The 55512-nt window shown below is 66.6% G+C and carries 52 protein-coding genes (1 of these 52 running past the window's edge); 25 read left to right on the top strand and 27 right to left on the bottom strand.

The features are described from left to right. On the bottom strand, positions 1–1169 hold the 5' portion of the coding sequence (locus tag EV656_RS05875) for a YifB family Mg chelatase-like AAA ATPase (RefSeq protein WP_132600733.1). The gene continues 349 nt to the left of window position 1, outside the view; the window shows 1169 of its 1518 coding nt (coding positions 1–1169); it begins with the start codon at positions 1167–1169; its stop codon lies beyond the left edge, outside the window. Positions 1170–1382: 213 nt separating this feature from the next. Between EV656_RS05875 and EV656_RS05870 the strand changes: the two genes are divergently transcribed. Genes EV656_RS05870 through EV656_RS05850 form a run of 5 tightly spaced genes read left to right on the top strand, consistent with a single transcriptional unit; the run spans position 1383 to position 5851 of the window. Further along, positions 1383–2261, top strand: a complete 879-nt coding sequence (locus EV656_RS05870) for an RNA polymerase factor sigma-32 (RefSeq protein WP_132600730.1) — start codon at positions 1383–1385, stop codon at positions 2259–2261. A 32-nt stretch (positions 2262–2293) separates the two neighbouring features. Next, a complete protein-coding gene (locus EV656_RS05865) occupies positions 2294–3073 on the top strand; it encodes a ChaN family lipoprotein (protein ID WP_132600953.1) in 780 nt (259 codons plus the stop codon). Between the two features lie 59 nt (positions 3074–3132). Then, positions 3133–4338, top strand: a complete 1206-nt coding sequence (coaBC, locus tag EV656_RS05860) for a bifunctional phosphopantothenoylcysteine decarboxylase/phosphopantothenate--cysteine ligase CoaBC (RefSeq protein ID WP_132600727.1) — start codon at positions 3133–3135, stop codon at positions 4336–4338. Continuing rightward, on the top strand, positions 4335–4802 hold the full coding sequence (gene dut, locus EV656_RS05855; protein ID WP_132600724.1) for a dUTP diphosphatase: 468 nt from the start codon (positions 4335–4337) through the stop codon (positions 4800–4802). The genes coaBC and dut overlap by 4 nt, the downstream gene beginning before the upstream one ends. After that, a complete protein-coding gene (locus tag EV656_RS05850) occupies positions 4802–5851 on the top strand; it encodes a HesA/MoeB/ThiF family protein (RefSeq protein WP_132600721.1) in 1050 nt (349 codons plus the stop codon). Before dut ends, EV656_RS05850 begins: the two co-directional genes overlap by 1 nt. Positions 5852–5894: 43 nt before the next feature. On the opposite strand, the gene EV656_RS05845 is transcribed toward EV656_RS05850, so the two are convergent. Continuing rightward, complete coding sequence (locus EV656_RS05845) at positions 5895–6785, bottom strand: cation diffusion facilitator family transporter (protein ID WP_132600718.1); 891 nt, start codon at positions 6783–6785, stop codon at positions 5895–5897. Positions 6786–6845: 60 nt separating this feature from the next. Next, entirely contained in the window at positions 6846–7325 is a 480-nt protein-coding gene (locus EV656_RS05840) for an SH3 domain-containing protein (RefSeq protein WP_200276670.1), read from the bottom strand. A gap of 142 nt (positions 7326–7467) precedes the next feature. Between EV656_RS05840 and EV656_RS05835 the strand changes: the two genes are divergently transcribed. Both EV656_RS05835 and EV656_RS05830 read left to right on the top strand, forming a co-directional pair. After that, positions 7468–8454: a 2-hydroxyacid dehydrogenase gene (locus EV656_RS05835; RefSeq protein ID WP_132600712.1), complete on the top strand. Its 987-nt coding sequence runs from the start codon at positions 7468–7470 to the stop codon at positions 8452–8454. An 81-nt stretch (positions 8455–8535) separates the two neighbouring features. Next, positions 8536–8841 carry a hypothetical protein gene (locus EV656_RS05830; RefSeq protein WP_132600709.1) on the top strand — a complete coding sequence of 102 codons (306 nt, stop codon included), beginning with the start codon at positions 8536–8538 and terminating at the stop codon, positions 8839–8841. Positions 8842–8853: 12 nt separating this feature from the next. On the opposite strand, the gene EV656_RS05825 is transcribed toward EV656_RS05830, so the two are convergent. Then, positions 8854–9222 carry a cupin domain-containing protein gene (locus EV656_RS05825; protein ID WP_132600706.1) on the bottom strand — a complete coding sequence of 123 codons (369 nt, stop codon included), beginning with the start codon at positions 9220–9222 and terminating at the stop codon, positions 8854–8856. A gap of 168 nt (positions 9223–9390) precedes the next feature. On the opposite strand from EV656_RS05825, the gene EV656_RS05820 reads away from it, so the two are divergent. Next, positions 9391–11889, top strand: coding sequence for a GcvT family protein (locus EV656_RS05820; protein WP_132600703.1), 2499 nt, complete (start codon positions 9391–9393; stop codon positions 11887–11889). A 9-nt stretch (positions 11890–11898) separates the two neighbouring features. Here the strand turns inward: EV656_RS05820 and EV656_RS05815 are convergent, their stop codons facing one another. From EV656_RS05815 to EV656_RS05800, 4 genes are all read right to left on the bottom strand, one after another. Continuing rightward, positions 11899–12327, bottom strand: coding sequence for an EF-hand domain-containing protein (locus EV656_RS05815; RefSeq protein ID WP_132600700.1), 429 nt, complete (start codon positions 12325–12327; stop codon positions 11899–11901). Between the two features lie 67 nt (positions 12328–12394). Continuing rightward, positions 12395–12751 carry a carboxymuconolactone decarboxylase family protein gene (locus tag EV656_RS05810; RefSeq protein ID WP_132600697.1) on the bottom strand — a complete coding sequence of 119 codons (357 nt, stop codon included), beginning with the start codon at positions 12749–12751 and terminating at the stop codon, positions 12395–12397. 74 nt (positions 12752–12825) lie between these two features. Next, complete coding sequence (locus tag EV656_RS05805; protein WP_132600694.1) at positions 12826–13482, bottom strand: DUF938 domain-containing protein; 657 nt, start codon at positions 13480–13482, stop codon at positions 12826–12828. Next, positions 13482–14561 carry an NAD(P)/FAD-dependent oxidoreductase gene (locus tag EV656_RS05800; protein ID WP_132600691.1) on the bottom strand — a complete coding sequence of 360 codons (1080 nt, stop codon included), beginning with the start codon at positions 14559–14561 and terminating at the stop codon, positions 13482–13484. The genes EV656_RS05805 and EV656_RS05800 overlap by 1 nt, the downstream gene beginning before the upstream one ends. A gap of 121 nt (positions 14562–14682) precedes the next feature. Here EV656_RS05800 and EV656_RS05795 point away from each other — a divergent pair, with 121 nt between their 5' ends. Further along, positions 14683–15117 carry a CBS domain-containing protein gene (locus EV656_RS05795; protein ID WP_165918945.1) on the top strand — a complete coding sequence of 145 codons (435 nt, stop codon included), beginning with the start codon at positions 14683–14685 and terminating at the stop codon, positions 15115–15117. 68 nt (positions 15118–15185) lie between these two features. Here the strand turns inward: EV656_RS05795 and EV656_RS05790 are convergent, their stop codons facing one another. From EV656_RS05790 to EV656_RS05775, 4 genes are read right to left on the bottom strand one after another with little or no spacing between them, the layout of a single operon-like run. Next, a complete protein-coding gene (locus tag EV656_RS05790; protein WP_132600685.1) occupies positions 15186–16259 on the bottom strand; it encodes a BMP family ABC transporter substrate-binding protein in 1074 nt (357 codons plus the stop codon). 48 nt (positions 16260–16307) lie between these two features. Beyond that, positions 16308–17240, bottom strand: coding sequence for an ABC transporter permease (locus EV656_RS05785; protein ID WP_132600682.1), 933 nt, complete (start codon positions 17238–17240; stop codon positions 16308–16310). After that, positions 17240–18325 (bottom strand): ABC transporter permease, encoded by a 1086-nt coding sequence (locus EV656_RS05780; RefSeq protein WP_132600679.1) that lies wholly within the window; start codon positions 18323–18325, stop codon positions 17240–17242. Before EV656_RS05780 ends, EV656_RS05785 begins: the two co-directional genes overlap by 1 nt. 21 nt (positions 18326–18346) lie before the next feature. Further along, positions 18347–19867 (bottom strand): ABC transporter ATP-binding protein, encoded by a 1521-nt coding sequence (locus tag EV656_RS05775; RefSeq protein ID WP_132600676.1) that lies wholly within the window; start codon positions 19865–19867, stop codon positions 18347–18349. Positions 19868–20047: 180 nt separating this feature from the next. Between EV656_RS05775 and dnaE the strand changes: the two genes are divergently transcribed. After that, entirely contained in the window at positions 20048–23548 is a 3501-nt protein-coding gene (dnaE, locus tag EV656_RS05770) for a DNA polymerase III subunit alpha (RefSeq protein WP_132600673.1), read from the top strand. Further along, positions 23548–24222 carry a sulfotransferase gene (locus EV656_RS05765; protein WP_132600670.1) on the top strand — a complete coding sequence of 225 codons (675 nt, stop codon included), beginning with the start codon at positions 23548–23550 and terminating at the stop codon, positions 24220–24222. The genes dnaE and EV656_RS05765 overlap by 1 nt, the downstream gene beginning before the upstream one ends. Before the next feature lie 69 nt (positions 24223–24291). On the opposite strand, the gene EV656_RS05760 is transcribed toward EV656_RS05765, so the two are convergent. Continuing rightward, entirely contained in the window at positions 24292–24495 is a 204-nt protein-coding gene (locus EV656_RS05760; protein WP_132600667.1) for a SlyX family protein, read from the bottom strand. 89 nt (positions 24496–24584) lie between these two features. Here EV656_RS05760 and hisS point away from each other — a divergent pair, with 89 nt between their 5' ends. From hisS to hisG, 3 genes are read left to right on the top strand one after another with little or no spacing between them, the layout of a single operon-like run. Next, on the top strand, positions 24585–26234 hold the full coding sequence (gene hisS / locus EV656_RS05755) for a histidine--tRNA ligase (protein ID WP_132600664.1): 1650 nt from the start codon (positions 24585–24587) through the stop codon (positions 26232–26234). Positions 26235–26237: 3 nt separating this feature from the next. Beyond that, positions 26238–27347 (top strand): ATP phosphoribosyltransferase regulatory subunit, encoded by a 1110-nt coding sequence (locus tag EV656_RS05750; protein ID WP_132600661.1) that lies wholly within the window; start codon positions 26238–26240, stop codon positions 27345–27347. Continuing rightward, positions 27344–28042, top strand: a complete 699-nt coding sequence (gene hisG / locus EV656_RS05745; RefSeq protein ID WP_132600658.1) for an ATP phosphoribosyltransferase — start codon at positions 27344–27346, stop codon at positions 28040–28042. The genes EV656_RS05750 and hisG overlap by 4 nt, the downstream gene beginning before the upstream one ends. A gap of 9 nt (positions 28043–28051) precedes the next feature. Here the strand turns inward: hisG and EV656_RS05740 are convergent, their stop codons facing one another. The 7 genes from EV656_RS05740 to EV656_RS05710 form a co-directional block, all read right to left on the bottom strand. After that, the gene (locus EV656_RS05740) at positions 28052–28948 is read right to left on the bottom strand and encodes an amino acid ABC transporter permease (RefSeq protein WP_132600655.1); all 897 of its coding nucleotides are present in this window, start codon (positions 28946–28948) and stop codon (positions 28052–28054) included. Between the two features lie 57 nt (positions 28949–29005). Beyond that, complete coding sequence (locus EV656_RS05735; RefSeq protein ID WP_243695680.1) at positions 29006–29839, bottom strand: transporter substrate-binding domain-containing protein; 834 nt, start codon at positions 29837–29839, stop codon at positions 29006–29008. 36 nt (positions 29840–29875) lie between these two features. Further along, positions 29876–30694 carry an amino acid ABC transporter permease gene (locus EV656_RS05730; RefSeq protein WP_243695679.1) on the bottom strand — a complete coding sequence of 273 codons (819 nt, stop codon included), beginning with the start codon at positions 30692–30694 and terminating at the stop codon, positions 29876–29878. Between the two features lie 147 nt (positions 30695–30841). Beyond that, positions 30842–31771 (bottom strand): metal ABC transporter permease, encoded by a 930-nt coding sequence (locus tag EV656_RS05725; protein WP_132600649.1) that lies wholly within the window; start codon positions 31769–31771, stop codon positions 30842–30844. Next, positions 31771–32988, bottom strand: coding sequence for a metal ABC transporter permease (locus EV656_RS05720; RefSeq protein ID WP_132600646.1), 1218 nt, complete (start codon positions 32986–32988; stop codon positions 31771–31773). The genes EV656_RS05725 and EV656_RS05720 overlap by 1 nt, the downstream gene beginning before the upstream one ends. After that, complete coding sequence (locus tag EV656_RS05715) at positions 32985–33809, bottom strand: metal ABC transporter ATP-binding protein (protein WP_132600643.1); 825 nt, start codon at positions 33807–33809, stop codon at positions 32985–32987. Before EV656_RS05715 ends, EV656_RS05720 begins: the two co-directional genes overlap by 4 nt. A 10-nt stretch (positions 33810–33819) precedes the next feature. Then, complete coding sequence (locus EV656_RS05710) at positions 33820–34728, bottom strand: metal ABC transporter solute-binding protein, Zn/Mn family (protein WP_132600947.1); 909 nt, start codon at positions 34726–34728, stop codon at positions 33820–33822. Positions 34729–34931: 203 nt separating this feature from the next. Here EV656_RS05710 and EV656_RS05705 point away from each other — a divergent pair, with 203 nt between their 5' ends. Then, positions 34932–35519: a hypothetical protein gene (locus EV656_RS05705; protein WP_132600640.1), complete on the top strand. Its 588-nt coding sequence runs from the start codon at positions 34932–34934 to the stop codon at positions 35517–35519. Between the two features lie 107 nt (positions 35520–35626). Here EV656_RS05705 and EV656_RS05700 read toward each other — a convergent pair whose 3' ends face one another. Continuing rightward, positions 35627–36505, bottom strand: coding sequence for an IS1595 family transposase (locus EV656_RS05700; protein WP_165918944.1), 879 nt, complete (start codon positions 36503–36505; stop codon positions 35627–35629). Positions 36506–36729: 224 nt separating this feature from the next. On the opposite strand from EV656_RS05700, the gene EV656_RS05695 reads away from it, so the two are divergent. Beyond that, a complete protein-coding gene (locus tag EV656_RS05695; RefSeq protein ID WP_132600634.1) occupies positions 36730–37473 on the top strand; it encodes a ZIP family metal transporter in 744 nt (247 codons plus the stop codon). Between the two features lie 31 nt (positions 37474–37504). Beyond that, entirely contained in the window at positions 37505–38776 is a 1272-nt protein-coding gene (locus EV656_RS05690; protein WP_243695678.1) for an MFS transporter, read from the top strand. On the opposite strand, the gene EV656_RS05685 is transcribed toward EV656_RS05690, so the two are convergent. The 5 genes from EV656_RS05685 to paaI form a co-directional block, all read right to left on the bottom strand. Beyond that, entirely contained in the window at positions 38773–39891 is a 1119-nt protein-coding gene (locus EV656_RS05685) for an ABC transporter permease (protein ID WP_132600631.1), read from the bottom strand. The two genes, EV656_RS05690 and EV656_RS05685, sit on opposite strands and share 4 nt — an antisense overlap. A 3-nt stretch (positions 39892–39894) precedes the next feature. Next, complete coding sequence (gene rbbA, locus EV656_RS05680; RefSeq protein ID WP_132600628.1) at positions 39895–42624, bottom strand: ribosome-associated ATPase/putative transporter RbbA; 2730 nt, start codon at positions 42622–42624, stop codon at positions 39895–39897. Beyond that, entirely contained in the window at positions 42614–43603 is a 990-nt protein-coding gene (locus tag EV656_RS05675) for an HlyD family secretion protein (protein WP_132600625.1), read from the bottom strand. Before EV656_RS05675 ends, rbbA begins: the two co-directional genes overlap by 11 nt. A 107-nt stretch (positions 43604–43710) precedes the next feature. Next, positions 43711–45021 carry a phenylacetate--CoA ligase PaaK gene (gene paaK / locus EV656_RS05670; RefSeq protein WP_132600622.1) on the bottom strand — a complete coding sequence of 437 codons (1311 nt, stop codon included), beginning with the start codon at positions 45019–45021 and terminating at the stop codon, positions 43711–43713. A 34-nt stretch (positions 45022–45055) separates the two neighbouring features. After that, positions 45056–45481: a hydroxyphenylacetyl-CoA thioesterase PaaI gene (gene paaI / locus EV656_RS05665; protein ID WP_132600619.1), complete on the bottom strand. Its 426-nt coding sequence runs from the start codon at positions 45479–45481 to the stop codon at positions 45056–45058. Positions 45482–45804: 323 nt separating this feature from the next. Between paaI and EV656_RS05660 the strand changes: the two genes are divergently transcribed. The 8 genes from EV656_RS05660 to EV656_RS05625 all read left to right on the top strand — a co-directional run bounded on the left by EV656_RS05660 (position 45805) and on the right by EV656_RS05625 (position 54070). Further along, a complete protein-coding gene (locus EV656_RS05660; protein WP_132600616.1) occupies positions 45805–46830 on the top strand; it encodes a TRAP transporter substrate-binding protein in 1026 nt (341 codons plus the stop codon). A gap of 58 nt (positions 46831–46888) precedes the next feature. Further along, positions 46889–47398 (top strand): TRAP transporter small permease, encoded by a 510-nt coding sequence (locus EV656_RS05655; protein ID WP_132600613.1) that lies wholly within the window; start codon positions 46889–46891, stop codon positions 47396–47398. Then, positions 47395–48738, top strand: a complete 1344-nt coding sequence (locus EV656_RS05650; protein ID WP_132600610.1) for a TRAP transporter large permease — start codon at positions 47395–47397, stop codon at positions 48736–48738. Before EV656_RS05655 ends, EV656_RS05650 begins: the two co-directional genes overlap by 4 nt. A 94-nt stretch (positions 48739–48832) precedes the next feature. Next, positions 48833–50653 (top strand): indolepyruvate ferredoxin oxidoreductase subunit alpha, encoded by a 1821-nt coding sequence (gene iorA, locus EV656_RS05645; protein ID WP_132600607.1) that lies wholly within the window; start codon positions 48833–48835, stop codon positions 50651–50653. A gap of 3 nt (positions 50654–50656) precedes the next feature. Further along, positions 50657–51550 carry a 2-oxoacid:acceptor oxidoreductase family protein gene (locus EV656_RS05640; RefSeq protein ID WP_132600604.1) on the top strand — a complete coding sequence of 298 codons (894 nt, stop codon included), beginning with the start codon at positions 50657–50659 and terminating at the stop codon, positions 51548–51550. Next, positions 51547–52689, top strand: a complete 1143-nt coding sequence (locus EV656_RS05635) for a 2-oxoacid:acceptor oxidoreductase subunit alpha (RefSeq protein ID WP_132600601.1) — start codon at positions 51547–51549, stop codon at positions 52687–52689. The genes EV656_RS05640 and EV656_RS05635 overlap by 4 nt, the downstream gene beginning before the upstream one ends. Next, positions 52686–53531, top strand: coding sequence for a 2-oxoacid:ferredoxin oxidoreductase subunit beta (locus EV656_RS05630; RefSeq protein ID WP_132600598.1), 846 nt, complete (start codon positions 52686–52688; stop codon positions 53529–53531). The genes EV656_RS05635 and EV656_RS05630 overlap by 4 nt, the downstream gene beginning before the upstream one ends. After that, positions 53531–54070: a 2-oxoacid:acceptor oxidoreductase family protein gene (locus EV656_RS05625; RefSeq protein ID WP_165918943.1), complete on the top strand. Its 540-nt coding sequence runs from the start codon at positions 53531–53533 to the stop codon at positions 54068–54070. Before EV656_RS05630 ends, EV656_RS05625 begins: the two co-directional genes overlap by 1 nt. A gap of 41 nt (positions 54071–54111) precedes the next feature. On the opposite strand, the gene EV656_RS05620 is transcribed toward EV656_RS05625, so the two are convergent. After that, a complete protein-coding gene (locus EV656_RS05620) occupies positions 54112–55512 on the bottom strand; it encodes a TRAP transporter large permease (protein ID WP_132600592.1) in 1401 nt (466 codons plus the stop codon).

Below are 55512 nucleotides of genomic sequence, written 5' to 3'. Positions count from 1 at the left end.
CTGACCGGCGGCACCTCGACCCGCAGGTCGAACCGATCCATCAACGGGCCCGAGATGCGGCCAAGGTAATCCTCGCCGCATTGGGGCACGCGGGCACAGGCCCGTGCGGGATCGGCCAGATACCCGCATTTGCAGGGGTTCGCGGCGGCCACCAGCAGGAAGCGGCAGGGATAGCGCGTATGGGCGTTGGCGCGGGCGACGACGACCTCGCCGGTCTCGATCGGCTGGCGCAGGGTTTCCAGCACGGCGCGGGGAAATTCGGGAAACTCGTCCATGAACAGCACGCCGTTATGGGCTAGGCTGATTTCCCCCGGTTTTGCGCTGCGTCCACCGCCCACGATAGCGGCCATCGACGCGGTATGGTGCGGCTCGCGAAAGGGCCGCAGGCGTGAGATGCCGCCCTCGTCCAGCAGCCCGGCCAGCGAGTGGATCATGGAGGTTTCCAGCGCCTCGGCCGGCGACAGTGGCGGCAGGATTGAGGGCATGCGCGCCGCCAGCATGGATTTGCCCGATCCGGGCGCGCCCACCATCAGCATGTGATGCCGGCCGGCCGCGGCGATTTCCAGGGCGCGTCGGGCGCGTTCTTGCCCTTTCACGTCCGCCAGGTCGCGCTGTTGGGCCGGGCCGGTCACCTCGCCCGGTTCGGCCGGTTCCAGTGGCGCCTGCCCGGTGAAATGGCGCACCACCGCCGCCAGGTCGGGGGCGGCCAAAACCTGCGTGCCGCCGACCCAGGCGGCCTCGGCCCCGCTGGGTTGCGGGCACAAAAGCGCGCGGTCGGCCTCTGCCGCGGCCATGGCGGCGGGCAGGGCGCCGATCACCGGCACCAGGCGCCCGTCCAAGGACAATTCCCCCAGGGCGACGGTGCGTTCGGCGGCGTCGCGGGGCACCACGTCCAGCGCGGCCAGCAGGGCCAGCGCGACCGGCAGGTCGAAATGCGACCCCTCTTTGGGCAGGTCGGCAGGGGACAGGTTCACCGTGATCCGCTTGGAGGGCAGGGCCACGCCCATCGACACCAGCGCGGCGCGCAGGCGGTCGCGCGCCTCGCTGACGGCCTTGTCGGGCAGCCCGACGATGGAAAAGGCGGGCAGCCCGGCGGCGACGGCGCATTGCACCTCGACCAGCCGGGCCTCGACCCCGTCGAAGGTCACGGTATAGGCCCGTGCTGTCATTCGCTGTCTCCGCCAAGCGCACCGACAGGCCTACGACGCGGTTGGTTACCGATTGGTAAACGTCGCGCTGGCAACAGAATGTGCGGCACTGCACATCGCGGGTGCGGAAACCAAAAGAATCTCTCGGAAATGTGTGATCCGATTGACCGGACCCTGCGTATACACTGTCAAAGACCAAAACGACGCAGCCATTAAAAAACCGGGGGGTTTACCATGGCATTCGATGGTTACGACACTGGATCGTTGTCCCGGCAGGCCATGAAGGCCGAGCTTTTGGACGCCGAGACCGAACTGAAGCTGGCCTATGCCTGGCGGGATCAGCGGGACGAGGCCGCGCTGCATCGCCTGATCACCGCCTATATGCGTCTGGCGATTTCCATGGCCGCCAAGTTCAAGCGTTACGGCGCGCCCATGAATGACCTGATCCAAGAGGCCAGCCTTGGCCTGATGAAGGCGGCCGACAAGTTCGATCCTGATCGCGGCGTGCGGTTCTCGACCTACGCGGTGTGGTGGATCAAGGCCAGCATCCAGGACTACGTGATGCGCAACTGGTCGATGGTGCGCACCGGCTCCACCTCCAGCCAGAAATCGCTGTTCTTCAACATGCGCCGCGTCCAGGCCCGGTTGGAGCGTGAGGCCAGCGCGCGCGGCGAAACGCTGGACCGCCACCAGCTGCGCCAGATGATCGCGACAGAGGTTGGCGTGCCCCTGCATGATGTCGAGATGATGGAGGGTCGGCTGTCGGGTTCGGACTTCTCGCTGAACGCCACGCAATCGACGGATGAGGATGGGCGCGAGTGGATCGACACGATCGAGGACGAGGGCAACCAGGCCGCCGATCTGGTCGAGGACACCCGCGACCGAGCGCAACTGCGCGACTGGCTGGTCAGCGCGCTGTCCGACCTGAATGAACGGGAACGCTTCATCGTGCGTGAACGCAAGCTGCGCGAGGAACCGCGCACCCTGGAAAGCCTGGGCAACGAGCTGGGCCTGTCCAAGGAGCGCGTCCGCCAGTTGGAGGCCGCGGCCTTTGGCAAGATGCGCAAGAGCCTTGAAGCCTACTCGCAAGAGGTGCATCACTTCCTCTCGTGACACGTTTTACATCCCTTTTCGCGGCCGCCCTCATGGCCGCCGGTGCCGCCGGGGCAGAGCAGATCGTCCCGGCGGCCCTTTCCGATCTGCCGCCCGCCGATGTCGTCGTGCTGGGCGAGCTGCATGATAATCCCCACCATCATGCCAATCAGGCCGCTGCCGTGGCCGCGATGCAGCCCGCCGCGCTGGTGTTCGAGATGCTGACGCCTGAGCAGGCAGCGCGGGTTACCCCCGAACTGCGCGGCGATGCGCAGGCGCTGGGTGCGGCCTTGGAATGGGCGGACTCGGGCTGGCCCGATTTCGCGATGTATCATCCCATCTTTACCGCCGCGCCCCAGGCCGCGATCTACGGCGCCGCCTTGCCGCGCGAACAGGTGCGCCGCGCCGTGGGCGAGGGGGCGGCGGCGGTGTTCGGTGCTGACGCGGGCACCTTCGGTCTGGATCGCCCGCTGCCCGAGGATCAGAAAATCACCCGCGAGGCCGCCCAGATGACGGCCCATTGCAACGCCCTGCCAGAGGCGATGTTGCCCGGCATGGTCGAGGCGCAGCGCCTGCGCGACGCGGCCTTTGCCCGCGCGACCCTGACCGCCCTGCGCGAAACGGGCGGGCCTGTTGTCGTTATCACCGGCAACGGCCATGCCCGCACTGATTGGGGGCTGCCCCATGCGCTGCGCCTGGCCGCGCCCGATGTCAGCCTGCTGTCGGTCGGGCAATTGGAATCCGCGCCCGAGGGCACACCGCCCCATGACCTGTGGCTGGTGACGGACCCGGCCGACCGGCCTGATCCCTGCGCGGCCTTTGCCGATGGCTGAACTTGTCAGGCGGCGGGCCGCGCCCTAGACAGGGGCAGGGGCGCAAACGGGCAGGGTCCATGCTGGCAGGCAAACGCATTCTCTTGATCGTTTCGGGCGGCATCGCCGCCGTCAAGGTGCCGGACCTGATCCGCCGCTTGCGCGAACGCGGGGCCGCCGTCACCCCGGTCATGACCCGCGCGGCAGAGCAGTTCGTAACCCCGCTGTCGCTGTCGGCGCTGGCGGGGGAAAAGGTCTGGCGCGATCTTTTCGACCTGACGGATGAGGCCGAGATGGGCCATATCCAGCTGTCCCGCGTGGCCGATCTGGTGGTGGTGGCGCCTGCCACGGCCAACCTGATGGCGCGCATGGCGAACGGTCTGGCGGACGATCTGCCCAGCACGCTGCTGTTGGCAACCGATACGCCGGTGCTGATCGCACCCGCCATGAACGTGCGGATGTGGCAGCACCCGGCCACGCAACGCAACCTGGCTACGCTGGCGGGCGACGGCGTGGCGGTGGTCGGCCCCAATTCCGGCGACATGGCTTGTGGTGAATACGGGCCGGGCCGCATGGCCGAGGTGCCCGAAATCCTGGCCGCGATCGAGGCGCGGCTTGCCGATGGCCCCCTGGCGGGCAAGCGGATCGTCGTCACCTCTGGCCCCACCCATGAACCGATCGATCCGGTGCGCTATATCGCCAACCGATCGTCGGGGGCGCAGGGCACGGCGCTGGCCCGCGCGTTGGCGGGGCTGGGGGCAGAGGTCGTGTTCGTGACCGGCCCGGCAACTGTTCCCCCGCCCGAAGGGGTGACGGTGATCCTCGTGGAAACCGCGCAGCAGATGCTGGCCGCCGTGCAGGGCGCCTTGCCCGCCGATGCGGCGGTTTTTGCGGCCGCGGTGGCCGATTGGCGCGTGGCCAATGCCGCCGATCAGAAGATGAAGAAGGACGGCACCGGCGCCGCGCCCGCGCTGGAGTTTGCCGAGAATCCCGACATCCTGGCCACCGTCGCGCAGATGGGCACGGGCCGCCCGGCGCTGGTCGTGGGCTTTGCCGCTGAAACGGAAAACATCGCCGACCACGCCACCGCCAAGCGGGCGCGCAAGGGCTGCGACTGGATCGTGGCCAACGATGTTTCGCCCGGCACCGGCATCATGGGCGGGGCCGAGAACGAGGTAACGCTGATTACCGCCAATGGCGCCGAAACCTGGCCGCGCCTGGGCAAGGCCCAGGTCGCCGACCGGCTGGCCGCGCGCATCGCCACAGCACTGGGGCAGGGCGTATGACCCCGGTTCTGCAGGTGCTGTGGGAGGATTGGGCCGACCGCGCCCTGGGCCTGCCCGCCTATGAAACCGCAGGCGCAGCGGGGGCGGATATCCGCGCCAACTTCCCCTCCGAGGCGCGCGATTCCGGCCTGACGCTGGCCCCCATGGCCCGCCATGTGGTGCCGACCGGGCTGCGCGTGGCCATCCCGCGGGGGTATGAAATGCAGATCCGCCCCCGGTCGGGTCTGGCGTTGAAACACGGGATCACCCTGCCCAACACGCCCGGCACCATCGACAGCGATTATCGCGGGCCGTTGGGGGTGTTGTTGGTCAACCTCGGGGCAGAGCCTTACACGATTCATCACGGCGACCGGATCGCGCAGATCATCGTGGCGCCGGTGGTGCAGGTGGCCTTTGATCTTGTTCAGGCGCTGGACGACACGCCCCGTGGCGCGGGCGGGTTCGGTTCCACGGGGCGCCGCTGATGGGTGTCTTGCTGGCGCTTGCCGTGGCGCTGTGGCTGCTGGGCGCCGTGATGAAGGTGTCGCGCGGCGCGCGTTGGGCGATGATCGGGGCGCTGTACCTGGCGGTGCTGGGCGTGCAGGTGTTGATGCCCGAGGGCCACGCGTTGCGTACTGCCATCGGGGGCACGCCGCAGGGGTGGTTCGCGCTGGGGCTGGTTGCGGCGCTGGTGGTGGCCTACCGGCTGGCGCTTGGTGCGCTGCGCCGCCGTGCGGCCCCGCCTGCGCAGGCCGGCACACCCAAAGGTCCGCTCAGCCCCACCGAGCTGGACCGCTATGCCCGCCATATCGTTCTGCGCGAGGTCGGCGGACCGGGTCAGCGCAAGCTGAAAGAGGCAAAGGTGCTGGTTGTGGGGGCAGGTGGGCTGGGATCGCCCGCGCTGCTGTATCTGGGGGCGGCGGGGGTCGGCACGCTGGGCGTCGTGGACGATGACATCGTGTCGGCCTCGAACCTGCAACGGCAGGTGATCCATACGGATGCCCGCATCGGCATGCCCAAGGTGTTTTCCGCCCAGGCGGCGCTGAGCGCGCAAAACCCGTTTGTCGAGGTGCGCCCCTATCACCGCCGACTGGACGCGGAGACCGCCGAGGCACTGTTTGCCGAGTACGATCTGGTGCTGGACGGCAGCGACAATTTCGACACCCGCGACATGGTGAACCGGGCGGCGGTGCGCACGGCCACGCCGCTGGTCGCCGGGGCCATCGCCCAATGGGAGGGACAGGTCAGCCTGTACGATCCCGCCCATGGCACGCCCTGCTATGCCTGCATCTTCCCCCAGGCCCCCGCGCCGGGTCTGGCGCCCAGCTGCGCCGAGGCGGGCGTGATCGGTGCGCTGCCGGGTATCATCGGGTCGATGATGGCGATGGAGGCGATCAAGCACATCACCGGCGCCGGCCAGACACTGGCCGGGCGCATGGCGGTCCACGATGCGCTGTATTCGGAGTCGCGGGTGATCGCGCTGAAGCGGAGGGCGGATTGCCCGGTCTGCGGCGGCACCGGGAAAGCCGCCTGACGGCGGCTGCCTGCGGCGCGGGTATTTGGACCAAGAAGAAGGCCTAGCCCGGGGTATCCGGCCTGCGGGCGGGGTCGAAATGAATGATGATGTCGGTGCCGGGAAACTCCGCCAGGATGGCATGTTTCAGGGCGGCGCCGATGGCGTGGGCGTCATTCAGGCTTTGCCGTCCGTCCAGTTCGATATGCAGGTTCACGAACAGCCGGGCGCCCGCGCGGCGCGTCTTGAGGTCGTGAAAGCCCAGAACGCCGGGCTGGTTTTCCGCAAGGCGCTCGATCCGGACGATCACCTGCGGATCGGCGGCGCGGTCCATCAGCGCATCCCACGCGCCGCGTCCGATCCCCAGTGCGCCCACCGCCAGCATGGCGGCCGTCGCCAGCGCAATGGCGGAATCCAGTCGCGCCAGCCCGAACTGGTCCGAGGCCCACAGCGCGAGGATCGCGCCGATATTGGGCAGCAGGTCGCCCAGGTAATGCAGCGAATCGGCCCGGACCACCCGGTTGCCGGTACGCGCGGCGACCCGGCGTTGCCACAGCACCAGCCCCAGCGTCAGGGCGATGGCCAGCGACATGGCGGCAATGCCGCGACCCTCGGCCGTCAGGGGGATCGGGTCGGCGGCGGTCAGACGCAGCAGGGCGGCGACCCCGATCACCCCGGCAGAGGCCAGGATGAACACCGCCTGTCCCAGGGCGGCCAGATCCTCGGCCGAGGAATGGCCGAAGGTGTGATCCTCGTCCGGGGGGCGTGCGGCATACAGGATCGCCGCCAGCCCGCCCAGCGACATCATCAGGTCCAGCGTGCTGTCGGCCAGCGAGGCCGCGACAGACAGCGCCTGCGTTTCCCCCAGGGCCCAGATCTTCAGCCCCACAAGCAGGGCCGCGACCGTGACCGAGGCAAGGCCGGCGGAAAGGTTCAGGCGGTGCGCGTCAGGCATGTTCGGGCCATGTCGGGGGCGTTGCCTTGGCCTAGCAGGGGGCGGGGCATGGCGGCAAGATCACTCGCGGATTTCGTCGGGGTCGACGCCCCAGAGTGCGGTTTTCGGAACCCAGCCCTTGTACCCGTCCGCGCTGATGCGGCACCAGTCGGGTTTGCATTTTCCCAGCCGGGCGATCACCCCGGCCTCGGTCCGGGCCAGGATGGTGGCGTCGGGCGTGGGCAGGCGGCGCAGGGCCAGCATGTCCTCTTGGACCAGCACCATGCGCACCCCCGACAGCAGCGTGTAGTGCATCCAGCCGCCCGCGCCGTCGCGGTCGCGCACCCGGCGCCAATGGCCGTATTCGGCGGTGACCTGCAACGGCACGCCGCGGCGGTTGTAGACCCAGTCGATCCGGTGGCTGAGGCTGGGGCCGCGCCGCACGTTGCCCTCGGATGCCTTGAGCGAGACGTAACGGGGCAGGGGCAGGCCGGTGACCGGGCCGCGCTCGGCCGCGTGCAGGGGCAGGGCCAGGGCGGCGATGGCCAATGTCAGGATCATAAGCGTGACGGACCGAAGGCCCGGCCCGGTTGCGTGCGTGTTCATGTCCTGCTGCATCCTCGTTCTGCGGGGTCTTGTGCCGCGCCCCGATCTCGGACAGTTTGCCACTGACGCCACGGGGTGCAAGCAGGGAGGCCCAGGGATGCCCGCTCAACGTTTGAGTGTTGTCGTGACGCGACGCTTGCCCGAACCGGTCGAGACCCGGATGAAGGAACTGTTCGATGTCGAGCTGAATGAGGCCGACCGCAAGCTGAGCCGCGAAGAACTGGTAGAGGCCATGCGCCGGGCCGATGTGCTGGTGCCATGTGTGACCGACGACATCGACCAGGCGATGCTGGCCCGTGCCGGCGACCGGCTGAAGCTGATCGCCAATTACGGCGCGGGGATCGACCATCTGGACGTGCAGACGGCGCGCCAGCGCGGGATTCTGGTATCCAACACGCCCGGCGTGGTGACCGAGGACACCGCCGACATGACCATCGCGCTGATCCTGGCCGTGACCCGCCGCATCCCCGAGGGGCTGGCGATGATGCAGGCGGGGCAATGGCAGGGGTGGGCGCCCACGGCCTTTATGGGGGGGCGGATCGGTGGCCGACGGCTGGGCATTCTGGGCATGGGCCGGATCGGGCAGGCGGTTGCGCGGCGTGCCCGCGTCTTTGGCATGCAGGTGCATTACCACAATCGCCGCCGCCTGCGCCCCGAGATCGAGGAAGAACTGGAAGCGACCTACTGGGACAGCCTGGACCAGATGGTCAGCCGGATGGACGTGATTTCCATCAACTGCCCGCATACGCCCTCGACCTTTCACCTGATGAACGCACGGCGGCTGAAACTGATGAAGCCGGACGCGGTGATCGTGAACACCTCGCGCGGCGAGGTGATCGACGAAAACGCCCTGACCCGGATGCTGCGCGCGGGCGAGATCGCGGGCGCCGGGCTGGACGTGTTCGAGCATGGCCACGAGATCAACCCGCGCCTGCGCGAATTGCACAACGTGGTGCTGCTGCCGCATATGGGGTCGGCCACCGTCGAGGGCCGGGTCGAGATGGGCGAGAAGGTCATCATCAACATCAAGACCTTCGCCGACGGGCACCGGCCGCCGGACCTGGTGGTGCCGGCCATGCTGTAACGCCCGGGCCAAGCCCATTGCGATACCTGGCCTGTCGGGCTATCGCTTGGGGATGGCCGCACTGACACGGAGATGCCTGCGATGCTGCTGCTTCTGACTTCGTATCTTGTCCTGTCCATGATCCTGCTGCTGGGCGCCAGCGAGCTGGAGCGCCGCGCCATCGTCGACCGTCGCATCGGCCCGAACGGCCGGGCGCTGCTGGTGGCGCTGGTGGCCTCTGCCGTTGCGGCGCTGGGGGTGACGGCGGTTACCGCCTACATGGACGATTGGGTGACGATGCTGCACGTGTTCGGCGGCATGGTCCTGTATCACGGGATCATGGGCATCTTTCTGGTGCATGGGCTGCAAAAGGTGTCGGCCCGGGTTGCGGGCCACGCCCTGGGCTGAGCCGGGCCAACCCTAGTCCGCCGCAAATCCGCTGCCCGGCCTGTTATAGGCTGCGCGGGGCGGCGCGAACACGTCCATCACCGTCAATCCCTCGGGCCCTGCCGCCATCGTGTGGGGCATATCGCCGGGTGTGCGCCAGAAATCGCCGGGCTTGATCGGCACCTCTTCACCGTCCTGGATGCGCACCCCGCTGCCCCCGATGCAATAGCCCCATTGTTCCTCGGGGTGGTGGTGCAGCACGCCCCGCGCGCCGGGTTCGAACCGGACGATGGAAATCATCGCGTGATCGCCAGTGTAGATCGTTGTGGTGATCCCCGGGGCCAGCTGGCGCGGCGTGCCGCCGGTGGCGTCCTCGATGGAAAAGAAGTTTTCTGGCCGCATCGCGTCGTCCTTTCTGGTGGTTTCATTGTTATCCGCTGCCGTCGTCCCTGCGTCCACCGCCGGGTTCACGTCGCTTTCCCACCTTGTCAGGTCGCAAGCCCCTCGCCCCGCGCGGCGGAATTTGCGTAACTGGGAACACCCCGGACGAACAGCGCGGAGCCGTGCCCGATGAAGACCCATGTCAAAGCCCTTGTCGTCGGCGGCGGTGCCGTCGGTGCCTCGATCGCCTATCACCTTGGCAAGGCGGGATGGGATACCATGCTGCTGGAACGGGACGAGCTGACCAGCGGCAGCACATGGCACGCGGCGGGGCTGCTGCCCTATTTCAACATGTCCTACGCGACCACGCATATCCACGACTACTCGATCAGGTTCTACAAGACGCTGGAGGCGGAAACCGGCCTGAACCCTGGCTTTTACGTGGTGGGCAACCTGCGCATGGCGCAGTCCGCCGCGCGGATGGACGAATACATGCTGTATGCCAGCACGGCTGAAACCGTGGGCGTGCCCTATGAATGGATGTCGCCCGCCCAGATCAAGGAGCGCTGGCCGCTGGTCCGCACCGAGGATCTGGAAGGCGCGATCTATCACCCCACCGACGGCTATATCAATCCGGCGGATGTGACCCAAGCCATGGCCAAGGGCGCGCGCCAGTTCGGTGTGGCGATTGAGCGGAAATGGCAGGTGGACGGCTACGAATGGACCGGGTCTGAATGGCGCGTCACCGTCACGAAGATGGCCGAGAAGGGCGGCAACCTGATCCCGACCGAGGAAACCGCCGTCATCACCGCCGAACATGTCGTCACCGCCACCGGCAACCATTCCCAGCGGACCGCGCGCATGCTGGGGATCAAGATGCCTGCCATCCCGGTGGAACACCAGTTCATCGTGACCGAACCCGACCCCGCGCTGACGCAGTGGCGCAAGGCGGGCAATCCCGAACACCCGGTCCTGCGCGATGCCGATGCGAAATGGTATGTGCGCGAGGAACGCGGCGGCTGGATCCTGGGCCCCTATGAACGCAACGCGCCCGCGCGGTTCGCCTATGGCGTGCCCGACAGTTTCCGCGCGGACCTGTTCCCGCTGGATCTGGAGCGGATCGAAGATGAATACATGAGCTTCATCCACCGTATTCCGTCCTCGGAAACCGTGGGGCTGAAGGACGATTATAACGGGCCGATCTGCTACACCCCCGATGGCAACCCGCTGCTGGGGCCTGCGCCGGGCCTGCGCAATATGTGGCTGGCCGAAGGCTTCAGTTTCGGCATCACGGCGGCCGGGGGCGCGGGGCATTACCTGGCGCAACTGATGACCGAGGGCGAGGCCGAGATCGACATGGGGAGCTTGGACCCCAAGCGATACGGCGACTGGATGACCACCGAATACGCCTGCCGCAAGAACGAAGAGGCGTATGAACACGTCTACATCCTGCACCACCCCGACGAGGAACGCCCGGCCGCGCGGCCCCTGCGCACCTCGCCCGCCTATGACCGGCAAAAGGCGCGCGGCGCGCAGTTCGGGCAGGTCAACGGGTGGGAGCGGCCGAATTACTACGGGCCCGTGGATGCGCCCGACAGCTTTGACCACGACGCGCGGTCCTTCCGCCGGGGCGGCTGGTGGCAATACGCGGTGGCAGAGGCGCAAGCGATCCGCGAAACCGCCGGGCTGATCGACGCGACGGCCTTTACCAAGCATCGCGTGGCCGGTCCCGGCGCGACCGCGTTCCTGGATTGGTTTACCTGCAACCGCCTGCCCAAGGTGGGCCGGGTGAACCTGACCTATGCGCTGTCCCTCAAGGGCACGGTGCGTACCGAATACACCATCGTCCGGCTGGCCGAGGATGAGTATTACCTGGTCTCGGCGGGGGCCTGGCAGGCCTATGACCACGATTATCTGGTCAAGGCCGCCGAGGACAAGCGCGAGCAATTCGGCTGGATCGAGGTGCAGGACATCACCACCCAATGGGGCGTCTTCGCGCTGGCCGGGCCGAACGCGCGGGCGATTCTGAACGAGGTGGTCAAGGATGCCGATCCTGCCACCGTGCTGTCGAACAAGCGGTTCCCGTGGCTGGCCGCCCGCGATATCGAACTGGGTATGTGCCCGGTGCGCGCCCTGCGCGTGGCCTATACCGGCGAGCTGGGGTGGGAGTTGCACCACCCCATAGAGATGCAGACCTACCTGTGGGATCTGCTGATGCAGGCGGGTGAGGGCCATGGGATGAAGCTGGTGGGCGCGCGGGCGCAGAACTGGCTGCGGCAGGAGAAAAGCTATCGCGCCTTTGGCACCGAACTGGGCCGCGATGCCACCCCGCTGGAGGCCGGGCTGGACCGCTTCGTCGATCTGTCCAAGGATTTCCACGGCAAACCGGCGATGGAGGCCACCGGCATCCGCAGCAAATGCGTCACGCTGCTGATCGACGGGCCCGAGGATGCCGACCCCTGGGGGCGCGAGGCGCTGTATGACGGGGATACAAGGGTGGGCCGTCTGACCTCGGGCGGGTATTCGGTCGCCTTCGGCAAATCCATCGGGATGGGCTATGTGCGCCCAGATCTTGCCACGCCGGGCACACGGCTGAAGGTGCGGATGCTGAACCGGCTTTGGGATGTCGAGGTGACCGAGGATTGCCCCTACGACGACAAGAACGCCCGCATCCGCGCGGATGGCTGAGGCATCGCCTCAGTCGTTCACGTCGGACAGTTCCAGCCGGGCGTCGGCATCGCGGTCCAGCATCGCCATCCACTCGGCCGCGACCAGGCGGAATTCGGACAGGTCCACCGCGCCGCTGCCGTCGATGTCGCTGCGCATCAGGCGCAGGTTGCGCACGATGCGGCGCCATTCAGCGGCGTTGCGCCCCCGCAGCGGGCCGGTCAGGGCGCGCACACGGTCGAAATGGGCCGCCTCCGTGGGATCCAGCAGCATGTCGCCGTTGCGATCGAAATGTGCGAATACCGCGCGCTGCCGATAGGCCAGTTCGTGAAATCCCACGACGCCGTTTCGGTTGGCGTCCCACAGGGACATCAGATGGGGCGCGGTGCGATCCTGCGCCGGGGCGGCTTGGCCGGTGGCCAGGGTCAGGGCAAGGGCGGTCAGTGTCAGACGAACCATCGGGGGACCTCCTTTTCGGCAGCCCCCCGATCATAGCCTATTTTTGTCACTCGCGCAGGGGCGCGGCTCAGCCGGCCTTGGCCTCTTTTTCGGCGATCAGTTGGTCATAGGCCTCCATCGCGGCGGCGGCATACATCATGGCAGGCCCGCCGCCCATCTGGATCGCCATGGCCAGCACGTCGCCCACCTCTTCGCGGGTGGCGCCGACGCGCACCAGGGCCTCCATGTGCAGGACGATGCAGGCCTCGCAATGGGTGACGACGGCGATGCCGAGCGCGACGAATTCCTTTTGCTTGAATTCCAGCGTGCCGCCATCCTTGACCGCCTTGCCCAGGGCGCCAAAGGCGCGGGCGGCGTCGGGGATCGCCTTGTTCAGGTTGCGCAGCTGATCCTTGGTGGCGTCGCGTTTTTGTGTCCAGTCCATGCTGGTCTCCTGTAAATGACTTTTCGTCGCCGTATCACCACTTGGCCCGCCTCGCTACCTTGATCCGGGTCAAATCAGCGTGGCTTTCTGGCGATCTGCGTCAAGTTGTTGGCGGGCATGGGGATTTCATCTGCGACCTGCAATCCGGCCTGATCAAACCAGCCCTGCACCTGCTGCACGGACTTGTACCCGATCTGGGGGTCCTGGGCGATCAGGCTGGCGTGAAAGGCCGCGTCGCCATCGCTGGCAAAGCCGTGATCGCGCCGGAAGGGGCCGTAGATCATCAAGACGCCGCCGGGGGCCAGTGCCGTGGCGGCCTCGCGGATCAGGCATTCGGCCTCGGGGGCGCTGATCAGATGCAGGATGTTGGAACAAAAGATCAGATCCTGCCCGCCATGCCGGGCGCCCCAGCCGGGATGGGTTGCGTCGATCTGGATCGCAGCGGCCAGGTTGGGCAGGGCGGCCTCTGCCGCCCAGGCGTCGATGCTGGCGCGCCTGTCCGGGGCGATCTCGCTGGGTTGCCAGCGCAGGCCGGGGCAGTGGGCCGCGATGCGCACCGCGTGTTCGCCGGTGCCGCTGGCCAGTTCCAGTGCGCGGCCCCTGGCCGGGCCATGGGTGGCGATCACCTCGCAAATCGCGGCGGCGTTGCGCAGGGCAGAGGGTGCCGTCAGCCGCCCGTTTTCCGCCGGATGCGCGGTCGAGGCCGTGCCGGGCGCCGGACGCCGGGCCATCAGGCGAACCGCGCGGGTGAAAACGCGCGGGCCAGGTCCGCGCCGATTTCGGGTGTGCGTTCGGCGACGATGTCGGCGGCCAACTGGCTGGCCGCCGGGGCGGTCTGAAAGCCCACACCGCCCTGGCCCGCATGCCAGAAAAACGTGGACTCGGCCGGATCGAATCCGATCACCAGCAGCCGGTCGGGCGCAAAGGTCCGCAAGCCCGCCCAGGACGTTTCCAGCCGCGTGACCGGCTCTGTCACCATTTCCTCGTAGCGGGCCAGCCCCTCGGCCAGGATCATATCGTCGGCAAAGGCGTCGTGCGGGTCTTGCGGGTCTTCCTCGGCCGGAGAAACCAGCAGTTTGCCCGCATCGGGTTTGCAATACCACCGTTCGCCGGCGCCCACGACCATCGGCCAGCGGTTCAGGTCATGGCCGCCCGGGGCGGGCAGGCGGGCCATGGACCGCCGCATCGGGGTAAAGCCCAGGGGCGCGACCCCGGCCATGCGCGCGACCACATCCACCCAGGCGCCCGCGGCGTTGACCAGCACGCGGCCCTGAAACGTTTCCTTGCCGGTCTGCACCTGCCAGCCCGCAGCATCGCGGGTGATCGTCTGCACCTGCTGGCGGGTCTGGACCGTGCCGCCATTGGCCCGGATTTCCCGCGCGAAGTTCTGGATCAGCAGATCGGTGTCCAGATCCCATGCGTTTTCGTTCAGCCCGGCAAAGGCCACCGTGTCGGGGTTCAGGACCGGCATCATGGCCCGCGCCTCGTCCACGGTCAGGGGCGTCAGGCGCATATGCGCCCGGTCTGCCGTAAACAGCGCGGCATCCTCGGTCCGGCCGACCACCATCAGCCCCCGGTCGGACAGAACGCCGCCGTTTTCCGTGGCGTGATAGGGGTGGCTGGCCCGGTTCAGCGCGACCACCTCTGGCGCGCCCAGGCATTCATCGAACAGGGCGGCAGAGCGCCCCGAGGCGTGATAGCCAAGGCCCGCCTCGCCCTCCAACAGGGTGACGCGGCCCAGATGCGACAGCCGCGCGCCCACCGATACCCCGGCGATCCCGCCGCCGATGACCAGAAAATCCGTTTTCATGGCCAGAGGTAGACCATATCGCCTGGGCCAGTGGAATGGCGATTTAACCGCTGCGCGCGCTGGAGCGTGGCGCTTTGGCGAGACTCTGCTACAAGCTGTGGATCTATCGAGGGAGGAGAGGGTGATCATCAAGACGATCGGAGAGATCCTGGGCCAGCGGCCCTTCATCAGCCTGGCGCCCGGGGAAACCCTGCGCACGGCCGCCACGCACATGGAAGAGGCCAATGTCGGCGCGCTTGCCGTGGTCGAGGCGGGGCGCCTTGTGGGTATCCTCAGTGAACGTGACATCGTGCGCCGGGCCGTGGCCCAGGGGATGGCGCCGGACAGCGTGACCGTCGCGCAGGCGATGACGCCCGATCCCGTGACCATCGCAGTAGACGATCCGGTTTCCGACGCGCTGGCGGCCAAGCTGGGCGATGCGTTCCGGCACCTGCCGGTGCTGCGGGACGGGCTGGTTGTCGGCGTTGTGTCCTACCGCGATATTCCGGCCGAATACCTGATGCTGTTCGAACGGTTTCGCGAAATGTCCGGTGCGCATGCGGACGACACGCCCTGACCCAGGCACGCGCCGAAACCGAAAAGGCCCGCCATTGGCGGGCCTTTTCTGTTGGTGTGGCGGGGACGTTATTGCGGGATTTCGCCGGTCAGGCCCTCGACGTAGAAATCCATGCCCAGCAGGGTGCCATCATCGGCCGTTTCACCCTCGGCCAGCCAGACCGTGCCGTCCTGCTTGTTCAGCGGGCCGGTGAAGGGGTGGTAGTCGCCGTTGGCGATGGCCTCTTTCAGGGCCAGCGCCTCGGCCTTGACGTCGGCGGGGACCGCGTCGGTGATTTCGCCGATCTTGACCATGCCGGCGCCGATCCCGTCCCAAGTGTCGTCGCTTTCCCAGGTGCTGTCGATCACCGCCTGCACCCGGTCGATGTAATAGGGTGCCCAGTTGTCGATGATCGAGGACACCCGCGGCATCGGCGCGTATTCGCCCATGTCAGAGGCCTGGCCGAAGGTGTAGACATTGCCCGCCTTCTCGGCCGCGGCCTGCGGTGCGGTGGAATCCGTGTGCTGCAGGATCACATCGGCGCCTTGTTCGATCAGTGCGGTTGCGGCGTCGGCCTCTTTCGCCGGATCGAACCAGGTATAGGCCCAGATCACCTTGAACTGGACATCGGGATTCACTTTTTTCGCATGGATATACGCCGCGTTGATGCCGCGGATGACCTCGGGGATCGGGTAAGAGGCGATATAACCGATGATGTTCGATTCGGTCAATTTCCCGGCGATGTGCCCCTGCACCGCGCGGCCCTCGTAGAAGCGGGCGGAATAGGTGCCGACGTTATCGGCGCGCTTGTAGCCGGTGGCGTGCTCGAATTTCACGTTCGGGAATTTCGCGGCCACGTTCAGGGTGGGGTCCATGTAGCCGAAAGAGGTGGTGAAGATCAGGTCGGCGCCGGACAGCGCCATCTGCGTCAGCACCCGTTCGGCATCGGCGCCTTCCGGCACGCTTTCCTGGTAGACGGTTTCGACCGCGTCGCCGAAATGCTCCTCGACCGCCAGGCGGCCCTGGTTGTGTTCATAGGTCCAGCCGCCATCGCCGATGGGCCCGACAAAGACAAAGCCGACCTTGGTGCTGTCCTGCGCGCTTGCGGCGCCGGCCAAGCCGATGGCAAAGGCCGCGGTGGCAAGCAGTGTTCTACGGTTCATGGTTCTATCCCCTGTTGATGGGGGCCATTGCCCCCGGTTGGCAGCGCCTCACGACGAGGCATGGAAAACCCGGCCAAGGCAGGCTGGCGCGTTCAGCGCCGCGCGCCCGCGATCGGCCGACATGACGACCAGCACCAGGATGGTGACAAGATAGGGCGAGGCGGACAAGAGTTCGACCGGCACGGCCACGCCGGCGGCCTGCAGGTTCAGTTGCAGTACGACCACCCCGCCGAACAGATAGGCACCCAGCAGCACACGGCCCGCCCGCCACGAGGCAAAGACCACGATCGCCAGCGCGATCCAGCCCGCCCCCGCGGTCATGCCCTCGGTCCATTGCGGCACCCGCACCAGGCTGAGATAGGCGCCACCCAGACCCGCCATCGCGCCGCCGAATGCAATCGCCATCAGGCGGATGCGCACGACCTTGTACCCTAGGGCATGCGCCGCGTCGTGGTTTTCCCCCACGGCGCGCAGGATCAGCCCGGCCCGCGTGAAACGCAGCACTGCCCAGATCCCCGCCACCAGCGCAAGGCTGACATAGACCACCAGGTCATGCGAAAACAGGATGCGCCCCAGGACCGGGATATCGGCCAGCGGCCCCAGGTCCAGCCGGTCGGTCGCGGGCGGTTTGACGCCGACATAACCCTGGCCCAGCAGTGCTGACAGGCCCAGCCCGAACAGCGTCAGCGCCAGCCCGGTGGCGACCTGGTTGGACATCAGGAATTGCGTCAGCACGCCAAAGACCATGGACAGCGCCGCCCCGCCCGCCATCGCCGCCAGAAAGCCCAGCGTCGGGCTGCCGGTTTCGACCGCCGTGGCAAAGCCGCAGATCGCCCCGGTAATCATCATCCCCTCGACGCCCAGGTTCAGGACGCCGGATTTTTCCACCACCAACTCGCCCAGGGCGGCCAGCAGGATCGGGGTTGCCGCCACCATCAGCGAGGCGGTCAGGACAACCGGGTTGATCGCGGACAGGTCCATCAGGCGACCTCCCGCCGACCCAGGCGAATGCGGAAATTCGACAACACATCGACCCCTAGCAGGAAGAAAAGCAACATGCCTTGAAAGGCTTGGATCGCGGCGGCCGGTAGCCCAAGCATGAATTGTGCAAGTTCGCCGCCGATATAGGTCAGCGCCATCAACAGCCCCGCCAGCAGGATGCCCACCGGGTGCAGCCGCCCCAGGAAGGCCACGATGATCGCGGTAAAGCCATAGCCTACGTTGAAATCGATGCTGACCTGGCCCGCGGGGCCGGCCACCTCGAACAGGCCCGCCAGCCCGGCCAGCGCCCCCGAGGTGCCCAGACAGATCACCACCAGCCGGTTCGGATCAACCCCGGCAAAGCGCGCCGCGCGGGGGCTCTGGCCCGCCAGGCGGATCTGAAAGCCCAGCATGTGCCGGTGCAGCAGCACATAGGTCGCGATCACCGCGATCAGCGCCGTGACCACACCCCAATGCATGCCGGTGCCCGCGATCCGCTCGGGGTTCGCGGCGGCGGGGTATTGTTGCAGGTTCCGGCTGCCCGGAAAGCCGCCGCCCTCGGGGTTGCGCATCAGACCCAGCGACATAGAGGCCAGCACCTGTTCGGCCACATAGACCAGCAGCAGCGAGACCAGGATTTCATTGGTGCGAAAGCGTGTCTTCAGGATCGCCGGGATCATGGCCCAGGCCCAACCGCCCAAGCCCCCCGCGATGACCATCAGCGGAAAGATGAACCAGGCCTCCAGCGGGTAAAAGGCCAGCGCGACGCCCGCCCCGGCGACGGCCCCCATGATGTACTGGCCTTCGGCGCCGATGTTCCAGACCCCCGCGCGAAAGCCCAGCGACAGCCCGATGGCGATCAGGATCAGCGGCCCGGCCTTGACCAGCAATTGCGGGCGCGAATAGCTGGCGAACTGTTCGTTAAAGAGCGGATCCCAGAATATCGTCCGGATCGCCGCCAGCGGGTCGGTACCCAGCAGCGCGAACAGCCCTGCGCCGGCGGCCATGGTCAGCGTCACCGCCAGCAGCGGTGCGGCCACCCCCCAGGCGCGCGAGGGGGCGGGGCGTTTTTCCAGCCGGATCATCGCGCGGCCCCCATGGGATGCTCAGCGGTCCACATCGGCCACCTCCATATCATGGGCGCCGCCCATCATCAGCCCGATTTCCTCCAGCGTCAGGCCGGCGGTGGGGCGGGGGGGCGACAGCCGACCCTCGTTCAGCGCGGCGAAACGGTCAGAGATTTCCATCAACTCGTCCAGGTCCTGGCTGATGACGATCACGGCGGTCCCCTCGGCCGTAAGGTCCAGCAGCGCCTGCCGGATCGCCGCCGCAGCCGAGGCATCGACGCCCCAGGTCGGCTGGTTCACGACCAGCACCTCGGGGCGTTGCAGAACCTCGCGGCCAATGACGAATTTCTGCAAGTTTCCGCCCGACAGCGAACGCGCCGCATTGCCCGGCCCGGGGGTGCGCACGTCAAAGGTTTCGATCACCCGTTCGGCAAAGGCGCGCGCCGCCGGCCATTTCAGGAATCCGCGCGCGGCCAGCCCCTCGCGGATGGCGGCGGTCAGCAGGGCGTTTTCCGTCAGGCTCATGTCCGGGGCGGCGGCGTGGCCCAGCCGTTCCTCTGGGGCGGCCAGCACGGCGATGCGACGGCGCTGGCTGGGGCCAAGCGCGCCGATGGGCTGCCCCTTTAGCAGCACCGCATCGCTGCGCGCCGGGGCCTCGCCCGACAGGGCGGCCAGCAATTCGTCCTGTCCGTTTCCCGCCACGCCGCCGATACCCAGAACCTCGCCCGCGCGCAGGCTGAACGAGATGTTGCGCAACGAGGTGCCAAAGGGATTTGGCGAGGGGCGATCCAGCGACGTGACCTGCAGCACCACGTCGCCCGCGGGCCGATCCGTGCGCTGCGGCGTGGCCAGCCGGGTGCCGACCATCATTTCGGCCAGTTCGGCAGCGGTCTTTTCGCGGGGGTTGCAACTGTCCACCACGCGCCCGCGGCGCAGGATCGTGGCCCGGTCGCACAGCGTTCGGATTTCCTCCAGCTTGTGCGAAATGTACAAGATGGCGGTGCCCTCGGCGGCTAGCTTGCGCAGGGTTGCGAACAGGATCTGGACCTCTTGCGGGGTCAGAACGCTGGTCGGTTCGTCCATGATCAGCAGGCGGGGATCCTGCAACAGGCAGCGCAGGATTTCGACCCGCTGGCGTTCCCCGGCGGACAGATCGCCCACCAGCCGGTCGGGCGCCAGCGGCAGGCCGTAGGTTTCGCTGACGCTGCGGATCTGCTGGGCCAGTTGCCGCAGGGGGGGCGGATTTTCCATCCCCAGGGCGATGTTTTCGGCCACGCTGAGCGCGTCGAACAGGCTGAAATGCTGGAACACCATGGCCACGCCCGCCGCGCGGGCCGCGCGCGGTTCGGCCGGCGCATAGGGGGCGCCGCGCAGGGTCATGTGCCCCGCATCCGGCGTCACCAGACCATAGATCATCTTGACCAGTGTCGATTTGCCGGCGCCGTTTTCGCCCAGCAGGGCGTGCACCTCGCCCTCGGCGATCTCGAAGCTGACATCGTCGTTGGCGACCACGCCGGGATAGGCCTTGGTCAGCCCCTGGACCTTCAATAACGCTGTCACCCGGCGCCCGTCCCCCAGCCGTGTCAGGATTTTCCGCTTACTATCCCGTGCCCCGCGCCCACCGCAAGGGCGATACGGGGCTGTGCGGGGCGGCTGGGGCCGGTTTCGTGGCAAATGCCCGTTTCCCGGGCAGGGGCGGGGGACGTTCCCATCGCCGCGCGGCTGGGATAGCGTGGCGCCATGGCCGATCCCCGATTCATCCACCTGCGCGTCCACACCGAATATTCGCTGCTCGAAGGGGCGGTGCGGGTCAAGGCGCTGCCCGATCTTTGCCGCGCCGCGGGCATGCCCGCCGTGGCCGTGACCGATACCAACAACATGTTCTGCGCGTTGGAGTTTTCGGTTATGGCCAGCGGTGCCGGCATCCAGCCGATCGTGGGCTGCCAGGTCGATCTGGCCCATGATCCGGCGGCCCCGGGGGAACGCCCGCGCCCGCCCGCGCCGGTGGTTCTGCTGGCCCAGGACGAGGCAGGTTACGGCAATCTGATGAAGCTGAATTCCTGCCTGTACCTGGGAAAGGCCGGGCAATTGCCCCAGGTCACGGTGGAGGAGCTGGAGGGCCACAGCGCCGGGTTGATCTGCCTGACCGGCGGGCCAGAGGGGCCCGTGGGCCAGTTCCTGCAGGCCGGGCAGCGCCCCAAGGCCCAGGCGCTGATGACCCGGCTGGCGGCGGCCTTTCCAAACCGCCTGTATGTCGAGTTGCAGCGCCATCCGGGCGAGGGCGGACAACTGACCGCGGCCGAACAGGCGACCGAGCGGGGCCATGTGGAAATGGCCTATGCGATGGACCTGCCGCTGGTGGCCACGAACGATGTCTACTTCCCCAAATCCGACATGTACGAGGCCCATGACGCCCTGATCTGTATCGCCGATGGCGCCTATGTGGATCAGGCCGATCCGCGCCGACGCCTGACGCCGCAGCACTATTTCAAGACGCCCGAGGAAATGGCGGCCCTCTTTGCCGACCTGCCCGAGGCGCTGGAAAACACCGTGGAAATCGCCCGGCGCTGTGCGATCAAATCGGAAAAGCGTAAACCGATCCTGCCCCGTTTCGCCGATGACGAGGTCGAGGAATTGCGCCGCCAGGCGCGCGAGGGGCTGGCCGCCCGGCTGGCCGTGATCCCCCATGCCGCGCCGGTGGAAGAGTATGAAAAGCGGCTGGATTTCGAACTGGGCATCATCGAATCGATGGGCTTTCCCGGCTACTTTCTGATCGTTGCCGACTTCATCAAATGGGCCAAGGAACACGACATCCCGGTCGGGCCCGGGCGGGGGTCGGGCGCGGGCAGCTTGGTGGCCTATGCGCTGACGATTACCGACCTTGATCCCCTGCGCTACTCGCTGCTGTTCGAACGCTTTCTGAACCCCGAGCGGGTCAGCATGCCAGACTTCGACATCGATTTTTGCATGGACCGGCGCGAAGAGGTGATCGAATACGTCCAGCGCAAGTATGGGCGCGAAAAGGTGGCGCAGATCATCACCTTTGGCGCGCTGTTGTCCAAGGCGGCGGTGCGCGACGTGGGGCGCGTGCTGCAAATGCCCTATGGGCAGGTGGACAAGCTGTCGAAACTGATCCCGGTTGAGGGGGTCAAGCCGGTCTCCATCGAAAAGGCCCTGGCCGAGGAACCCCGCCTGCGCGACGCTGCCCGGACCGAAGAGGTCGTGGACCGTTTGCTGACCTACGGCCAGCAGGTCGAGGGGCTGCTCAGAAACGCCTCTACCCACGCCGCCGGGGTGGTGATCGGCGACCGCCCGCTGGACGAGCTGGTGCCGCTGTATCAGGATCCCCGGTCCGATATGCCCGCCACCCAGTTCAACATGAAATGGGTGGAACAGGCCGGTCTGGTGAAATTCGACTTTCTGGGCCTGAAAACCCTGACGGTGATCCAGAACGCCATCGACCTGATCCGCAAGGGCGGGCGCCAATTGCACGAGGCTGCGGACGGCAGCCGGATCTACGACCCCGCCGAAGGGGCGGAAAACGATATCGGCCAGATCCCGCTGGAAGACGAAAAGACCTATCGCCTGTATGCCAGCGCGAAAACCGTGGCGGTGTTCCAGGTGGAAAGCTCGGGCATGATGGACGCCCTGCGCCGGATGAAGCCCACCTGCATCGAGGATATCGTCGCGCTGGTCGCCCTTTACCGTCCCGGCCCGATGGAAAACATTCCCACCTATTGCGAGGTCAAGCACGGGCTGAAGCCGCTGGAATCAATCCACCCCACGATCGACCATATCCTGGCCGAAACCCAGGGCATCATCGTCTACCAGGAACAGGTGATGCAGATCGCGCAGGTGATGGCAGGCTATTCCCTGGGCGGCGCCGACCTGTTGCGCCGCGCCATGGGCAAGAAGATCAAAGAGGCGATGGACGCCGAGCGCCCGAAATTCATCGAGGGCGCGAAAAAGAACGGGGTCGATGCGAAAAAGGCGACCGAGGTCTTCGACCTGCTGGAAAAATTCGCCAATTACGGCTTCAACAAGTCCCACGCCGCCGCCTATGCGGTGGTCAGCTATCAGACCGCCTGGCTGAAGGCCAACCACCCGGTGGAATTCATGGCCGGGGTGATGAACTGCGATATTCACCTGACCGACAAGCTGGCCGTCTATGCCGAAGAAGTCCGCCGCGGCCTGCAGATCGAGATCGTGCCGCCCTGCGTGAACCGCAGCCAGGCGACCTTCGATGTCACCGAGGGCAAGCTGGTCTATGGTTTGGGCGCGCTCAAGAATGTGGGCGTGGACGCGATGGGCCTGATCGTGACGGGCCGGGGCGACAAGCCCTTTGCCACGCTGTTCGATTTCGCCCGCCGGGTGGACCTGAAACGCATCGGCAAGCGTCCGCTGGAAATGCTGGCCCGCGCCGGTGCCTTCGATCAGCTGGAGCCGAACCGCCGCCGGGTGCTGGACAGCCTGGATCCGCTGGTCGCCTATTCCGCCGCGATCCACGATCAGCGCGCCTCGGCCCAGGTGTCGCTGTTCGGCGAGGCCGGCGACGACCTGCCCGAACCGCGGCTGTCGCCCGTGGCAGACTGGCTGCCGAATGAAAAGCTGGCCGAAGAGCAAAAGGCCATCGGTTTCTACCTTTCCGGGCACCCGCTGGACGATTACATGGCCGCGCTGAAACGGAAAAAGGTCATGACCAAGGCCGAGGTCGAAGAGGCCGCCAAATCCGGCCCCAAGGTGGCCAAGATGGCGGGCGCGGTTGCGGGCCGACAGGAACGCAAATCGGCCAAGGGCAACCGCTTTGCCTTTGCGCAACTGTCCGACCCGACGGGGCTTTACGAGGTGACGCTGTTCTCTGACGTGCTGGATGGGGCGCGCGACCACCTTGAGGCGGGCATGAACGTGGTGCTGACGGTCGAGGCGACGCTGGAAAACGACCAGTTGAAACTGCTGGCCCGCGCGGTGCAGCCGATCGACGGCGCGGTGGCCGATGCGGGCAGCGCGGGGCTGAAGATCTTTGTCGAGGAACCGGGCGCTGTGCAGTCGGTGGCCCAGGTGCTGGACCGCGCCAGGGGCGAAAGCGGCATCCGCGGGCGCGGCCCGGTGCAGTTCTGCCTGATGGCCCCCGACCTGCCCGGAGAGGTCGAGATGGCCTTGCCCGACAGCTACCCCGTCACGCCCCAGATCAAGGGCGCGATCAAGTCGCTGCCCGGCGTGGCCCTGGTGGAGGATCTCTGATGCCCTCCGTGCCCTTGCCCCGCGTCGTTCAGGTGGGGTTCAACAAATGCGGTACCCGCAGCCTGGCCCGCCTGTTCGAGGGTGCGGGTCACAAGGCGCTGCACCACAAGCACCGCCCCCCGTTCCGTAAATCGCAAACTGCCGCACGCATCCTCCGCGATAACCTGGCGGCCGGGCGCCCCGCCCTGGCGGGGATAGAGGGGTATACCTTCTACTCCGACCTGATCCACGTCACCCCGACCGAGTATTTCGAGGGCAACACCGCCTTTCGCCAGATCCTGCGCGATTATCCCGGCACGATCCTGCTGCTGAACCTGCGCGACCGCGAGGCCTGGATCGCCTCGCGCCTGCGCCACGGGCATGGCGAGTTTGCCCGCCGCGCGATGGCGGCGCTGAACCTGCCCGATCAGGACGCCCTGGTCGCGAAATGGCGCGCGGATTGGGACACGCAGATCGCCGCGCTGCGCTCTGAAATGGCCGACCGCCCGGATCAGTTGATCGAGTTCGACCTCGACCGCGACCCGGTGGAAAAGCTGGTGGCCGCGCTGCCCGCCTATGGGCTGAACCCGGCCGATTGGGGCGATACCGGGCGGTCGCGCGGGCGCCGCCTGCCGCCGCCGCTTGCCTGGGCCAAGCGGGCCTGGGCACATCTGCGGCCGCGATCAAGGCGCTGAGCGGGGCTTCTTCTTGGTCAAAATACCCCGGCCCGCCGGTGCCACGGGCACGGCCGCCGGGGTGGGGCGTTACCAGTGCGGCGGTTTCTGGTCGGCCAGGGGCACGGCCCCGCCGGTTTCGTATTCGCGTTCGGCCTCGCGCTCCATCAACAGGGCCACCCGCCGGGTCAGGCGGTCGATCTCGCCCTGCTGGCGGGCGACCACCTCGGACAGTTCCTCGACCGCGCGGGTCAGGTGCGCGATCCGTTCTTGCAATTGCGTTGTCTGGTCCATCCGTCCCTTCCGTTTCCCTGCGCCACCTTGCCCCTTAGGCCCCCATCCGCTATGCCCCGCGCGAACCCGGCACCAGCGGATAGACAGCAATGGCCAAACCCAAGAAACCCCGGCGCCCCAAGGCCGAGACGCCCAAGGGCTTTCGCGACTATTTCGGCGCGGACGTGACCGAACGCAAGGCGATGCTGGACAAGATCGCCGAGGTTTATCATCGCTACGGCTTCGATCCGCTGGAAAGTTCCGCCGTGGAAACGCTGGATGCGCTGGGCAAATACCTGCCCGACGTGGACCGCCCCAATGCCGGCGTTTTCGCCTGGCAAGAGGATGACGGCGACTGGCTGGCCCTGCGCTATGACCTGACCGCGCCGCTGGCCCGCGTTGCCGCCCAGTTCCGCAACGATCTGCCGACCCCCTATCGCCGCTACGCGATGGGGCCGGTCTGGCGCAATGAAAAACCGGGGCCTGGCCGGTTCCGCCAGTTCTATCAATGCGATGCGGATACGGTGGGGGCGGCCTCGGTCGCGGCGGATGCGGAAATCTGCGCGATGCTGTCGGATGCGCTGGAAGCGGTGGGCATCGACAAGGGCGACTACATCGTGCGGGTCAATAACCGCAAGGTGCTGAACGGCGTGATGGAGGTTGCGGGCGTGCTGGACCCCGCCGATCCCGACAAGTTCGAGCATGAGCGCGGCATCGTCCTGCGCGCCATCGACAAGCTGGACCGGCTGGGCGAAGACGGCGTGCGGGCCCTGCTGGGCGAGGGTCGCAAGGACGAGTCGGGGGATTTCACCGAGGGGGCGAAGCTGACGGAGGCGCAGGCCGACGTGGTGATGGGTTTTCTGCGGGTTGGTATCCAAGTCAACGAGCAAGCGAAATCCCGACAATTCACCAGGCGGCACCTGCCGAATGGTCTGAAAGAGCACTTTGACAATCTGCCAAAAGGCATCGTCGGCGGACCTATGGCTTTTGTGGGTGAAGCTGATAATTTGCTATCTTCCTCCGCTGCGGAATTGGGTGCTTGGGCAGCATCGCAACTGCGCGATCTCGTCAAAGATTCTGAGATCGGAAACTCTGGTGTCGATGAGTTGGAGCAGATTTCAGACCTGCTGGCTGCTCAGGGTTATGGACCTGACCGCATCGTGATCGATCCCTCCGTCGTGCGCGGCCTGGGTTATTACACCGGCCCGGTTTTCGAGGCGGAACTGACCTTTGAAATCCTTGATGAAAAGGGCCGCCCGCGCCAGTTCGGCTCGGTCGCCGGGGGCGGGCGTTACGACGATCTGGTCAAACGCTTCACCGGGCAGGCCGTGCCCGCGACAGGGGTTTCCATCGGGGTGGATCGTCTGCTGGCCGCGCTGCGGGCCAAGGGGCGGGCAGGCGACAGCCTGCAAGGCCCGGTCATCGTCACCGTGATGGACCGCGACCGCATGGCCGAATATCAGGCCATGGTGGGCGAATTGCGGCAGGCCGGTATCCGGGCCGAGGTCTACCTGGGTAACCCCAAGAATTTCGGCAACCAGTTGAAATACGCGGACAAACGCAATTCGCCCATCGCCATCATCCAGGGCACGGATGAGGCCGCGCGCGGCGTGGTGCAGATCAAGGATCTGGTTCTGGGCGCCAGGATCGCCGAAAGCGCCAGCCTGGAGGAATGGAAATCCCAGCCCGCCCAGTTCGAGGCCGCACGCGGCGAGATGGTGGCCGAGGTCAAGCGCCTGCTGGCCAAGGAAGAGGGCTAGGCGATGGCATCCAAGGCGCAGACGCTGGCGCAGGCCGAACGGCTGTTCGCCTTTTGCCGCAACTCGGGTGCCCAGCCGGTGCAGACGGCGGTGCTGCAACCGGCCGAAACCTTGCTGGATCTTTATGGCGAGGATATCCGCGCGCGGGCCTATGTCACATCGGACCCGCTGCGCGGCGAACAGATGCTGCGCCCGGATTTCACCGTTCCGGTGGTGCAGATGCACATGGACGATGGCGGCGATCCCGCGCGCTATACCTATATGGGCGAGGTGTTCCGCCGCCAGGAACGCGACCCCAACCGCCCGAACGAATATATCCAGGTCGGGTATGAGTTGTTCGGTGGCGACGATCCGGCCGCGGCCGATGCCGAGGTCTTTGCCCTGTTTTCGGAAATGCTGTCGCCCTTTGGGCTGCGCGCGGCGACGGGCGATATCGGCCTGCTGCTGGCCGCGGTTCAGGGGTTGGCGACCACGGACAAGCGCAAGGCGGCCCTGACGCGCCACATTTGGCGCCCGCGCCGGTTCCGGGCGCTGCTGGAACGGTTCGGCGGGCGCAGCCCGGTGCCGGAGTCGCGCAAGCGCCTGCTGGCCGATCTGGACCGTCACGGCGTGCAGGCGGTTCTGGATGCCGCTGGCCCGGAAATCGGGCTGCGGTCGCGCGACGATGTGGCCGCCCGCCTGGCTGCCTTGCAGGCCGATGCGGCGGAACCGCCGATTTCCGTCGCCCAGGTCGAGTTGCTGGAGGACATCCTGTCCTTGCGCGAAACCAGCCTGAACGCGCTGGCGCATCTGCGCGATATCGCCGTCGACATGCCAGCGATCGCACCCGCGCTGGACCGCATGCAGGCGCGGCTGGACGCGCTGGCGGCGCAGGGGATCGACGTGGACCTGCTGGATTTCGAGGCCAGCTATGGCCGAACCACGATGGAATATTACGACGGTTTCGTCTTCGGCTTTTACGCCGAGGGGCGGCCAGACCTGCCCCCCGTGGCCAGCGGCGGGCGTTACGACGCGCTGACCCGCATCCTGGGGCGCGGCCGCGCGGTGCCAGCGGTGGGCGGCGTGGTGCGCCCGGAACTGGTGCTGACCCTGACCGAGGAGACCGCGCAATGACCCTGAAGCTGGGCGTGCCCTCCAAGGGGCGGCTGATGGACAAGACCTTCGACTGGTTCGCCGAACATGGCGTGCAGATCGCGCGCACCGGGTCGGACCGCGAATATTCCGGCCGGGTCGAGGGGGTCGAGGGCATCGAACTGGTGCTGCTGTCGGCGGGCGAGATTCCCCGCGAATTGTCGGCGGGCCGTATCCATCTGGGCGTGACCGGGTCCGACCTGGTGCAGGAACGTATCGCGGATTGGGAAAATCGCGTGCAGGCGCTGGAGCCGATGGGCTTTGGCTATGCCGATCTGATTATCGCGGTGCCGCGCTGCTGGGCGGATGTGGACACGCTGGACGATCTGGACGCGGCGGCGGCGGCCTTTCGCGCGGCGCATGGCCACCGGCTGCGCATCGCCACGAAATACCACCGGCTGGTGCGCGAATTCCTGCGAGAGGCCGGCGTCGCCGATTACCAGCTGGTCGACAGCCAGGGCGCGACCGAAGGCACCGTCAAGAACCTGACCGCCGAGGCGATTGCTGACATCACCTCGACCGGGGAAACCCTGCGGGCCAATCACCTGAAGATCCTGTCCGACGGGCTGATCCACCGCAGCCAGGCGACCCTGTTCAAATCGCGCAGCGCGCCCTGCGACGATGCCTGCCGGGCCAGTTTCCGCGCGTTGTCGGACAGGCTGGGCCTGGGAAGCTAGGGGCGGGGCCTAACGCTCGCCCCCGCGCAGCCGCGCGCGCCGTTCCAGCCGGGCAAACAGCCGGGACAAGGCGAAACACAGCACGAAATACAGGGCCGCGACCACGATATAGGTTTCGAACCGGCGTTGGGTCGAATTGGCGATTTCCGTGCCCGCGAATGTCAGTTCCTGGACCGAGATCAGCGACACGATGGAACTGTCCTTGACCAGCATGATGAACTGGTTGGCCAGCGGCGGGGTGACCGCGCGCAGCGCCTGCGGGAAGGTCACCAGCCGGAACACCTGCAGCGGTTTCAGCCCCAGGCTTTGCGCGGCCTCGATCTGGGTGAGGGCCACCGACTGGATGCCCGCGCGCACGATCACGGCGATATAGGCGGCCTCGAACATGGCCAGGCTCAGCATCCCGGCCAGCAGGTTTTCCAACAATTCGGGCGGTCCGATCAGAATGGCCACCACCGCGCGGCCATCGGGGCCCAGCCCGCGCGCCCAGCTGTCCACCCCGATCATCGGCATCAGTTGCGAGGACACGAAGAAGTAGAAGACGAACAGAAACACCAGCGGCGGCACGTTGCGGATCACGCCGACATAGGCCAGCGTCGTCAGCCGCGGCAGCAGCCGCGTGCGCGTGGACAGCACCCCCAGCACCGTGCCCAGCAGGCTGGCCACCAGCATCGCCCAGATCGACAGGCGGATCGTGGTCAGGAACCCCTCCAGCAGGATGTTGGGTTCCCACCAGCCGTTTTCGCCCTGCCGCACCAGCACGCGCGGCAGGAACCCCCAGTCCCACTTGTAGACCAGGACATCCGACACCCGGTGCCAGATGAACGCGACAAAGACGAACAGCGCGCCCAGGATCAGCGCGTCAAGCAGGCCGAAGCGGCGCTTGCGGTCGGGATCGGGATACATGGGCGGGGGTCCGTGGCAAGGGGGCGGCGCAGAACGCCGCCCCGTGGCAGGGCCGGATTACTGGGCCACGCGGTCGGCCCAGGGCCGTCCGCCGAACCAGTAGTCGTGCCGCTCTTCGAGGAACCCGTTATTGGTGTTCACCAGGATCCAGTTGTTGAAGAAGTTCAGCGCGTCCGGGTCGCCCTTGCGGACGGCGAATCCCTCGGCCGAGGGCTGGATCTTCTCGTCGGTGGGCGAGAACGCGGCCTCGGGGTTTTCGTAGATGGTAAAGGCCGGCGAGGGCTGGGCCGCGACCATCGCGTTGGCGTTGCCGTTCAGCACCTCTTGCAGCACCTGGTTTTCATCGTCGAACTGGCGCAGGACGGCCTTGGGGAAGGCCTGCTGGATATAGGCGCAGGGCGTGCTGCCGCGGCGGCAGGCGAAGGTGGCCGAGGGTTGGTTGTAATCCTCGGGCCAGGCCATCCCTTCGGACGCCTTGGTCGAGGCCATCACCCCCAGCGAAGACCCCGAATAGGGATCGGTGAAATTGACCGTCAGATTGCGCGCGGGCGTGATCGTCATCCCGCCGATAATCACGTCGAACTTGCCCGCGATCAGGGCGGGGATGATCCCGTCCCATGCGGTGGGGATCAGCTCGATCTCGACGCCCATGTCCTCGGCCAGCTTGGTGGCGACATCCACCTCAAAGCCGATCAGATCGCCGTTCACGTCGCGCATCGCCCAGGGCACGAAGGTAGACAGGCCCACCTTCAGTACGCCGCGGCGCTTGACGGTTTCGATCACGCTTTCGGACGACAGCGCGCGGATGGTGTCTTGCGCCAGGGCGGGCGGCGCCTTGATGAAGCTGAGGGCCGCGATGGCGGCGAGGATCATGATCTGAATGCGTTTCACGGGTCTCTCCTGTTGGTCGGTTGGGAAAAGGCGGTTTCAGGCGGGGCGCCGTTCTGCCCGGCGGGCGCGGCGTTCCAGCCAAGCAGATAGCCCAGACAGGCTGAGTGTCATCACCAGATATATCGCGGCGATCGACAGCCATATTTCAAAGGTCATGAAGGTATCGGCGATGGCATTTCTGCCCTCGTTCGTCAGGTCGAAGATCGCGATGGTGGACACGATGGCGGAGCTCTTGATCAGGTTGACCAGGGAAGAGGTCAGCGGCGGCAGCATCAGCGGCACCGCCTGGGGCAGCACCACGCGGGCGTAGACCGGCCCGGGTTTCAGCCCCAGGGCCGAGGCGGCCTCCCACTGGCCGCGGGGCACGGACAGGATGCCGCCGCGGATGATCTCGGAAATGAAGGAGGCCTCGAAAAAGGCCAGCGCCAGCACCCCGGTCCAGAACCGATCGATCCCCAGGATCGGCGAAAGCACGAAATAGAACAGGTACATCTGCACCAGCAGGGGCGTGTTGCGCACGGCCTCCAGGTAAACCGTGGCGATTGCGTGCCCGATGAAGGAGCGCGACAGCCGCAGTAGTGCGGTGGTCACACCGATGGCCATGGCCAGCAGCCCGCCCCACAGGGTGATTTGCAGCGTCACCAGCAGGCCGCGGATGAACGGGCCCCAGATCAGCTCGCCGTCTATGACACGGTAAAAGAATTGCGGAACGCGATACCATTGCCAGTTGTAGGGCATCGCCTGCGCGCCCGCGACCACGCCCCACAGGATCAGCCCGCCGCCCAGCAGGAACAGCGCCCAGTCCGTGGCGTCGCGCCGCCGCTTGTCGCGCCGGGCGGCACGGCTGTATCGCACCAGCCGTGCGTCCTCTGCCGATGGCCTCAAGACGATGATCCCCCGTGCGTCCCGCTGCGTCCCGCAGGGTCAGTCTACGAAGCGTCGGACAGGATTTCCACCCGCCATTGCAGAAGGATTTGCCCGCAGGCGACGCCGGATGCGGGGTTACGCGTCCTCGCGCGCGGCGCCGATGCGGGCGCGGTGGGGGGCATATAGGCAGGCCAGCCCAAGGATCACGCCGGATACCGTTGCGATCATGCCAGCCGCGCTGACGGCGTTTGCCGCGCCGAACCACAGCGGCCCATAGCCCGCCAGCACATAGCCCAGCACCGCCGACAGCGCGGCGAAGGCGACCGACCACAGCACCTGTACCTCCAGCCGGTTGGTCATCAGCCGCGCGGCGGCGGGGGGGCAGATGAACATCGCGATCACGATGATCGACCCCACCGCGTCAAAGGCTGCGACCGCCGCGATGGCCGCCGTCACCACCAGCCCGAAGCCAAGCCCCGCCGCCGGAATCCCCAGGGCCTGGGCAAAGCCCTCGTCGAAGGTGGCGATCTTGAGCCACCGCCAGAAGATCGCCGTCAGCGCCACGATCAGCGCGCAGACGACCGCCATGCGGCCCAGCTCGGGCGGCAGTGCGGCCAGGGCGGCCGGGTCCAACAGCGACTCCCACCCCGTCGCGCGCAGCCATATCAGCGATTCCAGATTGCCCATCAGCGCATGTTCCACGTCCAGGTGCACGGCCGAGGTATCGGATTGTTCCAGCAGCAGCACACCGGCGGCAAACAGCGTCGTGAACACCACGCCCATGGCTGCGCCCGGTTCGATCCGGCCCAGACGGCGCACCGCCTCGATCAAAATCACCGCCACGATGGCGGCTGCGGCCGCCCCGATCATCATCGGGATCGCGGCAACGGTGCCCGTCAGCAGAAAGGCCACCACGATACCGGGCAGCACGACATGGCTGATCGCATCGCCGATCAGCGCCTGCCGCCGCAGGATCAGGAAATTGCCGGGCAGCGCACAGGCGATGGCCGCGAACATCCCGATCAGGATCGGGGTCAGGGAAAACTGGACGAACTCTGCCCCCATCACGCGGCCCCCCCCACAATGACCGGCGGTCCCAGCCGGCGGTCGAACTCGGCGATTTCGTCGGGGGTAAAGACCTCTTCGATCGGGGTCAGCCCGTCATAGCGTCCCGACAGGCCCGCATCCTGGTGCACCTCGCGCGCCTTGGCCCAGCGGTGTTCGTCGCGCAGCACCCGGGCGGCCTGGGCGCGCCCGGCCTCTGTCGCCACGCCATCGGGGCGGATCAGCCCTTGCCGGGTCAGCAGGCGCAGGGTGTAGGGTTCGCGGATCGGCTCGCCATGGGCCAGCGCCAGCAGCCCCTGCCGCCGGTGCACCCGCGCCTGGAAACGGCGGCGGCGCAGCAGTGCAGCGGCCACCCCGCGCACGGGCGCCAGAAACAGCGACAGGGTGAACATCCCGGCGGCCACCAGCACGATGATCGGCCCGGTGGGCATGTTGGGGGCCGCACTGGACAGTGCCGCGCCCAGATAACCAGAGACGCCCCCCAGCCCGCCCGCGATCCAGATTAGCCGCCCGGACCTGTCGGTCCAGAACCGGGCGGTGACGGCGGGAATGATCAGCATCGCCACGATCAGGATCAGGCCCACGACCTTCAGCCCGATCACGGTCACGGCCATCACCAGCGCCATCATCGCCAGGTCGATTCGCCGGATGTCATAGCCCAGGGCGGCGGCGTAATCGGCATCGAAGGCGACCAGCGTCATGGGGCGGCGCATCAGCCAGGTCAGCGCCACCGCCAGCGTGCCGCCCACCGCGATCACCAGTGCGTCCGCCCGCAGCATCCCGGCGGTGGAGCCCAGCAGGAACCCCTCCAGCCCGGCTTGGCGGCCCGCGCTCAGCGACTGGATCACGGTCAGCAGCACGATCCCCAGCCCGAAGAAGGTGCCCAGCACCGCGCCGATCGCGGCATCCTCGGGCAGGCGGGTGCGGCGCGCGATCCATTCGATCAGCAGCAGGCCAGCGCCCGCGCTGAGGGCAGAGCCCAGCAGCAGACCCAGCAGGTTCCGGCCATCGCCCCCCAACGCCACCATCACGATAAAGGCCAGCCCCACGCCGGGCAGTGTCGCATGGGCCACCGCGTCGGAAATCAGGGCGCGCTTGCGCAGGAACAGGAACGACCCCGAGGCGCCCGCGGCCACGCCCAGCAGGCCCGCGCCCAGGGCCACCAGCGCCGCGTTGTAACCGGCGCCCAGCAGCAACGCATCCAGGATCGCGCTCACGCCGCGCCCCCGCTCAGCATCACCTCGTCGATCTGGGTGGTTGCCAGGCGCCCGCCATAGGTGGCGTGCAGCGTTTCGGCGGTGAATGCCGTCTCGACCGGCCCCTCGGCCATGCGGCGCACGTTGATCAGGAAGGCATGGTCGAAATAGCCGCGCACGGTGGACAGGTCGTGATGCACAGCCACCACCGACTTGCCCGCATCGCGCAGCCCCTTCAACACATCGATGATCGCGCGCTCGGTGGCCGCGTCCACCCCGGCGAAGGGTTCGTCCAGCAGGTACAGGTCGGCGTCCTGTGCCAGCGCGCGCGCCAGAAAGACGCGCTGTTGCTGGCCGCCCGACAGCTGGCCGATCTGCCGATGCGCGAAATCGGCCATGCCGACGCGGCCCAGGCAATCCAGCGCCAGCGCGCGCATCCGGCCCGACATCCGCCCCAGCAGCCCGACCCGGCGATACAGGCCCATCTGCACGACATCCAGAACGGTCGCGGGGAAATCCCAATCCACGCTGGCACGCTGGGGCACATAGGCGATGCGGTCGCGCGCCTTTTCGATCGGGGTGCCAAAGACGCGCACCTCGCCCGACAGGCGCGGAACCACGCCCAGGGCGGCCTTCAGGAAGGTGGACTTGCCCGCGCCGTTCGGCCCGATGATCGCCGACATGGCACGGGCGGGAAAGGTGGCATCGACGGAAAAGACGGCCGGTTTCTCGCCATAGGAAACGGTCAGGCCACGCACGGCCAGCGGGCTGTCGGCGGGGCAGGTGTCCGTGGGCAGGGCCTGGCCGTCATGGGCCGCGATCGCAAGGTCCGGTCGATGCATCGGCCTCTCCTCAGTTCAGCAGGTTTGCCATGCCGCGCACGGGTGCTTCGCCGCCCAGGGCGCGGGTGATGACAGTCACGTTGTGATCGATCATGCCGATATAGGTGCCCTCGTAGGTGCCCGGCGCCCCCATCGCGTCGGAAAACAGTTCGCCCCCGATGGTGACCGTATGGCCGCGCGCGGCTGCTCCCTCGACCAGGGCGCGCATGTTGCGGTCGGAGACCGAGCTTTCGACGAAGACGGCGCCGACCTTGCGTTCCACCAGCAGGTCCACGAGATCGGCGATGCGTTTCAGCCCGGCCTCGCTTTCGGTGGAAATGCCCTGAATGCCGACGACGTCGAACCCGTAAGCCGCGCCGAAATAGTTGAAGGCGTCATGGGCGGTCACCAGCACGCGCGAGTCCGCCGGGACGGTGGACAGCGCCCGCGTCGCGTAGGCGGACAGGGTGTCCAGGTCCGCCAGATGGGCCTGGGTATTGGCGGTGAAGGTCTCGGCCGCCTCTGGCCGGGTTTCGATCAGCGCGTCGCGCACGTTCAGAACCACCTTCTGCCACAGGTCCGGCACCATCCAGACATGCGGGTCGAACCGATTTTCGTAATCGTCATGGCCAATCAGCAGGTCGCGCGACAGGGGATCGGCCACCGCCACGACATTGCCGGTTTCGGCCAGGTCGTGCAGCAACTCTTCCATTTGCGCCTCAAGGTACAGCCCGTGCCACAGGACCAGATCCGCGCGGGCCAGCGCCACGATATCCGTTCGCGTCTGGCGATAGGAATGGGGATCGACGCCGGGCCCCATCAGGGCGCGCACCTCTACCAGATCGCCACCGACCGTGCGCGCGGCATCGGCGATCATGCCGGTGGTGGCCACCACGCCCAGCCGGTCGGCCGCGCTGGCGGCGGTCGCGGTCAGGCCCATGATACAGGCCGCGAAAGAGGCAAGAACGGTTCGCCTGGTCAGGTTCACGTCGATTTCTCCAATGGGATGTTTCCCTTTGGATATAGCGATAGTGCGAAGCATTCGCAGTGTCAATGCAATTGCGAACCATTCGCAAAATAAGTGGGGTGTATCCCCTCAGCATACGGCTTTACTCATGCGGAGTCGTGTGAGATGGTGAGCGCATGGGTCCAGAACGTAAAGTCCATCTGCGCGCGTCGTGGGCAAAGAGAATATACCAAGGGGTATTTGGTATATTTTTCTACATTGTCGGGAAGCTGGGCGATATCGACTTTGTCATCTCTGCGGGCAACCAAGATTCTTGGTTCAGCGCCATGTTGAGAATGATTGCTGACTTATGGCCCTGGATACAGCCTGCGCTAATGATCCTTAGCGTTTTTGCCATTTTGCTGATAGAGCGAAAGGTAAATTCAGAGCAATTTGCGAGGCGAGAAGTTTTGAAAGACCAAAATCAAGACTTGATGCAACGTCTTGTTCAGATTGAAAGAAAGCTTGAAAGCCTTAACGTCTCAGTAGCCGAAAAATTAAGCTCTAGAGATTTTGCGGAATGGAGGCACATGGAGCAGCCGAAGACTTCGGAGCAAATGGCAACAATTGGAACGCAAGCTAAGGCGGCGATTGATATGGCTACAGACCTTCAGAAACAGATTCAAAAGGTGCAGGGTGACGGAATTGATGAACTGGAAAGTTTAAAGTCTGAATTGGATGTGGTTCGTGAAATGGTTATCACCCTGCAAGAAAACGAAAGGTGAGAGCATGACAAACCTCAAGAAAGCCCGTCAGAAGGGCAAACTTGAAGACTTCATAAAGGAACACGAGGCGGACCCTGATGGCGACCTCGACAAGTTAGACGAGGCCATCAGGCGTCCAGTTCGGGAAACCGAGAAAGCAACTCGGAAAGCATCGTCTCAGGACGCATCCGACGATTGAAGCGGTATTCAAACTCCTTAGCGTAGCGCTCAAGATACTTGGGCGACACGCTAATGTGGGTGCCTTCAATTGAGCATTTTAGGTGCCGCCAGAAGTTCTCAATGGCGTTCACAGTCTCGCCGTTCGGGCCGACATAGGCGCCCAGCGCCTTCTTGTTGATCCGCTTGAGGTCAAAACCTTGTTTGCGCAACTGGTCATAGCTGACGTGCATGTCAGCGTGAATTTCTGCGCCGGGTGCTACGTTCTTCGCAACAACCTTGCTGACGGTCTCACCCTTCATGTTGGGCACAACCTTGACCAATGCGTCACCGCCGCGCTCGACCATGCCTAAGACAATCGTCTTGTCGCGCTGGCCATAGCTGTTTTTCTTTTCACCACCGACATACGCCTCGTCAATTTCCACAACCTCACCGTCTGAGCCAAGAGGCTCGTCACCGTCGATTGCCGCCATGTGCTCACGGATAAGCGCCGCCATACGCCACGCGGTCTTGTAGGTCACGCCAAGCTGGCGCTGCAATTCCTTGGCGCTGACGCCATGCCGCGACGTGGTGAAAAGGAAGATCGCATAGAACCAAAGTTGCAGCGGGGTCCGGCTTTTCTCGAAGATGCTGCCCACCATCGGGTGAATGTGATGCCCGCACCATTGGCAAGAATATGCCTTCTCGTTGGTCAGGGGATACCATTTCGCCTCACGCTCACATTTGGGGCAAACGTAGCCTTGGCCAAAGCGCACGTTGAACAAATGCGCAAGGCAAGCTTCATCATTGGGAAATTGGGCGAAGAACTGGCGAACGTTGGTCTGTTTCATACCCATAATATGGGTTTTGCATCACCGTATGTCAAGGGGATACGCCCCAAATAAGTTCGCCGGTCTACACCTTGCCCCTGCGGTGCGGTGGCGGGTGGTCCGTGACACGACCGACCCTTGTGTACCAAGGGCGCTGCAAGTGCGCTTATTGCCCGCTTTGTGGCCGGGGTTGCATCGGCTAGCATCGGCCAGCGCCACGCGGCGCGCCGCCCGCAGGAGGGGCCATGGAAACAGCCGTCTGGATCGTCGTCGCGGCGGCCTTTGTCACCGCCGTCATGACCGGCGTCGGGGCCTTGCCGCTGGCGCTGGCCCGCCAGCCGGGACCGCGCGTCATGGGCTGGGCGACGGCCGCGGCGGCCGGGCTGATGCTGGCGGCCAGCCACGGCCTGATCGCCGAGGGCGCGGCCCTGGCGCCCGGGCTGACGCTGCTGGGTGTGCTGCTGGGGCTGGGGGCGATCGTTGGCGCCCGGCGGCTGGTGGACGGCGCGGGCGAGGTGCATGTCGCCGATCTGAGCGGCGCCAACGCCACCGCGGCGCTGTTGGTGCTGGGCATCATGACCGCCCATTCCTTTGCCGAGGGCGTGGCGGTGGGCGTGTCCTTTGCCGGATCGGACGGGCTGGGCGCCTTCATCACCACCGCGATCGCGCTGCACAACGTCCCCGAGGGGCTGGCCATCGCGCTGGTGCTGGTGCCGCGCGGCACCCCCGTCTGGAAGGCCGCGCTCTGGGCCATCTTTACCAGCCTGCCCCAGCCGATCATGGCCGGTCCCGCCTATGTGATGGTCGAGCTGTTCCGCCCCGTCCTGCCCGTGGGGCTGGGGCTGGCGGCGGGTGCGATGATCTGGATGGTGTTTTCCGAACTGTTCCCCGATGCCCTGGATAATGTGGACAGCGGCAGTGCCGGTCTGGTTGTGACGCTGGCCTTTTCGGCGATGATGGCCTTTCAGATGCTGGTGCTGACCCATTGATCCGCGAATCCCCCCATCAGGAGGCTTTGCCGTGACCCTGACCCGCATGTTCGCCGCCCTGACCGGCGCGCGCCCGGCCGACCTGGACGCGGCCGAGGCCCGCAATGGCGCGATCCATGTTGCCGCGCTGACCCTGACCAAGACGGCGGACGCGCTGATCGACCCGAAACTGGTGCTGTCCTGGCTGCTGACCGCGCTGGGGGCCCCCGGCGCGATGATCGGTGCGCTGGTGCCCGTGCGCGAGGCCGGGGCGCTGTTGCCGCAACTGGCCCTTGCCCGCTGGGTAGTGCGCAGCCCGCGGCGGGGGCGGATCTGGGCGGCGGGCAGCGCGGTGCAGGGGCTGGCCGCGCTGGGAATGGCCGCCGCTGCGCTGTTGCTGGGCGGGGCGGCTGCGGGGGCTGCCATCCTGGTGCTGCTGGCGGTGCTGTCGGTGGCGCGCGCTGCTGCCTCGGTCAGTCACAAGGATGCGCTGGCCCGCACCATCGCCAAGCGGCGGCGGGGCGCGATCACCGGGCTGGCCGGGTCCGTCGCCCCCGTGGCGGTGTTCTGCGTGGGGCTGGTGATGGCGGCCGGGGTATTTCAGGTGGCGGTGGCCCCGCTGGCCGCGATCCTGGCGGTGGCGGGGTTGGCTTTTCTGCTGGCGGCGGGGGTCTTTCGCGGGTTGCGCGAACCCGCGGGTGACACTGCAGGGCATGACGAGGACAGCCTGGCCGCCCTGGTCACGCCGATCCTGACCGACGCGCAATTGCGCCGCTTTGTGCTGGCCCGCGCGGCGCTGGCGGTCACGGCGCTGGCGCCGCCCTTTATCGTGATGCTTTCGGCGGCCTCGGGGCGCGCGGCGCTGGATCAGCTTGGCCCGCTGGTCATGGCCTCGACCGCGGCGTCGGTTCTGGCGGGCTATGCCTGGGGGCGGCTATCGGACCGGTCCAGCCGCCGAACCCTGATGGCGGCGGGGGCGTTGGGGGCGGCGGTGTTCCTGGTGGCCGGGCTGGTCGGTCTGGCAATGGGCGGGTTGGGCGGTGCCCTGGGCGCGGCGGCGGCGATCTTTGCCGCGCAGATCGCCTATGAGGGGGTGCGCGCGGGCCGCAAGCTGCACCTGACCGACATGGCAGAGGACGGGTTCCGCGCCCGCTATACGGCGCTGTCCAACACGTTGATCGGGCTGGCCCTGCTGGCCGGGGGCCTGTTCGGGCTGTTGGCGGACCGGGCCGGGCCGGCGGTGGTGTTGCTGCTGTTTTCCGTCATCGCGCTGGTGGGGGTGGCCGTGGCGCGCGGCTTGGACGAGGTTCAGGCGGACGGCTAGCGCGCTGCGGCCATCGTCTTGCGGAACCGCGACTGGGCCAGCGCCAGGAAAACCGTGCCGATACAGGTCACGATCAGCAATTCCCGCCAGACCAGGCCCAGCCCCGCCCCGCGATACAGCACCGCCTGCGCAAAGCTGGTGAAATGGGTCGCGGGCGACAGGTGCATCAGACTGTGCAGGGGTTCTGGCATCGCCTCCAGCGGGGTGACCCCGCCCGACAGCAGGTACAGCACCACGAAGACCGGGATCGCCAGCAGCCCGAATTGCGGCATCGTCCGCGCAAAGGTCGCCAGCATGATCCCCAGGGCGGTGACCGAAAACAGATAAACCCCTGCGCCGAGCGCGAAAACCCCGATGGAACCGGGCACCGGGATGCCCATCACCCCCTGCACAACCACAAGCAACGACAGCACCGCCGCGCTGACAATCACCAGCCCGTTGGCCCAGATCTTGGCCAGCATCAGTTCCAGCGCCGTGACCGGCATGACCATCAGGTGTTCAATCGTGCCGTGTTCGCGTTCGCGGATCACCGCCGCGCCGGACAGCACCACCGACAGAATGGTGACATTGCCGATCACCTGCATCACCGCAAAGAACCAGCTGGAATGCAGGTTGGGGTTGAACCATGCCCGCGGGATCAGCGTGGCGGGCAGGTCGGTGTCGCCGCTGTGCAGGAAGCCGGCCAGTTCCTGTTGCACGATGCTGCGGATATAGGCGGTGCCATTGCCCGCCAGGGTCATCGCGGTTGCGTCCACGTTCAACAGCAGATCGGGCTGCCGCCCGGCCAGCAGGTCGGCCTCGAAACCCGCTGGGATATGCAGCACGAAGCTGTAATCGCCCCGGTCCATCGCCGGGCCCATCTGGTTCAGGTCGATCAGCGGGGCGGGGCGGAAGTAGGGGGGCAGAAAGGCATCGCGCAGGCGGTCGGACACCTCTGATCGGTCCTCGTCGATCACGGCGATGGCGGCGTTGCGCACCTCTGTCCGGACACCGTTGGCCACGGCGAACACCGCCCCGGTAAAGGTGTAGATCACCAGACCCATCAGCACCGGGTCGCGAAACAGGCTCCACAATTCCTTGAGGCCGAGGCGAAAGATGTTGTGCAGGCTGCGCATCGCTCAGGCCTCTTGCTTGCGCAGCAGGGCCGCGGCCAGCGCCCAGAACAGCAGGCAGAACCCGGCCAGGGCCAGGTGATTGGCCCACAGATCGGCAAAGCCCAGCCCCTTGTTGAACACGCCTGCGCTGATGTTGCGGAAATAGAGGGCGGGGAACCCCTGTCCGATCCCGCGTGCCACCCCGTCCAGCGTGGCCACCGGGTACAGCATCCCCGAAAAGTTGACCGTCGGGATCATCACGATGATCGCGCTGCCGAAGATCGCGGCGATCTGGCTGCGCACGACGGTAGAGATCACCAGCCCGAACCCGGTCGCCGCCCCGACATACAGCAGCGCGCCGGTCACCAGGGCACCGGCGCTGCCCTGCACCCGCAGCCCGAACACCGTCAGCAGCATCGCCACCAGGATTGCGAAACTGACCATCGCCACGGCGACATAGGGCGCCTGCTTGCCCAACAGGAATTCCAGCTTGCGTGCGGGGGCGGCGTACAGGTTGGTGATGGACCCCAACTCCTTTTCCCGCACCACGCCAAGCGCCGTCATCATCGTGGGGATCATGATCAGCATCATCATCAGCACGCCTGGCGGGATCGCCTCGGCGGATTCGAAGCTTTGGTTATAGCGAAAGCGCGGTTCCAGATTGGCGGGGTAGATTTCCGGTGTGGTGCCGGTTTCGGTTTCCGACATCTCTACCAGAAAATCCAGAAACGCGGTCTGGGCATAGCGGCGGGCGGTTTCGGCGCGCACGGTGTTGGACCCGTCCAGCCATAATGCCACCTCGGGGGCGTCGCCCGACAACAGGTCGTGGCCGAAGCCCGGCGGGATCACCAGCGCCATGCGGATATCGCCCGCGCGCAGGCTGTCCTCCATCGCCGCGAGCGAGGTCAGCCGCCCCTGATCGCTGAAATAGCGCGAGCCCTCGAACTGGCGCATCAGGGCGCGGCTTTCGGCGCTTTGGTCGCGGTCCAGCGTCGCGTAGGTCAGGTTTTCCACGTCGAAAGAGATGCCGAACCCCACCGCGATCATCAGGATCATCGGCCCGATCAGCGCAAAGGCCAGCCGCACCCGGTCGCGCAACAGCTCGATCCCCTCGCGCCGGGCAAAGGCCCACAGCCGCCCCACCGACAGCAGGGGGCTGCGGGGGCGTGACGGGGTCTGACCGGATTGGGGAACGGGGGCGGCGTCAGGGTCTGCCGTTTCGGTTTCCGCGCGCAGCACGTCGATAAAGGCCTCCTCCAGACTGTCAGCACCCCGCGCGGCGCGCAACTCGTCCGGCGGCCCGACGGCCAGAACCCGGCCCGCATGCATCAGGGAAATGCGGTCGCAGCGCTCAGCCTCGTTCATGAAATGGGTCGAGATGAAGATCGTCACCCCGTCCTGTCGCGACAGCCCGATCAGCAGGGCCCAGAAGCGGTCGCGCGCCACCGGGTCCACGCCGCTGGTGGGTTCGTCCAGGATCAGCATTTCAGGTTCGTGCAGCACGGCCACGGCCAGTTGCAGGCGCTGGCGCACCCCCAAGGGCAGGTGGGCGGGGCGGGCCTCTGCCACCTTTGCCAGGTCGAACCTTTCCAGCAGGTCGGCCACCCGTTCGCGTTGGCGGTCGCGGGAAAACTGGAACAGCTGGGCGTGCAGAACCAGGTTCTGACGCACGCTGAGTTCCGCGTATAAAGAGAAGGATTGCGACATATAGCCGACACGCCGCCGTGTCGCCAGGTCAGAGGCATCGACGGGTCGCCCGAACAGTTCCGCCGTCCCCTCGGTCGGGTCCAGCAGGCCGGTCAGCATCTTCATCGTCGTTGTCTTGCCGCAGCCGTTGGATCCGAGAAACCCAAAGATTTCGCCCTTTTCGATGCGAAAGCTGACATGATCGACGGCGGTGAAATCGCCAAAGCGGCGGGTCAGGTCCTGGGCCATGATCGCGGGTGCCCCGTCGCGTTCCGGCAGCGGTGGCAGGGTGATCGTGGCATGATCGCCGCGCTTGTCGGATGGTAGAAATGCGATAAACGCCTCTTCCAGCGTTTCGGTGCCCGTCTTGGCGCGCAACTCGGCCGGCGTGCCGCTGGCGATGACCTGCCCGGCCTCCATCGCGACCAGCCGGTCGAAGCGTTCGGCCTCGGACATGTAGGCGGTGGCGGTGACGATGCTCATGCCTGGACGGCGCGCGCGGATCCGGTCGATCAACCGCCAGAATTGCAGGCGCGACAGCGGATCGACCCCGGTTGTCGGTTCATCCAGGATCAGCAGGTCGGGATCGTGGATCAGCGCGCAGCACAGGGCCAGCTTCTGCTTCATCCCGCCCGACAGCTTGCCCGCCGGACGCGCCGCAAAGGGGGCCAGGCCCGTGCCGGCCAGCAACTCGTCGATGCGCCAGCGCCGTTCCCGCGCGCCCTGCCCGAACAGCCGGCCGAAGAAATCGACATTCTCGCGCACCGACAGGGTGGAATACAGGTTCCGCCCCAGCCCCTGCGGCATGTAGGCGATGCGCGGCGCGCAGGCGGCGCGGTGGGCGGGGTCGGCCATGTCGCCGCCCAGAACCTCGACCCGGCCCTGTTGCAGGCGCCGCACCCCGGCCATCAGGGCCAGCAGGGTGGATTTGCCCACGCCGTCGGGGCCGATCAGCCCCAGCACGCCGCCCGGGCGCAGCGTCAGGCCGACATCGTCCAGCGCCGTTACCGCGCCATAGCGTTGCGTCACGCCTGTCAGGCGGGCGGCGGCGGGCGGTTCAGCGGACATCCGGCAGGTTGACGGCCAGCCGCTCGGGCCAGGCCGCGGCGGGGTCGATGCGGATATGGGCGACACCGGGCAGGCCCGTCTTGACCAGGTGTTGGTAGTCGGTCAGCACCGCCGCTGGAATCCGCAGCTTGACCCGGAACATCAGGCTTTCGCGTTCATCGGCGGTCTCGACATATTTCGGGGTGAACTGTGCCTCTCCGGCGATAAAGCTGACCTCGGCCGGGATCACATAATCGGGCGCCGCGTCCAGCACCAGCCGCGCCTCGGCGCCATAGGCCAATGGCCCGGCCGCGCCGGTAGGCAGGTAGACGGTCATCTGCACGTCGGTCAGGTCCAGCAGCGTGACCACCCGCGCGCCCGCGGCCAGAACCTCGCCGGGTTCGGCCAGGCGGTATTGCACGCGCCCGGCGCGCGGGGCGGTCAGCGCGTAGTCGTCCAGATCGGCGCGCAGCCGGTCCACCGTGGCCCTGGCGGCGGCGATACGGGCCTCGGCGGCGGCAATCCCGGCGCGGGCGGCGTCCACCGCCGCGCTTGCCGCATCGCGCTCTGTCCGGCGCAGATCGGTCGCCTCCTCGGGGGAAAAGCCGCGATCGCCCAGTTCCAGCGCGCGGGCCAGCTCTTTTTCGGCAAAGGCCAGGCTGCTTTCACGCTGCGCCAGGACGGCGCGGCTTTCGGCCATTTGCTGGCGGGCCAGGGCAACGCCGGCCTCGGCCTCGCGCAGCTGCGCGCGCAGTTGGGCGTCGTCCAGCCGGGCCAGCATCTGCGCCTCGGCGACCAGGTCGCCCTCGGCCACCAGGATTTCGGCCAGACGTCCGGCATGCTTGGTCGCAACATCGACGCGCTGTGCCTCGATCCGGCCGTTCGCGGTGGCAAAGCCGGGGGGCAGGGCGTCGTTGTCATGCGTAAGGCTGTAGACCAATGCCGCGCCGACCAGTGCCAGGGGCACAAGACCGATCAGCGCGCGTTTGAACCGGGGCATCGCGGGATCCTAAGGGTATCGAGGGCGCCCCGGACCAGGGCGCCCCTGCCGCGACAGTGTGCGCCCGCGGCATTTCTGGCGCAACCCTTGGCATGTGCCGGGTGCGCTCAGTCCCTCGGGCGGTTGTCCACGATCCGCTGCGCCTTGCCCTGGGATCGGGCGATGCTGTCCGGGCGTTTCACGTCAACCTCGGTGGAAACGCCGATCACGTCCTTGATCCGCTTGTGCAGCATCCGCGCGGCCGCCGCGCGCGAGGCATCGTCAGCCGCATCGGCGCTGCATTCGACATGGATGCGCATCGCGTCCATATGGCCCGCGCGATACAGTTCCAGCTGGTAGTGGTTTGTCAGCCCGCCGGTGGCGACCACCAGTTCCTCGACCTGCGAGGGGAAGAGGTTCACACCGCGCAGGATGATCATGTCGTCGGACCGCCCGGTGATCTTTTCCATCCGCCGCATCGACCGCGCGGTGCCGGGCATCAGCCGGGTCAGGTCGCGCGTGCGGTAGCGGATCATCGGCAGCCCCTCTTTGGTCAGGGTGGTCAGGACCATTTCGCCGACCTCGCCATCGGGCAGGACCGCGCCGGTTTGGGGGTCGATCACCTCGGGGTAAAAATGATCCTCCCACAGGTGCAGGCCGTCCTTGGTTTCCACGCATTCCATCGCAACGCCGGGGCCCAGGATTTCCGACAGCCCGTACAGGTCGACCGCGTGCATGTCGAAGGCTTGCTCGATCTCGCGGCGCATGGCGTTTGTCCAGGGCTCGGCCCCGAACAGGCCGGTTTGCAGGGGGCTTTGCTTGGGGTCCAGCCCGCGGCGGTGGTATTCCTCAAGGATATTCAGGATGTAGGAAGGCGTAACCATGATCGCGCTGGCCTGGAAATCCTGGATCAGGGTGACCTGTCGTTCGGTCATCCCGCCCGAAACCGGCACCACCGTCGCGCCCAGCCGTTCGGCGCCGTAATGCGCCCCCAGCCCGCCGGTGAACAGCCCATAGCCATAGGCCACATGCACCACGTCGCCCGGCCGCACGCCGCCCGCGCGCAGGGACCGCGCCATCAGGTCGGCCCAGGTGTCGATGTCGCGTTTCGTATAGCCCACCACCGTCGGCTTGCCCGTCGTGCCCGAGGAGGCATGCAGCCGCACGATCCGGTTGCGCGGCACCGCGAACAGGCCGAACGGGTAATGGTCGCGCAGGTCGTTCTTCACGGTGAAGGGGAATTTCGCCAGATCGGCCAGCGATTGCAGGTCGTCGGGGTGCACACCGGCGGCCTCGAACCGCTCACGATACATCGGCACGTTGTCATAGGCGTGGCGCAGGGACCATTTCAGGCGATCCAGTTGCAGCGCTGTGATCTCGTCGCGCGAGGCGGTCTCGATCGGTTCCAGCCCCTCGCGTGCCATCTTCATATCCTTCATGGCTTTCTCCTCCCCGGCCGGTTTGCCGACCCTTTCATTCCGTGAACCATTGCCCGCGAACGGCCCGTGACAGGCCCCGCATTTCCGCGATCAGGGTGCCGTCCTGGCGCGCGACGCGGATGTCGTAGATGCCGTTCTTGCCGCTCAGCGCCCGTTCCGCGGCAGTGGCGGTCAGCACGTCGCCGACATGGGCGGGCGCGATGAAGCTGATGTTGCCGTGCTGCGCGACGGTGGACACGTTGCGGCTGTTGCAGGCATAGGCGAACGCGGTGTCGGCCAGCGTAAAGATCACGCCCCCGTGGCAGATGCGGTGGCCGTTTGCATGGTGGGGCGCAATCGTCATGCACATCGTCGCGGCGCCTGGTGCGATCTCGACCAGTTCGATGCCCATCCAGCGCACCGCATCGGCGGCCTGGGTCATCGCCGCAGCGCATCGGTTCGCGCGGTCCTGCGGGGTCATGGCAGGTCCTGCGGCGCTCGGTCGCCTATGCGTGGGGCGCTCCGGCGGTCACCTTTGGCGCCGTGCCCGGCCCGCGAGCGGTCCTCATGCGCAAGAAAATTTCGGATCATGGCCCCAGGCTTTTCGATCATTTTCCGCATGATGCAGAGAGCGGCCGGTCAGGGTCAATGACGGCCGAAGGGGCCAAATGACGCAAGGAGGCGGACCCGCACGCAGGATTTCGCGCCGCAGGAGGAGGCGGGGCGAAAGACGCGTAAACCCGGGGCGGGGCGATTGACGCCGCGATCCCCTGATATCAACGCCATTCCATCTGGGAGGAGAGCATGGCGAAATTCACCACCTTCGGGGGGCTGCTGGCCAGCGCGGCCTTTGCGCTGACGGCCGGCACGGCCCTTGCCGCGGATTACACGCTGGTCATTTCCAGCTGGGCGCCGCCCACCCATTCCATCAACGCGCGCATGTGGCCCACCTTTACCGAGATGGTCGAAGAGGCCACCGATGGCCGCGTGACCACCGAACTGAAACTGGGCCTGGCCCCGCCGCCCGCGCAGATGGACCTGGTGATGGACGGCGCGGCGGACCTGTCGATCATCTTTCATGGCTATCAGGCCGGGCGGTTCGTCACCACCAAGATGATCGAACTGCCCGGCTATGTCGGCAGCTCCGAGGCGGCCTCGGTCGCCTATTGGCGGGCTTATGACGCATACCTCAAGGACGCGAACGAGCATCGCGGGGTCAAGGTCGTGGCCCTGCACACCCATGGCGGCGCGCAGCTGATGTCGGCGGAACAGGTCACCGAGCTGTCCCAGGCCGAGGGCATGAAGGTGCGCATCCCCGGTGGCGTCGCCGCCGATGTGGGTCAGGCACTGGGCATGATCGGTATCAAGGTGCCCGCGACCAAGGTCTATGAAACGCTGGCCTCCAAGGCGGCGGACGGGGTGGTGATGCCCATCGACTCCCGCGTCGGCTTCAAGCTGACCGAGGTGGCGCAGAACATGTACATGCTGCCCGGGGGCCTCTATCGCGGATCGTTCGCCTTTATCATGAACGAGGACGCCTTTGCCGACCTGCCCGAGGATATTCAACAGGTGCTGGAGGACGAGGTGTTCGGCGAGCCCATCAGCCGCGCCATCGGCGCGATCTGGGAAGCGGGCGATGCCGAGGCCATCGAGGCGACGCTGGCAACCCCCGGCAACGCCATCATCGACGCCAGCCCCGAGGATGTCGCGCGCTTCGACGAGGTCGCGACAGGCGTGCGGGCCAAGGTGATCGAAGAGGTTGCCGCCACCGGCGTCGATGCCCAGGCCGCCTATGAGATGATCAAGGCCGAAATGGCGGCTTTCGAGTAACGCGAATGCGGCGGGCGGGCCGGTGGGACCGGCCTGCCCCCGGAAAGGACGACGCGGGATGGAAACGTTGATCCGGGTTGCCAAGGTTGCCAGCCGGGCGCCTGTCGCGCTGGCCTGCCTTGCGCTTTTCGTGCTGATGGGAATGACCTTTGCCGATGTGATCGGGCGCTCGGCCTTCGACGCCCCGATAGAGGCCGCGACCGAACTGACCCGTATCCTGATGGCGGTCATGGTGTTTTCCTGTCTGCCGGTGATCTCGGCCCGGGGCGGGCATATCGCGGTGGACCTGTTCGACGGGTTCTTCGACCGCTGGCACCTGAACCGCCTGCGCGAGGCGGCAATTCACATCGCCTGCGGCGTCATGCTGGCCTGGCCCGCGCAGCGGGTCTGGGTGCTGGCGGGCCGCGCGCGCGATTACGGGGACGTGACGGAATACCTGTCGATCCCTGTCTTTTACGTCACCGCCTTTATCGCCGTGTCGGTCGCGGTGACGGCTGCCGTGATGGTCGCGGTGGGCCTGGTCCACCTGGTTGCCCCATATCTGCTGGACGAGGACATCGCCGCATGACCGTTGCCCTGATCGGCTTTGCACTGGTTCTGGCGCTGGTGCTGATGCGCATGCCCATCGTTTTCGCCATGGGGTTGGTGGGCACGATTGGCTATGCGTATGAGCGGGGCGGCTCGATCCTGGATGAACGGGGGCTGAAGGCCGCGATGTCGATGGTGGGCCGCCAGATCACCGACACCGCGCAGGATTACGGGCTGTCGGTGATCCCGCTGTTCATCCTGATGGGCCTGTTCGTGAACAAGGGCGGGCTGGCGCGCGAGCTGTACGCCGTATCCCATGTGTTTCTGGGGCATATGCGCGGCGGGCTGGCGATGGCGACGGTGGCGGCCTGCGGGGGCTTTTCGGCGATTTGCGGGTCGTCGCTGGCCACCGCGGCCACCATGTCCAAGGTCGCCATGCCCGAGATGCGCCGCTACGGCTATGCCGACCGGCTGTCCACGGCGTCTATCGCGGCGGGGGGCACATTGGGCATCCTGATCCCGCCCTCGGTCATTCTGGTGATCTACGGGCTGCTGACCGAAACCTCTATCGGCAAGCTGTTCATCGCGGGCATCGTGCCCGGCGCCCTGGGCATCCTGTTCTACCTGCTGGCGGTGCGCTGGGTGGTGTTTCGCGACCCCGCCGCCGGCCCGGCCGCCGCCCGCACGCCGTGGCCGCAGCGTCTGCGCGCCCTGCGGTCCATCTGGGCGGTGCTGCTGCTGTTCGTGTTGGTGATCGGCGGGCTTTACGGGGTGTTCGACGTGCCGCCCCTGAACCTGACCTTTTCCCCGACCGAGGCCGCGGGCATGGGCGCGACCGGCGCCTTCCTGATCGCGCTGGCGCGCGGCGGGCTGACGCTGAAATCCACCTTCGAGGTGCTGAAGGAAAGCGCTGTCACCGCCACCAGCCTGTTCGCCGTGCTGATCGGTGCGCAGATCTTTTCCAACTTCGTCAACATGGCCGGCCTGCCAGAGGCGCTGCTGGGTCTTGTCACGGCCTTTGACGTTGCGCCGCTGACGGTCATGCTGATGATCCTGCTGGTCTATGTCATCCTCGGTTGCGTGTTCGAAAGCCTGTCGATGCTGCTGTTGACGGTGCCGATCTTCTTTCCGCTGGTGGTGTCGCTGGGCTACGATCCGGTGTGGTTCGGCATCGTGGTGGTGGTGGTCACGGAAATCAGCCTGATTACCCCGCCTGTGGGCCTGAACGTCTTTGTCCTGCGCGGCGTGCTGAGCGATGTCAGCACCGGCACGATCTTTCGCGGGGTCACGCCCTTCTGGATTGCCGACCTGTTCCGCCTGGCGCTGATCGTGGCGATCCCGGCGCTGGTGCTGTTCCTGCCCGGCCAGATGGGGCCGTGACCCATGCGGCAATCCGCGCTTTGTTGTAAAATTGCCGGGAATATAGAACCATCGTAACTTTATTAGGCAAACCGCGCGAACCGGGAAAGAAACCATGAGCCATGCCCAACGGCAGGAGACTGCCGAACCGACCGCTGCGGGCGCCGCGCGCCCCATGACCGGCAATGAGGCCATCGCCCGCGGCGTGTGGGAGGCCGGCTGCAAGGTCGCCGCCGCCTATCCCGGCACGCCCTCGACCGAGATCATGGAAAACGTGGCTGGCTACCCGGCCGAGGACATCCACGCCCAGTGGTCCACCAACGAAAAGACTGCGATGGATGTGGCCATCGGCGCCAGCTTTGCCGGTGTGCGGGCCTTTACGGCGATGAAGCATGTCGGCATGAACGTGGCGGCCGATGCGCTGATGTCGTTTTCCTATATCGGGGTGAATGGCGGGCTGGTGATCGCGGTCTGCGATGATCCGGGCATCCATTCCTCGCAAAACGAACAGGACAGCCGGATCTATGCCCGTTTCGCGCAGGTGCCGGTGCTGGAACCCTCGGACGGGCAGGAGGCGCTGGAATTCACCCGCGCGGCCTTTGCCCTGTCGGAAAAATACGACACGCCGGTTTTCGTTCGTTCCACCACGCGGCTGTCGCACACCCGCAGCGCTGTTGTGCTGGGCGCGCGTGAGGATCAGACCGGCCGGGCCTTTCACGACCTGCCCGCCAAGAACGTGATGATCCCCGCCCATGCGCGGCGCCAGCACGGCGTGGTGCTGGAACGCGAACGGCGGCTGACCGAAATGCTGTCGGACAGCCCCTTCAACCGGGTGGAGCCAGGGCAGGGCAAGGTGGGCATCATCACCTCGGGCATCCCCTACACCTACGTCAAGGAATGCCTGCCCGATGCGCCGGTGCTGAAGCTGGGGGTGACTTGGCCGCTGCCCGACCGGCTGATCCGTGACTTTGCCGCCAGCGTCGACCGCGTGATCGTCGTCGAGGAACTGGAACCGCTGATCGAGGACGCGCTGAAGGCCATGGGCATCGCCGCCGAGGGCAAGGCGTATTTCCCCCGCGAGGGTGAGTTTTCGCCCGAGATCGTCCATGACGGGTTCGCCAATGCCGGGCTGATGGACCCGCGCAGCAACGCCGCCCCGTTCGAATTCGCGCCGATGGTCCGCCCGCCGGTTCTGTGCGCAGGCTGCCCGCATACAAGCTGCTTTATGGCGCTGCGCGCGCTGGATGCGCGCGTTGCCGGCGATATCGGCTGCTACACGCTGGCGGTGGTGGAACCCTTGAAATCCATCGATACCTGCGTGGCGATGGGGTCCAGCATCGCCAACGCGGTGGGTATGGCCAAGGCGGGCACCGAAACCAAACCCATCGTGGCGACCATCGGCGATTCCACTTTCCTGCATTCGGGCATCCCGCCGCTGATCGACGCGGTCTACAACAACGCCGATATCACCGTTTTCATTCTGGACAACCACATCACCGCGATGACCGGCGGGCAGGATCACCCCGGCACCGGCCGCACCCTGCGGGGCGAGCCGTCACCGCGGGTCGATTTCTTCGAGCTGGTGAAATCGCTGGGCGTGAAGCATGTGCACAAGGTGGACAGCTACGACATCGCCACCATGCAGCAGCAATTGCGCGAGGCGGTGGCCCACAAGGGCGTGTCGGTGGTGATTTCCGACCGGCCCTGCGTGCTGGACCCGGTCAAGATCAAGGGCCCCGCGATGGAGGTGGCGCAGGAAAGCTGCATCGCCTGTCAGGCCTGCATGAACCTGGGCTGTCCGGCGCTGACCTGGTCCGAGGAATGGCACGAAGGCCGCCACAAGGTGCAGATCGACCCCGACGCCTGCATCGGGTGCAGCCTGTGTGCCCAACTGTGCACCAGCCACGCCATCAAACCGATTGCGGAGCCTGCCTGACCCATGGCCGACAAACCCAATGCAACGAAAAACGTCCTGATCGTCGGTGTCGGCGGGCAGGGGGTGATCATGGTGTCCAAGGTGCTGGCGCAACTGTGCCAGGCCGATGGGCATGACGTGAAGCAAAGCGAAGTCCACGGCATGGCCAAGCGCGGCGGCGGCGTGTTCAGCCATGTCCGCTTCGGCCCCAAGGTCTGGTCCCCCACCATCCCCGAGGGCGAGGTGGATATCCTGGTGGCGCTGGAATGGGCCGAGGGCCTGCGCTGGATCAAGCACCTGAAGCCCGATACCGGCACCTTCATCGCCGATTGCCAGAAGATCGTGCCGCCCTTTGCCTGCCGCAACCGCAAGCGCGGGGCCGAACCCGCCTATGCGCCGCAGACGCCCGAGGAAATCATCGATCAGGTCCACGCGGGCTATGTGATGGATGCCACGGGCATGGCCGCGAACCTGGGCAACGCCAAGGCCTCGAACACCGTGCTGTTGGGGGCGCTCTCCACCGTGCTGGAGTTTCCCGAAGACGCCTGGCAGGACATCATCGCCGGCACCGTCCCGCCCAAATCGGTCGAGATCAACGCCCGCGCTTTCGCCGAGGGGCGCGCCTGGGCGCAGGGCGGTGAAAAACGCATCGACGTGACCGCCAGCGGCCTGCACAAGGCGCATTCAGAGGTGCACCACCCGCAGGTCGACACCGTGGTCGAGATCACCGCCGAATGGTGCAAGGGCTGCGATATCTGCGTCAAGATGTGCCCGGAACGCTGTCTGCGCCTGAACGGTCAGCTGAAGGCCGAACTGGCGCTGCCGGACCTGTGCACCGGCTGCCAGCTGTGTTCCTGGCTGTGCCCCGACATGGCCATCAAGGTCACCAACACCCCCATCACGGAGCCCGCCGAATGACTGCGACGCGCCGAAATCTAGAAGGTAACGAGGCCTGCGCATTGGGCGCGATCCGCGCCGGTTGCCGCTTTTTCGCCGGTTACCCGATCACCCCGTCCTCCGAGGTGGCCGAGGTCATGGCCCGCGAACTGCCCAAGGTGGGCGGCACCTTCATCCAGATGGAGGATGAAATCGCCTCCATGGGTGCCGTGATCGGGGCGTCGATGGGCGGCGTCAAGGCGATGACCGCGACCTCGGGCCCCGGGTTCAGCCTGAAACAGGAAAACCTGGGCTATGCCTGCGGCTCGGAAATCCCCTGCGTCGTGGTCAACGTGATGCGCGGCGGGCCGTCCACGGGCATGCCCACGCGGCCCGCGCAGGGCGACATCATGCAGACCCGTTGGGGCACGCACGGCGACCACGCGATCATCGTGCTGGCCCCGGCCTCGGTCAGCGAGGCGTATTCCGAAACCATCCGCGCGGTGGAGTTGTCCGAAACCCTGCGCGTACCCGTGGTCGTGCTGCTGGACGAGGTGATCGGCCACCTGACCGAAACCGTGGACCTAGCCGCCGTGCCCGAGGCGCCCGAGGTCTGGCGCAAGTTCGCCCAAGGCCCCGCCGATGCGTTCGAACCCTACGCCGTGACCGAGGATCTGGTGCCGCCCATGGCGTATCCCGGCGACGGCTACCGCGCCCATTGCACGGGTCTGACCCATGCGCCGGGCGGGTTCCCGACCCAGGTGCCCGCGGTGGCCGCCGCCGCCGTGCAACGCACCACGGACAAGCTGACCCTGCACCGCGACCGGATCGAAAGCTGGCGCGTGCAGGACGTGGACGATGCCGATCTGCTGATCTGCGCCATCGGCATTTCCGCCCGTGCCGCGCGGCAGGCGGTGCGCGACCTGCGGGCCGAGGGGGTAAAGGTGGGCCTGTTCCGCCCGGTCACGCTGTGGCCCTTCCCCGAGGATGCGCTGCGCGCGCTTGTTGCCAAATCGGGCACGCAAACCGTTCTGGTGCCCGAGATGAACCAGGGCCAACTGGCGCTGGAGGTCGAGCGCGTGCTGGCCGGGCAGGCCCGTGTGCAGGGGCTGTTCAAGATCGACGGGCAGGCGATCACGCCGGACGAGATTGCCGAGGCGGCGAAGGAGGCGCTGGCATGAAGGATACTGCGGACAAGACCGCCTTTGACGTGAACCACTGGCTGCGCCAGGATCAGATGCCCCATTTCCTGTGCCCCGGCTGCGGGCATGGCATCGCCCTGCGCGCGCTGGTCTGGGCGCTGCACGATCTGGGTATCGACAAGGACAAGCTGGCGGTGGTTTCCGGCATCGGCTGTTCGGGGCGGTTGTCGGCCTATATCGACGCCAACACCTTTCACACTACCCATGGCCGCCCGCTGACCTATGCGACGGGTCTGAAACTGGCGCGGCCCGACCTGCATGTCGTGGTCATCAGCGGCGATGGCGACGCGCTGGCGATCGGGGGTAACCACCTGATCCATGCCTGCCGCCGCAACCTGGATATCACCTGCCTGATGCTGAACAACGAGATCTACGGCATGACCGGCGGGCAGGTGTCGCCCACCACGTCAGAGGGGCGCTATACCTCGACCACCCCCGCCGGCAATACCGAACCCAATTTCGACGCCTGCGCGCTGGCCACGGCGGCGGGTGCGGGGTTCGTGGGGCGCGAGGTGACAATGCAGGTTCTGGCCTTGCGCGACCTGATCCGTCAGGCGGTGGCGCATCAGGGCTTTTCCTTCGTCGAGGTGCTGTCGGACTGCACGGAAATCTACGGCCGCAAGAACGATCTGGGCGCCTCGCCCGAGATGATGCTGGCCAAGAAAAGCGCGATGCGGCCCTTTGCCTATCGCAACACGGTGGACGTGCCGTTCCGGGCCAACCACCTGAAAACCGGCGTGATCGCGCGCAACGAAAGGCCGGAATACGGCGCGGCCTATCGCGCGATGACCGCGGCGCTGCGCGACGGGGGGGCGGAGTGATGGTGAGCATGGAAATCCGCTTTTCGGGCAGTGGCGGGCAGGGCCTGCTGCTGTCGGCGCGTATCCTGGCCGCGGCGCTGACCGCGCAGGGGCGTAACGTGGCCCAGTCCAACGCCTATGAACCCGTGTCGCGCGGGGGGCTCAGCCGGTCGGACCTTGTGATCAGCGATGGCGAGGCCGATTTCCCGCTGGCCCGGCGGCTGGACTACATGCTGGTGCTGGATGAGGCGGCGGCGGGTGCCTCTGTCCCGTTGCTGACACCTCAATCGCTGGTGCTGTGCGATGCCGAGCGGGTGCAGACCGTGCCCCAGGGCGCGTTCCGCACGCTTTCGCTGCCCTTTACAGAAACCGCGCGGGGACTGGGCAATCCGCGCGTGACCAACATCGTCGCCTTGGGCGCGCTGAGCGCGTTGGGTCAGGTGTGCGCGCCGGAACCGCTGCTGGATAGCGTTCTGGCCATGACCCCGTCCAAACTGGCGCGGCTGAACCGCGATGCCTTTGCCGCGGGGTTGCAGATGGGCGAAACCGAACCGGCCTGAGCGGGCCGGTCAGGGCGCGTGGGCCATGGCCCCCGCCACCGTCACACGAAACTGGGCAACCACAGCACGATGCCCGGCACCGCCACCAGAACGGCGATCGTGATTGCATCCGCGACGAAGAAGGGCGTCACGCCCCGGAACACGTCCTGCACGCTGATATCGTCGCGCACGCCGGCCACCACGAAACAGTTCAGCCCGATGGGCGGTGTGATCAGGCAGAACTCGGCCATCTTGACCACCAGGATGCCGAACCAGATCGCGCACATCGGCCCTGACATGCCAAAGGTGCTGTCGGCGGCGGACACGAATTCGCCCCCGTTCAGGGCCATCACGGCGGGGTAAACCACCGGCAGGGTCAGAAGCAGCATGCCGATGGCATCCATGAACATGCCCAGCACCGCATAGGCCAGCAGGATCAGCACCAGCGTCAGCATGGGCGACTGCTCCAGCCCGGTGATCCAGTCCGAAAACGCGCCAGGCAGGTCGGCAAAGCCCAGGAAGCGGACATAGATCAGCACGCCCCAGATGATGGTAAAGATCATCACCGACAGCTTGGCGGTTTCCAACAGCGCGCTCTTGAACTCGGTCCAGCGCATGCCGCGGGCCAGCGCCATCAGGAACACCACAAATGCGCCCAACGCGCCCCCCTCGGTTGGGGTGCCCCAGGCCTCTCCGCCGAAGGGGTTGTAGACGAAGAAGATGATGATCACGACGACGAAGACAATGGGCAGCGCCGGGGGCAGGGCGCTGAACCGCTGCCCCCAGGTAAAGCCGCGCACCGGCGGGCCGAACTTAGGCAGGGCCAGCGCCAGCCCCACGATCAGCGCGGCATAGATCAGGGCCGACACCACGCCGGGGATGAACCCTGCCAGCAGCAGCTTGCCCACGTCCTGTTCCACGATGATCGCGTAGATCACCAGGATGGCTGAGGGCGGGATCAGGCTGGCCAGCGTCCCGCCTGCGGCCACCACGCCGGCGGCAAAGCGCTTGTCATAGCCGATCTTCAGCATTTCGGGGATCGCGATGCGGGCAAAGACGGCGGCTGTTGCCACGCTGGCCCCCGACACGGCGGCGAACCCGGCGGTGGCAAAGACGCTGGAGACCGCCAGCCCGCCGGGCAGCCATCCCACCCAGCGTTTCGCAGCCTCGAACAGCGCGCGGGTCAGCCCCGCGTAATAGGCCAGGTATCCGATCAGGATGAAGGTTGGGATTAGCGACAGCGCCTGGTTGGCAACCTTGGAATGGGGCACCTGGCCTGCGGTCTTGACCGCCACGGTCAGCGCCCAGCCGAAATCCTCGGGGTCATAGCCCTTCTTGGACCAGAAGATCCAGATCAGCCCAACCATGCCCGCCAGCGCCGCGGCAAAGGCCACGCGCATGCCCAGCACCACCATGACCAGCAGCCCGGCCGTGACGGCAATTCCGATATCTACCGTGTCCAT

It is taken from the genome of Rhodovulum adriaticum (assembly GCF_004345735.1).
GTDB classification, from domain to species: Bacteria; Pseudomonadota; Alphaproteobacteria; order Rhodobacterales; family Rhodobacteraceae; genus Rhodovulum; species Rhodovulum adriaticum.
Note: the sequence above shows the minus strand (reverse complement) of the source record. Positions and strands in the feature narration are given on the sequence as shown.

What these genes read in the sequence shown, in the direction of transcription:
- EV656_RS05765 (WP_132600670.1), top strand. Translation starts at nt 23,548, where the DNA reads ATGCCCTCCGTGCCCTTGCCCCGCGTCGTTCAGGTGGGGTTCAACAAA.
- EV656_RS05830 (WP_132600709.1), top strand. Translation starts at nt 8,536, where the DNA reads ATGCTGCTGCTTCTGACTTCGTATCTTGTCCTGTCCATGATCCTGCTG.
- EV656_RS05760 (WP_132600667.1), bottom strand. Translation starts at nt 24,495, where the DNA reads ATGGACCAGACAACGCAATTGCAAGAACGGATCGCGCACCTGACCCGC.
- EV656_RS05715 (WP_132600643.1), bottom strand. Translation starts at nt 33,809, where the DNA reads ATGCATCGACCGGACCTTGCGATCGCGGCCCATGACGGCCAGGCCCTG.
- EV656_RS05635 (WP_132600601.1), top strand. Translation starts at nt 51,547, where the DNA reads ATGACTGCGACGCGCCGAAATCTAGAAGGTAACGAGGCCTGCGCATTG.
- EV656_RS05650 (WP_132600610.1), top strand. Translation starts at nt 47,395, where the DNA reads ATGACCGTTGCCCTGATCGGCTTTGCACTGGTTCTGGCGCTGGTGCTG.
- iorA (WP_132600607.1), top strand. Translation starts at nt 48,833, where the DNA reads ATGAGCCATGCCCAACGGCAGGAGACTGCCGAACCGACCGCTGCGGGC.
- EV656_RS05825 (WP_132600706.1), bottom strand. Translation starts at nt 9,222, where the DNA reads ATGCGGCCAGAAAACTTCTTTTCCATCGAGGACGCCACCGGCGGCACG.
- EV656_RS05840 (WP_200276670.1), bottom strand. Translation starts at nt 7,325, where the DNA reads ATGATCCTGACATTGGCCATCGCCGCCCTGGCCCTGCCCCTGCACGCG.
- dnaE (WP_132600673.1), top strand. Translation starts at nt 20,048, where the DNA reads ATGGCCGATCCCCGATTCATCCACCTGCGCGTCCACACCGAATATTCG.
- EV656_RS05805 (WP_132600694.1), bottom strand. Translation starts at nt 13,482, where the DNA reads ATGGCCCGGCGTCCGGCGCCCGGCACGGCCTCGACCGCGCATCCGGCG.
- paaK (WP_132600622.1), bottom strand. Translation starts at nt 45,021, where the DNA reads ATGAAGGATATGAAGATGGCACGCGAGGGGCTGGAACCGATCGAGACC.
- coaBC (WP_132600727.1), top strand. Translation starts at nt 3,133, where the DNA reads ATGCTGGCAGGCAAACGCATTCTCTTGATCGTTTCGGGCGGCATCGCC.
- EV656_RS05785 (WP_132600682.1), bottom strand. Translation starts at nt 17,240, where the DNA reads ATGGACCTGTCCGCGATCAACCCGGTTGTCCTGACCGCCTCGCTGATG.
- hisG (WP_132600658.1), top strand. Translation starts at nt 27,344, where the DNA reads ATGACCCTGAAGCTGGGCGTGCCCTCCAAGGGGCGGCTGATGGACAAG.
- EV656_RS05815 (WP_132600700.1), bottom strand. Translation starts at nt 12,327, where the DNA reads ATGGTTCGTCTGACACTGACCGCCCTTGCCCTGACCCTGGCCACCGGC.
- EV656_RS05640 (WP_132600604.1), top strand. Translation starts at nt 50,657, where the DNA reads ATGGCCGACAAACCCAATGCAACGAAAAACGTCCTGATCGTCGGTGTC.
- EV656_RS05750 (WP_132600661.1), top strand. Translation starts at nt 26,238, where the DNA reads ATGGCATCCAAGGCGCAGACGCTGGCGCAGGCCGAACGGCTGTTCGCC.
- EV656_RS05630 (WP_132600598.1), top strand. Translation starts at nt 52,686, where the DNA reads ATGAAGGATACTGCGGACAAGACCGCCTTTGACGTGAACCACTGGCTG.
- EV656_RS05850 (WP_132600721.1), top strand. Translation starts at nt 4,802, where the DNA reads ATGGGTGTCTTGCTGGCGCTTGCCGTGGCGCTGTGGCTGCTGGGCGCC.
- EV656_RS05700 (WP_165918944.1), bottom strand. Translation starts at nt 36,505, where the DNA reads ATGAAACAGACCAACGTTCGCCAGTTCTTCGCCCAATTTCCCAATGAT.
- EV656_RS05655 (WP_132600613.1), top strand. Translation starts at nt 46,889, where the DNA reads ATGGAAACGTTGATCCGGGTTGCCAAGGTTGCCAGCCGGGCGCCTGTC.
- EV656_RS05685 (WP_132600631.1), bottom strand. Translation starts at nt 39,891, where the DNA reads ATGCGCAGCCTGCACAACATCTTTCGCCTCGGCCTCAAGGAATTGTGG.
- hisS (WP_132600664.1), top strand. Translation starts at nt 24,585, where the DNA reads ATGGCCAAACCCAAGAAACCCCGGCGCCCCAAGGCCGAGACGCCCAAG.
- EV656_RS05835 (WP_132600712.1), top strand. Translation starts at nt 7,468, where the DNA reads ATGCCCGCTCAACGTTTGAGTGTTGTCGTGACGCGACGCTTGCCCGAA.
- rbbA (WP_132600628.1), bottom strand. Translation starts at nt 42,624, where the DNA reads ATGTCCGCTGAACCGCCCGCCGCCGCCCGCCTGACAGGCGTGACGCAA.
- EV656_RS05780 (WP_132600679.1), bottom strand. Translation starts at nt 18,325, where the DNA reads ATGATCCGGCTGGAAAAACGCCCCGCCCCCTCGCGCGCCTGGGGGGTG.
- EV656_RS05845 (WP_132600718.1), bottom strand. Translation starts at nt 6,785, where the DNA reads ATGCCTGACGCGCACCGCCTGAACCTTTCCGCCGGCCTTGCCTCGGTC.
- EV656_RS05870 (WP_132600730.1), top strand. Translation starts at nt 1,383, where the DNA reads ATGGCATTCGATGGTTACGACACTGGATCGTTGTCCCGGCAGGCCATG.
- EV656_RS05810 (WP_132600697.1), bottom strand. Translation starts at nt 12,751, where the DNA reads ATGGACTGGACACAAAAACGCGACGCCACCAAGGATCAGCTGCGCAAC.
- dut (WP_132600724.1), top strand. Translation starts at nt 4,335, where the DNA reads ATGACCCCGGTTCTGCAGGTGCTGTGGGAGGATTGGGCCGACCGCGCC.
- EV656_RS05620 (WP_132600592.1), bottom strand. Translation starts at nt 55,512, where the DNA reads ATGGACACGGTAGATATCGGAATTGCCGTCACGGCCGGGCTGCTGGTC.
- EV656_RS05790 (WP_132600685.1), bottom strand. Translation starts at nt 16,259, where the DNA reads ATGAACCGTAGAACACTGCTTGCCACCGCGGCCTTTGCCATCGGCTTG.
- EV656_RS05740 (WP_132600655.1), bottom strand. Translation starts at nt 28,948, where the DNA reads ATGTATCCCGATCCCGACCGCAAGCGCCGCTTCGGCCTGCTTGACGCG.
- EV656_RS05625 (WP_165918943.1), top strand. Translation starts at nt 53,531, where the DNA reads ATGGTGAGCATGGAAATCCGCTTTTCGGGCAGTGGCGGGCAGGGCCTG.
- EV656_RS05710 (WP_132600947.1), bottom strand. Translation starts at nt 34,728, where the DNA reads ATGGGCCTGACCGCGACCGCCGCCAGCGCGGCCGACCGGCTGGGCGTG.
- EV656_RS05705 (WP_132600640.1), top strand. Translation starts at nt 34,932, where the DNA reads ATGGGTCCAGAACGTAAAGTCCATCTGCGCGCGTCGTGGGCAAAGAGA.
- EV656_RS05820 (WP_132600703.1), top strand. Translation starts at nt 9,391, where the DNA reads ATGAAGACCCATGTCAAAGCCCTTGTCGTCGGCGGCGGTGCCGTCGGT.
- EV656_RS05800 (WP_132600691.1), bottom strand. Translation starts at nt 14,561, where the DNA reads ATGAAAACGGATTTTCTGGTCATCGGCGGCGGGATCGCCGGGGTATCG.
- EV656_RS05725 (WP_132600649.1), bottom strand. Translation starts at nt 31,771, where the DNA reads ATGGGGGCAGAGTTCGTCCAGTTTTCCCTGACCCCGATCCTGATCGGG.
- paaI (WP_132600619.1), bottom strand. Translation starts at nt 45,481, where the DNA reads ATGACCCCGCAGGACCGCGCGAACCGATGCGCTGCGGCGATGACCCAG.
- EV656_RS05865 (WP_132600953.1), top strand. Translation starts at nt 2,294, where the DNA reads ATGGCCGCCGGTGCCGCCGGGGCAGAGCAGATCGTCCCGGCGGCCCTT.
- EV656_RS05675 (WP_132600625.1), bottom strand. Translation starts at nt 43,603, where the DNA reads ATGCCCCGGTTCAAACGCGCGCTGATCGGTCTTGTGCCCCTGGCACTG.
- EV656_RS05660 (WP_132600616.1), top strand. Translation starts at nt 45,805, where the DNA reads ATGGCGAAATTCACCACCTTCGGGGGGCTGCTGGCCAGCGCGGCCTTT.
- EV656_RS05695 (WP_132600634.1), top strand. Translation starts at nt 36,730, where the DNA reads ATGGAAACAGCCGTCTGGATCGTCGTCGCGGCGGCCTTTGTCACCGCC.